Here is a 57,671-nt window from a genome sequence, read left to right as displayed (position 1 = left end):
ACCGGCCAAAGCGGGAGGCCCGGTCCGTTGGGATTGCCCCGCTTCACAAAATTGACGAGGTACCCGCTCGCGATTTTTCCCGCAGTAGCGTCGGTCGCGGTCGCCTGCGCGCCATAGCGGATGCCCGCGGTGTTGAAGAAGAACGGTATATCGGAGGCGTGCGTAGCGCCCTTGGACCCGGGTCGCTCCGACGTCGCGACGTAGGAGAAGCGATAATAATATGTCGGCACATGCTGCTGAGCGAGCAGCCCTGCCATCATGTGGGCACCGCCCAGCATCATGCCATCCGGGCCGCCGATATCGGCGCTGGTGGCACCGACCATCATCGGCACCTTGGCGAACGTGCCGGCGCGATAGGCAGCGAGGTCATCGATCGCGAGTATTCCGTCCTGGATCGGGCTGCTGAAGGTCTTCGGACCCGACGCCGGCGCGAACAGGGCGGCCATGTTGAGGCCGTCGGTCACCTGCTCGGCCGATAGCGCGCGCAATTTAGCCAGGGCCTGCGGATCGTTCTCGGCTATGCCGTTGGCCTTGGCGAAGGCCAGCCCCGTCACCTCGGCCGAGGCGAGCGTCGTTGCGCCGAGCGACGCCGGGCCGCCCGACATCGCCACCGCCCGGCTGAACAGTCCAGACGTCAGCGGCGACGTGACCAGCGCATGGACCGACATTCCGCCGGCGCTTTCACCGACGATCGTGACCTGTGCCGGATCGCCGCCGAACGCCGCAATGTTGCGTTTGATCCAGCGCAGCATCGCCAACTGATCCATATATCCATAATTGCCGAGCAGCGCGCCGTCCGGCCTTTCGGCGGTCAGTTGCGGATGCGCGAACGTGCCGAAACGGCCGACGCGATAGTTGAAGCTGACTACCAGGATGCCCTGCCTGGCCAACGCGGCGCCCGAATAGGTTGGCGGAGACGCGCCGCCGTTGACGAATCCGCCGCCATAGATCCATACCATCACGGGCCACTTCTTCGCCTTCCCGGCCGGCTTCCAGACATTGGCGTACAGGCAGTCTTCGGCTGGCGGCGTACCGAGCGGTGCGGCATCGCTCGGGAACGGAGTCTGCATGCAGTCGTGGCCATATTCGCTCGCGTTGCGAACGCCCGACCAGGCGGGCGCTGGCTGCGGCGAGCGCCAGCGCAACGGTCCGATCGGTGCGGCGGCGAACGGAATGCCCTTGAAAGCTATGACTGCAGCATCAGCTGTCCCACGCAGGCTGCCGCTTTCCACGGTCACCACCGGGGCGGAGACCGGCACCTCTGCCGTACCGCTGCGGGCTATCCCCAATGCGGCGCCGGCAATGAGGGCGGATAATGAAAAAGCGCGCATATCGATCCTCGGATGGGCAAGCCGGTCAGTCGCAGACTTGGGTAATGGCTCCAGCGTACACGAAGCTGGGATTCACTTGGAAAGATGAAGAGGGGGCATGCGTTGGCGCAGGCGGCCTCGTCGCGAAATGGGCGCGGCGATGGCACGCGCGAGCATGCAGATGCACGTCTTGATCGAGCCCTGAAGGCACATAATGAAGCTCACGCATTGGCGCGCCTCTGCCAGAAAAGCCGCTCCTCGCCATAAGGATCGTCTTTAACCTGACAGGCGGCGTCAATGATCATCGTCGGGCGGCGATCGAGGCTGTAGGCTGGCCACTTCGGTTGCCCTACAGCGCCGGGGACGCCGGTGCGCGCGAAGGTCGCCCACATTTCGCTCATTGCATGTCCGGCGACATAGCGCTCGGATCGTTTGCCCGCGAGCACCGAACCGTGGATCTTCGCGTCGACATTGTTGAACTTGAACGGAATTTCGAGAGCGTGCATCGGCCCCAACGGGCGGTTCGCACCCGGCATCACCGTTTCGAGAGGATAATTGAAGATGTAAGCGAACGCTGGCGCGGACTGTTCGGCCGCCTTGCGCTCCGCAATTGCAACTGACCCAATGCCAGCAAAGCGAGCGCTCTGCACTGCGATGAGGATGTCCGCAGGGGACGCCGCCGGGCGGCTGCGACGATAGGTCGCGATTACTTGCTCATAGTCGGTGAACAGGGGCCTGAGCCGTTTGCGCAACCCCGCCTCGTCGACGTTGAACATTCCAACGTCTCCACTCAAGAACGCGAAGAAGGCAGCTTCGTCGCGATTATAGCCGACGATCAGCGGCTTGTTGCGCGAGATCGCGGGTGCTGCGGGACCGAACGGGTGCGCAGGCAACGCCTTGCCATCCACGACCGGGCTGAACCGCATCGCGGGCAACCCGCCGCCCGGATTGCCGCCGCGCGCTGTCGCGTCGTTCGGCATGCCCGATAGCCTGAGTTGCAGTTCGAGCAGTTTGGCGGCCGGGACATTCAGGAGGCGCCGCCAGTCGCGAGTGCCGATGCCGAGCTCCGACAGGACTTTCTCGGTCAGGCGCGTTGCGTCTTCGGCTTCCGTCATGCGTATGCCGGGGCCGCTCTCGATCGAGGCCTTGTTGAAATGCGGTGCGGCGCCCGGCATCGCATACAGGCAGGATGTTTTTGCCCCGCCCCCGGACTCTCCGAAGATCATCACGTTCGACGGATCTCCGCCGAACCGGTCGATATTCCGCGAAACCCACCCGAGGGCGGCAATGATGTCGAGCATCCCGCAATTGCCCGAGCCGGCATAATCCGATCCGGCAATGCCATCGAGATAAAGATAGCCCAGCAGGCCTAGGCGATGGTTCGTAGCGACGACGACCACATCATACAGCCGCGCGAGGTTCGCACCGTCCTGCAGCACGGAGGCGCTCGAACCGCTCGAAAAGCCGCCACCATGGCTGTAGAACATTACGGGGCGCCGGTTGCCGTCGTTGGCGGGGGTCCACACCGTCAGGTTGAGGCAGTCTTCTGCGGGGGCCGGTTCGTCAATCCCGAACGTGCCATCGGGCGGTTGTATGGAAGGGGCGCCCGGCAGCGCTGCATCACGCACGCCCACCCATGGCTTCACTCGCCCGGCCGGCTTGAAGCGGTTCTCCCCGGAGACGCTGCCGGCGTAGGGGATCCCACGATAAATGCGTACGCCGCCGATGACTGCACCCCGGATCTTGCCCCCCTCGGTTTCGGCGATGGCGTCTCCGATGGCTGCCAACGCCCGACCGGACAACAATAGCATAGGCCCTGCAGCGCCGATCAGGCCACGTCGCGTGAGTTCCACCTCGTACCCTCCTCATGATCCGCGATCGAAGAATTGAACTTCCGACGGCTTGCATTCTGTATGTTGTGGCTCACTGTGCTTGTTCGGAACGATGTACGTCTGGGGTGCGGGCAGAACGCAGCTGGAATGTCCCGCGTCGCCCCGTGTCGTCGAGCAAGCGATTTTATGATCGCGGCGAAACGTGTAGATCTCGCCAAAGGCGCGAGGGAGACCTTGTTCAGCGCAGGAAAGCTGCCGAAGATACGAGCATTTCGGAAACACGGGATACGGAATACGCGTCCATAACGGGCAGCGATTGTCTGCACTGATTAGTATGACCTCAACGGAGCTTCTCGCGGCCGCCGATGCGACATGCGCGTCTACACCGTCGAGGACATAATATCGTCACGCGCTCCTCCAAGTCGATCATCACTAAAGGAGAGATATTGCGCCTGCACTCACCAACCATTCCGCACCGTGACAATGCGACATAAGCCCCGAACGTTCAGGGTCACGGAAATGGTGGTGAGGAGCGGTCTTTGCCTGAGCAGTTATTCCAAATATTTCAATAAAGATATTAGAACTTGAAGCGAGCGCCCACGCTAAAATAGCGCCCGATCACATCGTCACCGATGATCGACGGATACTGGAAAGCCGGCGTTCCGGAAAATGCCGATGTGACGTAAACCGGCGGGTTTTTGTTGAAGACATTTTGAACGGACAGGAAGATTGATTTGTCCCTGTCACTGTCTAGGAACGCCGTCAGCGTTATATCTGTGTAGGCCACGGCAGGAACTTTGGGAATGTTGTACACCACCGACCGGTTGGCGTCCTGGCGCAGGCTTGAGCGCCACCGTTCCTGCACGTCGACCGACCAGTGCGGGCTCGCAAACGAGACGAAGCCGGTCAGACGCAGCTTGCTGATGCCGCCACCCTGCTGGATGGACGCGACGCCGCCGTTCCGAATGGGATCTGTGCCTGGGATCAAAACTGTCGTCAGCTGCGGTTGATAGCCGGCAAGCCCGCGCAAGGTCAGCCTGTTATCCGCTCCTATCGGGGCCGAATAGTTGATTTCCGTGTCGATGCCCCAGGTCTTGAGCGTGGCGCCATTCAACTGGGTCGAACGCACTCGCGTAGGAGCATTGTCGAGCGAGCGGTTGCTGAAGGCGAGGGGACGATCATAAAGATCACAATAGGGCCCTGTTCCGTTAGCCGCCTCGCAGAGGCGCTGGACGACCTGGGTGCGTCCGTCGACGGCCGAAATGACGTCCTTCATCTTAATACGGAAATAGTCGACCGAGATACTGAGCCGTGGAATGAAGCTTGGCGCAAAAACCAGGCCAAGCGTCGTCGTGTCGGCTTTTTCCGGAGTAAGGCTCGAATTGCCGACGGTCTGGGTCTGCACGAGGCCGTTAAAGCCGGTATGGACGTCCTGATAGCCGCTGTTCGCCAACGTGGCTGGTTGAAACAGGTCATACAGGCTTGGCGCGCGAATATCGCGTGAACGCGTCCCGCGGAAGCGAAGTCCCTCGAGAGGACTCCAGTCACCTCCCACCTTCCACGTGACCTCGCTACCTGACGTAGAATAGTCCGTGTAACGGACGGCCCCGTTCAAGCTTGCATTACCTATCGCGCTGTTGGCGAGCAAAGGCACTTCAGTCTCGAATGCCGCCTCCTTCACAGTCTGATGAGCAGAGACAGGCGTGATACCGCCACCGCCGTAATAATAGGTCGTGGTGCCCTGTACGCAGTTGAATCGTATACCAGTGCAGTCGGCCAGGGCGCTGCCCGGAATTCCGGTCGTGATGTCCATCCCGAGCCGCCGATATTCTCCGCTGACCGCGAAGCGAACGGGCCCAGCCCAATTGTCGAATGCCGTACCGCTGATGCTTGCGGAAACGTTGTCGAGCGGAAACCGGGGCTGATTGTAAATCGAGCCGTAGATATAATCCAAAGCGGCATCCTGGGTCGCCGGGGATGTGCCAAACGGATTAATCGGTACGCAGCCGGGGTGAGAGCCAGGATTGGTCACGTTCGCTCGGCAAACTATGTTGCCGTTCGCCACGCCAGATCGGACCAGGCCTTCGTCTGCGGCATCCAGCGAGGCGAAGAGGTTTGCGGCGACGCCGAAACCCAGCCCCTGATTCCGCGACGTGCTTTGCGCGTGCTGGTAAAAAACGTCCCATTTGAACTCGCCCACCGAGCCGGTCAGGCCCGCTGCGGCCTGCCAGCTGGTCGTCTCATTCTTGATAGCCAGCCGATGTTCGGCGTCATCGAATACGCGCGAGAAGACAAATGGACCTCCGAGCGCCGGGCGTAGGGCTGCGGGGAGAAATGCATTGTCGTTCCCGATGACCACTACCGGATTGAACAGGAACGGATAAAAATAGTTGAAATTCTTGGAACGAGCCCAGAACCCCTGGGCATATATGTTAATGGTATCCGTGATCGCATAATCGGCGCGACCGAAGGCCTGGTCTGTCGTTACATCAGCCGCGGCCGAACTGTTCTTGCCGTAGAAGCCGTCGCCCCCGCTTTCCAGGCCGGCGCCCTGAGTAGTGCCATGCTGGAACGGTCCGACGACGCCTGGCGCCACGAACTGCTGCCCGGCCAAGGGGCCCGAGAATATGGAGCCGTTGAATCCGATTGCAGAATTGCGGGCATTTGTGATCAATCGATACGGGTCTGCAGTGGTCCCGCTTCCGGCTAGCGCATAGACAGCGCGACCTGATTTACGTGCCTCCTTGAGGAAGCCGTTCTGGTCATAGTGCTCGAAGCTGGCCATGACGTGGCCGCGGTCGCCGGCGAAATTCATGCCATATGCGGCGCCTGCACGCCAAGACGGCGCATCACCATAGGTCGAGAGACCCCGCTGTGCCTGCACCGAAAGTCCTTCGAACTTGGTGTTGAGCACAAAGTTTATGACCCCCGAAACCGCGTCGGATCCATAGACTGCCGAAGCGCCGCCGGTAACGACATCGACGCGTTGAAGCAGCATCTGCGGCAGTATGTTGGTGTCGACTGCGCCCGTGTAGCTGGTTGGCGGAACGCGATGGCCGTCCAGCAGCACGAGGTTGCGCTGAATGCCGATGCCGCGCAAGTTGAGATAAGCGCCGGTCGCATTGTCCGTAGTATCGCCTTGGACCGCAGTGCCGCGCGAAAGCGCGAACGCCGGCAGCTTCTTCAAGGCGTCGGGTACGCTTGTCGGCGTATTTCTGAGGAGCGCTTCGGTCGAGACGATCGTCACTGGGGTCGGCAGATTGTTTCCGTTGGTCGTCAGGCGGCTGCCCGTCACGACGATGTCGGCAGCATTCCGCTCTGAAAGACCGCCTTGCTCGGAGCTTCCGGCGACCGCGGCAGGGACATCCCCTGTGCCTGAGGTTTGACTTGAACTCGTCGCTTGTGCCTGCGCCGCCGAAGCCAATGCCAGCGCGCCAATTGCAGAGCTGCAGAATGCCAAACCGCGTACCATGTATCCGCCCCCTTGGAAGTCGCCTTGTGTTATTCACAAGCGCGAGATTGCCCTATATCAAATGGATTATTCTGAATCAACGTGAATATGCCAGTTTATTGTCGCATGGCTGCTCTCGCCGATCGATCCCGAGCTCCCCTTCTGGCAGGTTTCGAATTTGCCGACGGCTCCGTCAGCGGGGAAAAAGGAGGCTATGCTCGCCGGCCGGATCGACGAGCAGGCGCTCTCTCCGCTCGATCCGAGGGTTGGCTCGGCAAACGAGTGACGACTTTTATCGGCTGGTCGTACGACTTCGTCGCGGAAACGTTTTTCGCAGCATCCCGAAGCCAGGACTGGTGGAATGCCGTGAAAACGAGCCGCCAGTTTCGCGCGTCACTTCGAAGAGGCCTCGTCCGGTCGCTACACAGCGATAGGAAGCCGGTGCGGCCATCGGCTCGATCGTTTGACTAAGCGCAACGCGTTGGTTAGTCTGCAACGGAAACCCGGATACGTCATAGTGTAGTCGCGGAATGGGTTGTGGCAAGCGATGCCGCTCGAAGTGTCGCGTTCCGCTGAGAGATGAGGATGCGGATTATGAATGGCGATGGAAGTGCCGTCGATCAGGTGTTCGCGGCATTCGCGGCGTCGTATTCCGCGTTGCTGGTAAGTTTGCCCCTGGTGCTTGCGGGAATCCTGCTCACCGGGTCGCTCTTTTACTTCGGCTGCGTCCGGCCGCACCTTCCCGAACGCGGCTTCAGGATATGGATGACCTATCTCTTCCCCAAGGAGATGTACACGAGCCGGTCAGGCAGGGTCGATTTTGGCGTATGGCTGGCGAATGGCCTGATCTTCATTCCACTGTTTGAGGTGGCGGTGATTGTCGTTGGCCTCGTAGCGGGCGTGACTTTTAAAGATGCCCTTGTGGACGTATTCGGACCTGCGCCGCAGCTTGTTACGGTCGCGTGGGCGGCCGTTGCGATCCAATTCTTTGGCTTTTGGTTCGGACAGGGCATCGGCCAATATAGCGGGCATTACGCGATGCACCGTGTGCCGCTGCTTTGGGCGCTCCACCGCGCGCACCATTCCGCCGAATCCGCGAACCTTTTCGCGTTTCTCCGCAGCCATCCGCTCGAGCATTTCGTCAACGGTGCAACGCGCGTCCTTGGCACCGCCGTGGGAACCAGCATCGGGCTCTACGTCACCACCGGCGACCTGCTGCCCGCCACCACCGCCACGATCTTCTGGTACAATATCATCTATGTTCTCATCGGCTTCCGCTCGGTCGATCATCTCCACATACCTGTATCCTATGGTCGCGTGCTGGACGTTGTCTTGGGTTCGCCCGTGATGCACCAACTCCACCATAGCGCCGAGCCGCAGCACATGGACAAGAACATGGCAGGTGCCGGCTATATCTTCGACTGGTTGTTCGGAACGCTTTACGTCCCGGCGAAAGGCGAAACCTGGCGCTGGGGGCTGAACGACGCCGAATTAGGGGACCATAATCCGCACAATACCCTGCGCGAGTTCTATCTGGAGCCGCTGCGTACGATGCGCTTGGAGACCGGCAAGCTGTTTCCATGGCGGCGCAACGATCGAAAGCCCCCGTCGTCGCCGGCGGGTGCCGCGTGAGCTGGTGGGTGACGATCGATCTAAACGATCTGCCTGACGATCAAATGCCGGAATTCCTCAAGAACGGGATGTCCTACACGCCCGTTTGCACTGGATCCGGCCGGCGTAGACAATCGAGACCGGCTTCGGCACGCCGGGGCAGGGCGCTACGCCCATTTCTTGAAAGGCGAGTGATCCTTCTGAGGCAGGCGGCGCGTATCCAAAGGATTCTCCGACTGGTCCGACTTCGCTTGCCGGCGATCTCCTTTTGAGACGGAAGAACCTCGCGAAGTGGATCGGCGACGCAGTTCACCCGGTTTGCGGGGTGTGCCGTCGGGCCGTCGGCGCTAGCTGCGCTACGGGAGGTCGGGATTGCAGATTTAAGATCGGCAGCGTGATCGATAAACGATGAGCTGTCGTAGCTGCTGAAAAGCGGTTTGCTCTGCATAGAGTCTGTCATCGCCGACGATGGCCCACCGTCTGACGAATATGGTGACCTGGTGTGACAGCATCATGCGGTGAAGCAAGGAGTGAGCAATTGGGCGGCAAGTTTGACATCGTGATCGTGGGCGCCGGGCATGGCGGCGCGCAGGCGGCGATCGCGCTGCGGCAGAACAAGTTCGACGGCACGATCGCAATGATCGGCGAAGAGCCCGAACTCCCTTACGAGCGCCCGCCTCTCTCAAAGGACTATCTTGCCCGCGAGCGGACGTTCGAGCGGATCCTGATCCGCCAGCCGGCCTTCTGGGACGAGCGCGGCATCGCGATGCTGCTCGGCCAGCGCGTCACGGGCGTGGATCCGGACGCCCACACGGTCACCACCGACGGCGGCGAGACGATCGGCTATGGCCAGCTCATCTGGGCAACCGGAGGCGCGGCGCGGCGACTGTCCTGTCAGGGCAATGATCTGACTGGCGTCCACACGGTTCGCACCCGCGCCGATGCCGATCGCATGATGGGAGAGCTGGATGGCATGACCCGCGCGGTCGTGATTGGCGGCGGCTATATCGGGCTGGAGGCGGCGGCCGTGCTCGCCAAGTTCGGCAAGCAGGTCGTGCTGCTCGAGGCACTCGATCGCGTGCTGGCGCGCGTGGCCGGCGAAGAACTGTCGCGCTTCTACGAGCACGAGCACCGGGCGCACGGCGTCGACGTGCGGCTGGGTGCCCGCGTAGATCATCTGGAAGGCGCGGAGGGCAAGGTCACCGGCGTCCGTATGGTCGATGGCGAATTGCTCGCCTGCCAGATGGTGATTGTGGGCATCGGCATCGTCCCGGCCATCGAGCCCTTAACGGCAGCAGGCGCCGCAGGCGGCAATGGCGTTGCGGTCGACGGGCAGTGCCGGACCAGCCTGCCGGACATATTCGCAATCGGCGATTGTGCGCTGCACAGCAACGGTTTCGCCGAGGGGGCGGCCATTCGCGTCGAATCCGTGCAGAATGCGAACGACCAGGCGAATGTCGTCGCCAAGACGATCACCGGCGCAATCGCAACCTACGATGCCGTGCCGTGGTTCTGGTCGAACCAATATGATTTGCGCCTGCAAACGGTCGGCCTTTCGATCGGTTACGACGCCGTCGTGCAGCGCGGCGATCCGTCAACGCGCAGCTTCAGCCTTGTCTATTTGAAAAACGACCGCGTGATCGCACTCGACTGCGTCAATGCCACGAAGGATTACGTTCAGGGTCGTGCATTGGTCACCGGTGGTGCTGTGGTCCATCCGGCCATGCTAGGAGACGCGACGGTCCCACTCAAAGAGATGCGCGTAGCCTAAACTGCCATAGTCTGCGCTGAAGCGCCTGGATCATCAGCTCGGTAAGGTACGCCGGGGCTTAGAACGGGCGCAGACCAACATCAGCCGCCAGTGCCGATGCCACGCCCATCTTCCGCCCGCTTGGGACGTGTGATCGCATTTGAGCCATCGGCTAAGAGGCGCCGTTGTTGCGCGACGCGATGACATTTGACCGTCGGATTGGAAAAAGGAGCACGAGAAGAGGGGACCCGTCCGGTGGGCACCAGCGCAAATGGCTACAAAAGCGTGTGCGCAGCCCAGAAAAAATCCCAATGGCCCGGAACGATGCGAAATATCCACAATCGCTAAGTGGCAACAACGGCGGTTTTCGCGGTGATCTCTGGTGGTGAGCGGCCCGGCCGCTTTCGGTATGCGCGCCGACGCCACGGTCCCGCGAAAAGAAAGATCGTACGCTGGCTCGTCACAAGCCTCTGGACGAGCTTCCCGCCATCGTGCTGAGGCGGCGGTTTACGCCCGCGGTTGGGCGAGACGGCGGAGACGAAGCGGTGGCGAAGGCGACAACGAAACGGACATCGCGCGCCAGCCGTGGAGGACCATCCGGCATCTTCGTCTGGATGCTTTGGCTGATCATAATCGCGTTGCTGGCCGTGGTCGCTCGCTACGCCTTCATCGCCGCCCAGCCTGATCGGGCCGGTTATACCTTATTCGGTCGGGAAGGGTCGTTGGAGCCGGCTGGCAAGCCGAACGTGAATGCGGACAAGCGGACGAGCGTGGACAGGGCCATGCGTAAGCCGAAGAAGGACTATTCCGAAGCCGATCGGGCCAAGCTCGACGAACTGGTTGACGCGGCATCGCCGTCAAAGCGGTAGCGCCCGCTGCCGTCGCCCTACGGCCAAGAGTGGTGGAAAGCGGCCTGTCTGCTTCGGGCGCCCTAATCCGACGAGCGGGCGCTGCGCAGCAAACTTCCTAAGCGCCTTGCGGAGGTCTGCTCAGCGTTTGACGCGAGATGCCGAGCCGCTCGTGAATACGATCGTCCGGCACGATGTGAGGTTGGCGCGGCCTGCTTCCCGGCGATGTTCCATCGTTGGCGGCACGCCACCGAGCTGATTTTGCCACAGGCGCGCGCTCGTTTACATATCGTTGGCGTGATCGAGGCTGAACCCGGCACCGCGTTCGGCCCTGGTGCCGCGAAATGGCCGCCTTTGCGCACGCCGCGCGTCGGGGCCTGTCATTGCCGAGGTCCGAGAAGAGCCGAGTAAGATCTTCAACGCGGTGAGGCCAAGGGGTGAATTCGAAGCGGACGAGACGGGCGCCAACTTTTCGCCATCCTCGTGAGCCCGCTCGATAGCTTTGCAGAAGGCCGATTGCTGGCAAGCGATTAGACGACCTGTCTCTCTCTCTCTCTCTCTCTCTCTCTCTCTCTCTCTCTCTCTCTCTCTCTCAGGCTCAGCTGCTCGGCAGCTAATCACAGCAGCACGTGCGTAATTACCGAATCTGAGCTGAGTCTCCCGGATTGATGAAGCCACGCACAGCTTGTACAGGTTGAAAGCGCTTTCAAAGGGCTCTTCGTAATTGCAAGGCAGGACAGCATATGCCGACAATATTGGCGACCGGTGATATCGCGCCGGATCGCGATGTGCCGGACGAGTGCTTCGCGGCGACGCGCGACCTGTTGAATGGCGCCGATCTGGTCTTCGGCCAGCTAGAAACGAGCTTCGCCGAGCGGGGAACACGCCTGCCACAGGCGCGCCACGCCGTGCTATGTCCATCCGAGGGAGCCGCGGCGGTGGGACGGGCCGGCTTCGACATCATATCATGCGCCGGAAATCACGTACTCGACTGGGGCAGCGAGGCCTTCTTCGAGACGAAAGCGCGTCTAGAGGCGGCGGGTGTCGCGGTGGTCGGCGCAGGCGAAAATATCGCCGCCGCGCGCAAGCCGGTGATTCGCCAATTGTGCGATGGCACACGCGTCGCGATACTGGCTTATTCGTCAATCCTGCCGATGAGCTATTGGGCGGACGAGCGCCGGCCCGGCTGTGCGCCGATGCGGGCGCATACGATCTACGAGCAGATCGAACATGATCAGCCGGGCACGCCGCCGCGCGTCCATTCCTATCCGCATCGCGACGATCTGGCGGCGATGGAAGAGGATATCCGTGCTGCCAAGCGACAGGCGGATATAGTGCTGGTGTCGCACCACTGGGGCATTCACTTCGTCCGCGCGACGATCGCCGACTATCAACTGGATGTCGCCCGCGCCGCGATCGCGGCGGGTGCCGACGCGATCATCGGCGGGCATGCGCATATCCTGAAGGGCGCGGAGCTAATCGACGGCAAGCCGGTCTTCTATTCGTTGTGCAACTTCGCCTGTGATCTGCGCATGGATCCCGCGCATGCCGCCAGCAGGAGCTTCAAGGAGATCCAGTCGCTGGCGGAAGATTGGGTGCCGGATTTCGACAGTCTGTACAATTTTCCCGCCGCCGCGCGAATGTCGATGATCGCCCGCCTGGAAGTCGCGGAGGGCAGGATCACCGAGGCCGGGTTCCTGCCGCTATGGATCGATCGCGATGCGGTTCCCCGCGTCCTTGCGCCGGAGGATCCGCGCTTCGGCGAGGTGATCGAATATATGACGGCGGTGACGCGCGAGGCGGATCTCAACGGCCGTTTCCGCGCCGAGGGTGATCGGGTCGTGCTGGAGGCACTGGCATGATCCGCCGGATATCCCTCGAAGGCATCGTGCTGCTCTATTTCCTCAGTTATTTGCCCAATATCATCCTCACGAAACTCGTGACGAGCAAGGTCCATCCTGGGCTTGGGCGCCCGCTGACCGGGCTGGAGACCTTGCCCGCGTCGCTGATCGTGAGTCTCGTGCTGACCTACGCTTTCATCTGGCTGTCCGGCTGGCACCGCGATGCCAATGCGGTCACGGTCGCCGGCACGCGCGTGCCGATCCCAACCGGAGCGACCTTCCTGTCGGGGGTTGGTACCGCGCTCGTGCTGTTCACCGTGCCGTTGTCCTTCACCTTCCAGGGGGTGAGTATCCCGTTCATCCAGCTGCTAATGCGCGGCGACATCCTGATCATCGCGCCGCTCGTCGATCTGATGTTCGGGCGGCGCGTCAGTTGGTGGAGCTGGGCGGCGCTCGTGATGATCGCGGTCGCGCTCGCCTTCGTAGTCCAGCAGCGCGGCGGGTTCGGAATGCCGCCGCTCGCGATCCTCACGGTCATTCTCTACACGGTCGGTTACTTCATCCGGCTGGCGGTCATGACCCGCGTGGCGAAGAGCCGCGAGTCCGCCAGCATCCGCAAATATTTTGTCGAAGAAAAGATGATCGCGCTGCCCTTGTCGGTGGTTGCGCTCGGCGCCGTTTCGGCATCCGGGCTCGGGGCGCAGGCGGGCGAACTCGGCTGGGGCTTCCTGGCCGTCTGGAGCGATCCCGTGATCTGGTGGCTCGCCGGGATCGGCTTTACGCTGACGATCATCTCAATCTTCGCCGCGATCATCCTGCTCGACCCTCGCGAGAACAGCTATTGCGTGCCCATGGAACGCGCCTCCAGCCTCGTTGCGGGGATTGCGGCGGCGTATCTGTTGCATTGGATCTGGGCGCTGAAGACGCCGACGCCGGCCGAGACGATTGGTGCCGCGATCCTCGTGGCGGCAATCGTCCTGCTGTCGCTGGCACCGCGCTTCGCGCGCAAGCGCCAGGCTCTGGCGGAGACGCCCTAGGCGCTCTCGCGCGCTATCAGGCGGAAGCCGACGTCGATGTGACGATCGAGGATCTTTTCGCCGGCGGCGCGGCGGCGCAGGACGTTGACCGCCTCGCGCCCGATCCGTGCGCCGTCGATATCGATCGTGGTGATAGTCGGCCGCATCTCCGCGGCGATGGCGAGATTGCCGAAGCCAACCACGGCGACCTCGTCCGGCACCTTCACGCCGGCCGCCATGGCTTCGACGAGAACGCCCTGCGCAAGCCAATCCGAGCTGCAAACCACCACGTCGGGGACGACGTCCAGCTCTCGAAGCTGGCGGAAGGCGGCGCGTCCGTTGCCGAAGCGGGTCTGGCTGGGGAAGCTCTGTTCCGATGGCTGTTCGCCTCCCGAGGCGAGCCAGTCGTCGACGAAGCCCTGCCTTCGTTCCATCGCGCGGGTGCCGGCGGCGGAGAGCAGATGCGGCCTCGCATAGCCGCGGCTGCGCAGGAAGTGGGCGATGTCCTGGCCAACAGCACGATGCGAAAAGCCAACGGCGACATCGATTGGATCGTCGGGAAGTCCCCACGTCTCGATGACGGTGACGCCGCGGCTGCGCATCAGATCGCGCGTCGCCGGGTCGCTAAGAATGCCGGTCAGGATGATGGCGTCGGCCCGTCGTGAAAGGGCCGCGGAGATCAAGGCCGGCATTCGCCCATTGTCGATGCCTGTAAGCCCGAGCATGACGATGTGCCCATCGATTGACAGTTCGTCGACCATCGCCTCGATCGTCGCGTTGAAGATCGATTGTGCCATGTCCGGCACCAGCGCAGCGACGAGGCGACTCTTGCTGGAAGCAAGCCCGCCCGCCATGAGATCGGGCACATAGCCCGTTTCCTCGACGGCGCGACGGATCCGTTCGGCAGTGGCAGCGGCGACCATGCCCGGCGTATTCAAGAACCTGGAGACGGTGGCGGACGATACCCCCGCGCGCGCCGCGACGTCGCCCATCTTGGGAAGGGGAAGGCGCTCCGACATGCCAATTGCGTAGCCTGCTCATTCGACTGCGAATAGAGGTTGCAAGCGTTTTCATCAGTTCGTACGACAAGTGTTATGCAAGACTTCGACCCTCTTCTTCCCGAAACATTCGATAGCGCGACCGCGGACTATGCGCGCCTGCGCGGCGAATGCCCGGTCGCGCACAGCGACGCTTGGGGTGGGTTCTGGGCGCTGATGAAGCATTCAGACGTGGCGGCAGCGGCGGCCGACAGCGGGACTTTCATAACCTCGAAGCAGAATGTCGTGCCCGCAGTCGCTTTCACCGGCCGGCGCCCGCCGCTCCACCTCGATCCGCCCGAGCATACGCCCTATCGCCGCACGCTCAGCCCCTTGCTCACCGAGCGCAAGGTCGCGCGGTTCGAGCCCATCATCCGCGACATATGCCGCGAATTGCTCGACGCGATGGTAGCAAAGGGGGGCGGGGACATATGCGAAGACTTTTCCGCGCGGATGCCGATCCGTGTGTTCGCACACTGGATGAACCTGCCGCCCGCTCAGATAGAATCCCTTTCTGATGTCGGCCGGCGCTACAATATCGCGGTGCAGTCGAACGACATGGAGTCGACTAAGGAAACGAGCCTGCTGCTGTACGAGATGGCCCGCCAGTTGGTGGCTGATCGCAAGGCCGCGCCGCTCGACCCAGAGGAAGATGCGACCAGCGCGCTGCTGGCGACGCGCGTCGACGGAGAACCGTTTCCCGACGAGATGATCGTCGGCACGATCCGGCAGGTGCTGGTGGTCGGGATCATCGCGCCGACCGTCTTGATCGGCTCGGTCGCGGTCCATCTGTCGCGCGATCAGGCCCTGCAGGCGAAGCTGCGCGCCGAGCCCGAGCTTATCCCGGCGGCGATGGACGAATTCCTGCGTCTCTATACGCCCTATCGCGGCTTCGCTCGGACGCCCACGCGCGATGTCGAGATTCGCGGCCGTACGATCCCGGCGGGCGAGGCGGTGGCTTTGGTCTACGCCTCGGCCAATCGCGACGAGGATGTGTTCGAGGATGGCTCGACCTTCAAGCTCGGGCGGCCGAACATGAAGGAGTCGCTGCATTTCGGGCGCGGCACGCACATGTGTGTGGGCGCGGCGCTGGCGCGGCTAGAGCTGGTGGTGGCGCTGGAGGAGATGATGGCGCGCCTGCCGACCTTCGATCTGGCGGGCGACATCGTTCCGACGCGTTTTCCCGAGATCGGCGCGCTGCGCGTGCCGCTCACGTTCGCTCCCGCCTAGACCGTCGCCGCGACGATCAGTTCGTCGCCATCTTCGTTGATCGCTGTTGCGAGCCCCTCGCTGGCAGTCACCTCGATCAGGTAATCACGGATGCGGATAAACGCTTCCGAACCGGCCGGCGCCAGCCGAGGCACGCTATTGTCCCCGATCCACGCCGGGATCAGGCGCGTCTCCACGATCGCACCGTCGCGCACGACGAGCCTGACGATGGCAGTCATCCGCGTTTCCTCGGGCAGCATGTAGCTCGCCTCCAGACTCCACGTCGGGTTGAGGCTGACGAGGTGACGGAAGCTTGCGGTGTGTACGATCGCCGGATCCCAGATGTGGGGCTGCTCGATCGCGAAATTGCCGAGACTGAAGAAGATTGGCTTGCCGCGATGGAAGCCTACGCCCTTCATCAAATGAGGGTGGTGGCCGAGGATCGCGTCCGCGCCGGCTTCGACTGCGGCCTCGGCAACCTCTATCTGATATTCGGCGATGCTCCCGCGCACCATGTGGATGCCCCAATGGAGCGAGACGAGAACGACGTCGGCATGTGCCCTTGCGTCGCGGATCGCGGCGGTCAGCGCGGCGAGATCAGCCCTGTCGGGATGGCTGCGGATGCGCGCCGGAGTGCCCGGCTGATCATGCTCGATCTGCTCGTAGAAAGTATGCGCTCGCATCGGCGCGCAACCCGGGCTGTCAGCGGTCGCGGCGTAGCCCTCGGGGAGGATGGAGCTGGCCGCGACCATCGCCACCGTCGTATTGTCGACGGTCTGGTAGACCGGCGCAAAAGCGGATCCGCGATCTGGGCCGGCGCCGGCCAGTCGGACGCGCGCGGCCGCCATCGTCTTCAGTGTGTCGCCGAATGCGTCGTAACCCCAGTCCAGGCAGTGATTGCCGGCGAAGGACATCATGCTGAAGCCGGCGTCGGCAAGTACCGGGCCGAGCGTCGTCGGCGCCCGCATCGCGAGCTTGGCATTTGGAACGATCGCGCCGCGATCCGAAATGACCGTCTCGAGCTGCCCGAACACGACCGGCGCCGCTCGGAGCGTGTCGCGGACGGGCGCGAACATCGACGCCAGATCGTCCCGCTTTGCGCCGACGTCCCCGACCGCCAGGATGTCGAACGATGTCATGCGGGCAAAGCGGGGGGCGGGGTGTCCTTGATGACGACGCGCAGCACGAGCACGATTACGGAGGCCAAAAGCAGGAAGCCCGCGACCATCAGCGTGGGGGCGCCGAAGCCGCCGCTGCGCTCGCGCACGATGCCGACGAGATAGGGCACGATCAGCCCGCCGGAGCTGCCGGTGATGTTGATCGCGACTGCGCCGACCGCAAAGGTGGCTGGTGTGAACAGGCGAGTCGGCAGGGCCCAGAATGCGCCTTGCGCCGCGCCGAGGCAGGTGCCAGCGACAAGCAAGGCGATCAGGCCGACCACGCTCGCTCCCGCGGTGCCGGCGGTCAGGATCGCGATTGCCATGACGGTTGCAGGCACGGCGATGTGCCAGAAGCGCTCGCCGCTCCGATCCGAATGCGTTGCGCCGATGTAGATGCCGATCGCATTGCCTGCCCAGGGCAAAGCATTGACCAGACCGATCTCCAGCGGGGTGAGGCTGGTCAGCGATTTGACCATCTGCGGCAGCCAGAAGATGATGCCATACGATCCCGCGAGCAGGCAGAACCAGAGAGCCGCGGACGCCCAGACGAGCGGTTGCTTCAGGATGGTCCAGTCGTTCCTGCGCGCCGTCTCGCTGCGGTTGGCGGCGTTCCGAGAGAGCCACAGCTTTTCGTCCGCGCTCAGCCATGTCGCATCGGCGGGGCGGTCGGGGAAATGAACCCATGCGATCGCCGCGAAGATCAGGGTGGGCAGCGCCTCGCCGATGAACATCCAGCGCCACGACGCGAACCCGACTGGTGGGTGCATGCCGAGCAGGAAGCCCGACAGCGGCCCGCCGACGACGATCGAGATCGGGATGGCCAGCATAGGCATGGCGAAGGTCGTCGCGCGCTCGCGCTCGGTCGCGAATTGGCTCAGGTACAGGACGATGCCGGGGGCCAGGCCACCCTCGGCAAAGCCCAGCAGCACGCGCAGGACGTAGAATTGCCAGCGGCTGTCGATGAAGGCCATGCCGCCGGCACAAGCGCCCCACAGCAAGGCACAGCCGGCGAGCCAGCGGTGGAAGCCGATCCGCTGGAGCAGCAGGACGCTGGGATATTGTCCGGCCAGAAAGCCCAAGAACAATATGCCCGCGCCGAAGCCATATTGGCTCGGGCTGAAGCCGAGATCGGCATTCATCTGCAGCGCGGCGAAGCTGACGTTCACGCGATCGATCGAACTCAGCAGCATGAACAGAATGGTCGGGATGATGAGCTGCCAGCGGACCTTTCCGGCCAGCGACTTCGATGCGTTCGTCATGCCACCCCTCATGCTGCGAGCATTATTTGCCTCGACGCATCCATTGCCGATGCGGCAGTAAGCTGCAAGCGAAAGCGCTTTCAAAGACAGGGGAGAGACGATTTGGGAGATGCGATCGGGCTGAGCGAAACCCTGGCGCGGCATGTCGCGACCTATGATGCGGCGGCCTTGCCGGACACGACGATCCACGCCGCAAAGCGCGCCTTGCTCGATGGGATCGGCGTAATGCTCGGCGCGAGCGGGGTGAGCTCCGAGGTCGTGCCGTTCGTCGAATATGCGATAAGCGGCGGGCACGGGGATGCGGCCGTCCTGGGACATGACGTGCGGGTCACGCCGGCAATGGCCGCCTTCGCCAACGGTGCGATGGCGCATGCGCTGGATTTCGAAGACGCGTTCGATGCCGCACCGAGTCATCCCAACGCCTCCCTGCTGCCGGCCGTGCTCGCGACTTTGGGAACGGCGGCGCCGGTCAGCGGGCGGGAGTTGCTGACGGCGATCGCGATCGGGTGTGATCTTGCTTGCCGAATCGGGCTCGCGCTGACACGCGATATGGAGGTCGGCGGCTGGTATCCGCCGCCGATCCGGGGCGCGTTTGGCGCCGTGGCCGCGGCAGCGCGCATCCAGCGGCTGTCGACCCGCCAAACCCTCGATGCCTTCTCGCTGCTGCTGTGCCAGACGACGATGCCGGGCGAGATCAAGTATAGCGCGGATACCGTTATCCGCGCGGTGCGCGAGGCTTTCCCGGCGCAGTCCGCGGTCCAGGCGAGCCAGTTGGCTGCGCGGGGCGTGCGAGGGTTCGACGCGCCGTTCGAGGGCAAGGCCGGCTTCTTTCGGTTGTATGCCGATGGCCATTACGACCCGAGCCGATTGCTCGACCGCTTGGGCGAGCATTTCTGGATCGACCGGCTGACCTTTAAGCGTTGGCCTGCCTGCCGCGGCACGCATGCCTATATCGAGGCCGCGCAATATCTGCGCGCACAGCACAGCATCGATCCGGCTGCGATCTTTGCGGTCACCGCTACTGGTGGGGAGGTGCAGCGCATGCTGGTGGAGCCCGCCGACCGCAAGGCCGCGCCGACGACCGCGATCGACGCGAAGTTCTCGATCCCGTTCACCGTCGCGGCCGCGCTGCTGGACGACGAGGTGACGCTGGACAGTTATGACCTCGCCTCGCTCGCCGATGTGCCGAAGCGTGATCTCGCCGCTCGCGTGCGGTTCGAGCTTCGGCCGGATTGGGGGATGGCGCAGGCAGCGTCGGGAATATTGTCGATCCAGCTCGCCGACGGCGTACGCTACAAGCACACGATCGAGGACGCGCTCGGCGGCCCGGATCGGCCGATCGACGACGACCGGCTGACCGCCAAGTTTCGGGACTGTGCGCGCCGCGCGAAGCACCCAATGTCGGATGCGCAGGCCGAGCAACTGGCCGCGGCGATCTGGTCGATCGATGAAGCGGGCGATGCGGCGATCGCGCTGAAACTGTGAGCGCTTCGAACTAATGGTTATGCGACATAATGAAAACGCTTGCAGCCGGCCGCTGACTTGTTAGGAAGCACGATCGAAGCCCGAGACGACGAGAGACCGTCCGGGTAACAGGCGAGGACCGATACGATGTCTCAGACTTTGGCACGCCGCAGCCGGCTCTGTGCTGGCGCCGCCCTGTTCACCCTCTTGATCGCACAATCCGCCAACGCGCAGAACGCCGCGGCGCAGGACCAGGTTTCCTCCCCCTCTGCCACGCCGGCCGATCTGGCGCCGGCGACGACCGCGCCGAGCGAAGGGCTCGAAGACATTGTCGTGACGGCCGAGCGGCGCTCGCAGAGCCTGCAGGACGTGCCGATCTCGGCGACCGTGCTCAATGCGGCCGATCTGTCGCGCAAGGGCGTCAACAACATCGCCGACTTGCAGCAGGTCGCGCCGTCGCTGACGATCAACACCTTCAATCGATCGACGTTCATCAACATTCGCGGCGTCGGCATCGCGCAGTCCGCACCGACGTCCAATCCGGGCGTCGCCTTCTACATCGACGGCCAGCTGATCCCGCACGAGCAGTTCATCGGCCAGAGCTTCTACGACATCGGGACGATCGAAGTTCTGCGCGGCCCGCAGGGGACGCTGACCGGTCAAAACTCCACCGGTGGCGCGCTCTACGTCCGCACCCCCGAACCCGATTTCGAAAAGTATTCCGGCTACCTCGACGCCACGTACGGCAATTACGACGCGCTGAAGGTCGTCGGCGCGCTCAACGTGCCGATCAGCGACGAGGCTGCGGTCCGTGTCGCGGCGGTGCACGACAAGCGCGACAGCTTCGTCGACAATATCGGCCCGAGCCCGAGCCAGCCCGGCAACGTCGATCTGAACGCGGCCCGCTTCAACCTGGCGGTGCGGTCACCGAACGAGGTGCTGCGCGCGAACATTCGTGGCGATTATTTCAACTCCAAGTCGGATAACAATGCCGTCAAGCGGCGGAACGATACTGTCTCGACCGATCCGTTCGTGATCGAAGAGGATGCGCGGTCGCTGCAGAATCAGCATGGCGGGAAGCTGTCGGGTGAGGTGCGCGTCGCCGTGGTGCCGAGCGTCGATCTGCGGGTGATGACCTCGTATCAGGATCTCCACACGGTCGATCAGACGGACGGCGACCGTACCGCGACGGCGCGACCGCGCCCGCCGGCCAACGCCGTCGGCCGCGTCAGCCGCGTCAATACGGACATCAACACGTTCATCGGCGAAGTGAACCTGCTCTCGACCGGCAAGCGCGACTTAAACTGGGTCGTCGGCGGCTTCTATCTCAACGAGTTCGTCGACACGCTCTCGCGCCGCGACAACAACAATGTCCTCGATTTCGTGTCGTCCACCTCGACCTTCCAGACACGCGCGGAGAACACCACCAAGTCGGTGTTCGGCCAGGTGAACTGGTATTTCACGCCAGCGCTCGAGGCGATCGCCGGCGCCCGCTATTCGGACGACGAGCAGATCTATAATCGCTTGATCCCCGCCGGTGCCGTGCCGCCCGGCGCCAGCGTGATCGGTGTCCAGCATTCGACGAAGGTGACCGGCAAGGTCGGCCTCAATTATCACTTTGATCGCAACCTGCTCTACGTGACCGCGTCGCAGGGCTACAAGGCGGGCGGCGTCAACCTGACGATTGGGACGCCCAATTTCGGACCCGAGACCAACCGCGTCTACGAAACCGGTTTCAAGACGCAGTTCCTCGACAATCGCCTGCGCGTGAACGGCGACGTTTTCTATTCGAAGTATAAGGACATCCAGCTGTCGAGCCTGCTGGGCACGCTGCCGGTCACGCAGAATGCGGCCGCCGGCAAGTCGTATGGTGCGGAGCTTGAAGTCACCGGGCAGTTCGGTGCGCTCGGCTTCAATGCGGGCGGCGGATATCTTCATGCTCGCTTTGATGGTGCCACCTGCATCACCGATACCAACTCGGCGGGCACGGACCCAGGCTGCCCTGCCAACCTGCGGCTCGTGCCGGACGGTCGCGTCCTGCCCTTTTCGCCAAAGTGGACGATCAATGCCGGCATTCAGTATGAGGTCGAGCTGAACCCAGATGGCAAGTCGCTCACGCCGCGCGTCCAATGGTCGCACCTCGCGCAGCAGGTCGCGACACCGTTCCCGAGCTTCAACACGATCGTGCCCTCGCGCAATGTCTTCGATGCGCGCCTGACGTTCCAGATCACGCGCCAGTACAAGATCGAAGGTTATGTCTCGAACTTCACTAACAAGACGTACATCGCCTCGCAGGTGCAAAGTTCGTCGAGCGCGGATGGCGGCATCATCTACGGCGCTCCGCGCACGTACGGCATCCGCGGCGTTGCGAAGTTCTAACGCCACATGGGGATGATCGACGTTGCACGACGCCATCGCGGCACGGCGTCGATCATCCTCGCGGTTGCGGCGGCGGCGCTGGTCGCCGGGGTTTCTGTCGGCGCGCAGGCAGACGACGATTGGTGGTCGCCCGACAGCGGCAGGACTTTCCAGGCGTCCAAGGATTACGGCAATCCCGGCGGCATTCTTCGCGTCCTGCTGAAGGACGGGCCGATGGAGACCCGCGGCCATCCCTTCTTCAGTGCCGTCGGGCCGAGCGGCCGCGCCTGCGTCACCTGCCACCAGCCGGCGGACTCAATGTCGCTGTCGGCTAAGAGTGCGCAGGATCGCTGGGACCGAACCGCGGGCAAGGACCCGCTGTTCGCGGCCTATGATGGCTCGGACTGCCCGACCTTGCCGCAGGCGGAGCGCGCTTCGCACTCGCTGCTGCTCGATCACGGCCTGATCCGGATCCAGCGGCCGTGGCCGGCCCAGGACGTTGCGGGCAAGCCGATCAAGGCCGATTTCGACATCGAGGTCGTGCGGGATCCCACCACCTGCAATTCGGGCGGCTTCGGGCCGGACAAGGGCAAGATTTCGGTCTACCGGCGTCCGCGGCCGGTCGCGAACCTCAAATATCTGCTTGCGGTCGGTTTCGCCTACGATCCGAAGCAGGGCATGCCGTTGCCGCTCGATCCCGAGAGCGGGAAGCCGATGTCGGGCAATCTGATGGCGGACGGCCGCGCCGGGACGCTTAACGCCCAGATGCGCGATGCTTCGTCGACCCACCTTGCCTTGCTCAAGCATATGGACGCAGCCGACATGGCGCGCATCGTCGATTTCGAGAGCCGCGTGTTCGCCGCGCAGCAGATCGATGCCGCGGGAAGCCGTGTCGACACGGGCGGCGCCGAGGGCGGCCCGGCCAAGCTCGCGAATTCGGAAGCCGGCCAGCTTGGCAGCATCGGTCGGCCGGTATGGAGCGAGTTCGAGGCATGGGAGAAGCCCGCGCCCGGGCTCTCGCCCAAGCAGGCGGCGTTCCGCGCCTCGGTCGCGCGCGGCGCCAAGGTGTTCCGCGACAAGACCTTCCTGATCTCGGACAGCGCCGGCATCAATTCGCCGATCGGCTTCGGCAATCCCGTGCGCAACTCGTGCGTCTTCTGTCACAACATGACGCAGATGGGGAATGACGTCGCGCCGGGACAGGTGGATCTCGGCACGACCAACCAGCCCTTCGCCGATCCGATGCCGTGGCTGCCGCTGTTCCGCATCACCTGCAAGGGGCCGCCGCATCCGCATTATGGGCGTGTCATCTACACGAGCGATCCGGGCTATGCGTTGACGACGGGGCGGTGCGCCGACGTCGGCAAGATCACGCTCCAGTCGATGCGCGGGCTTTCGGCGCGCGCGCCATATTTTTCCAACGGCGTGGCAAAGGATCTTCGCGGCGTCGTCGACTTCTACGAGCGGCGCTACAAGATCGGCTATACCGAGCAGGAGAAACAGGACCTCGTCAATCTGATGAGCGTGCTGTGAGGGCCGCCGCCGCTCTTGTGCTGCTGGCTACCGGTGCCGGTGCCGCGACGCCCGATTCCACGGTGCGCTTCATCACCTGCCCAATCTATCGCGACGCGGATTCGGGCAAGAAATCGGGCTGCTGGCTGGCGGACGATCGCGCCACGGGGCTGCGCTACGACGTCAGCGTCTCGCCCTCAAAGCCCGACTGGAACCACGAGGTGCTGGTCGAGGGCAACGTCTCGTCCGGCGCGCGCGACGTGTGCGGTGGCGTCGTCCTAGATGCGGTGCGGACCTCGGTGCTGCCGGGGCCGTGCACGCGCCAGATGCTGCCTGCCGAGGGCTTTACGGGACGCAAGTTCGTGCTGCCGGTCCGCAACGTCCGTCCGGCAGCGGTGCCGCGCGACACGCCGCCCGGGCCCTATGCGGCGCGCAGCTTCCACCTGTTCTTCGATTTCGATGCCGCGTTCCTGATCTACCAATATGATGATTATCTGCTGGACGAGGCGATTACCTGGCTGCGCGCGGCCAAGCCGCGCGCGATTACCGTCACCGGCTATGCCGCGACGATCCCGACGAACGTTTCCGGCCGTATGATCGCAGAGGATCCGGCGATCGCGCGGGTCCGGGCGGAAAAAATCGGCGAGGCGCTCGCTCGGCTGGGCATCGATCGCCGCACGATCAAGGTTCGCTGGCGCGCCGCCGGTGGGCCTGTCGCCGTGGCGGAAGCGGATGATCTGCCCGACGCGTCGCGCCGGCGCGTCGATATATCGGCAGTCTTCTAGCTTGTGACACGCGGCGGAGCATCGCCGGTTGCCCGGATATTCCTCCTCGCCGCGATCATCGCGCTAGGATCGCTGGCGATTCACATGTTCGTACCCGCGATGCCGGCGGCGGCAGCGGCGCTGCATTCGGATCGTTCCGCGGTGCAGCTTGCGCTGACCTTCTACCTCATAAGCGTCGCTGTCGGGCAGCTCGTCATCGGTCCGCTGTCGGATCGGCTGGGGCGCAGACCCGTCCTCATCGGCGGCACGATCCTGTTCGTCGCCGGCTCCGTATTGTGCTGGGTGGCAGGGTCGATCGGGGCTTTGCTCGTTGGCCGGGTGATCCAGGCGCTCGGCGCATCCAGCGGGCTGGTTGCCGGGCGCGCCATGGTCGGAGACGAGGAGGGCGGTCGCGGTGCGCGCGACATGGCGTTGCTCACCGCGATCGTGATGCTGGCGCCTATGCTAGCGCCGGTGATCGGCAGCGTAATTGCCCAGACGCTGGGCTGGCGCGCGATCTTTGCGATACTCGCGGTGCTCGGCGCGGCATGCGGGTTGGCGATCTGGCTTTGGATCGCGGAAACGCACGCTGTCGACCCTGCGGACGGGTCGTCGCTTCTAGCGGCTTGGGGAAGGCTGGCACGCGACCCGGTTTATGTGCGCAATCTCCTCATCGGAACGGCCCTGAGCGGCGGGCTCTACGTGTTCCTCGCGGCGTCGCCTTTCCTACTCGTCGGATTCTATGCGGCCGATCCCGTTCGGCTCGGTGTCTATTACGGAATTGTCGCGCTTGGCGCGGGTGGCGGCGCGCTCACCGCAAGCGCTCTGGCAGCGCGTTGCCCGGCGCGGTCGATAATGACCGGCGGCACGGCGATTGCGGCGCTCGCTGCTGTAGCGTTGTTCGTCGCTGCGGCGGCGGAGCAGCACCGGATCGGCTGTTTTGTTGCACCGATGGTGGCTTATGCCTTTGGTGGCGGCCTCGTCACGCCAAACGCCATAACGTGTGCGCTGTCCGCCGTGCGCGGCCGGGCAGGAACGGCCGTCAGCATCTACGGCGCGCTGCAGATGGCGGGAAGCGCGCTCGCCACGCTCGGCGTGGCGCTGTTGCCCTGGCACAACCCGGTAGCGCCGGCTGCTGTCATCGCGGCGCTCGCGCTTCTCGGCGTCGCATTGCAGAGCGGCAATCGCGCAGCGCAGCCGTGACGCTATTTTAGCGAGATCCAAGAGCCCTGATCGTCGGCGATCAAAGGCGCGAGACCGGCCTCGATCGAAATCCGAATAATATAATCTTTGATCTCGGTGCGCTGATGCGGGCTAGGCCGGACGGGGCGCCCAGGCGGTTCGAACCATATCGGGACGAAGCCCGCTTCTATTCGACCGTTGGCGTGCCATAGCAGCTTTCCGATCATGCCGTTGGCCGCTTCGGGGTGAAAAGGTGCAAGCGCGTAAGCCGGGTCGGGCTCGAACCCGAACATGCTTTTGCGCCTTTCGACCCACTCCGCTCTCGCAGCGTGGCCTTGGCCGGGGCTCAGTGCATGAGTCACCACCACGCCGTTGCCCAGCCCGTGGAAGACCGGCTTGCCGTCGTGAAATTCGATGCCCCGCGCGATGTGCGCATGATGACCGACGACGACATCGGCGCCGGCCTCGATTGCGGCATCGGAAAGCGCGCGCTCGTAGGGCGCGATCGCGGCGGGGCGATGGGTGATGCCCTTATGGAGGGCGACGACGAGGAGATCGGCGCGAGGGCGCTCCGCGACGATGTCTGTGATCATGGAAGCGACCGAGGCGGGATCGGCTTCGACCAGGTCGGCCTGGGGGCGGGAGGGGCCGCCGTCGGCTGCGAGGACGTTTACATAAGCGGATCCTGCGCGGTCGGCGGCTGCCCAGGATAGCTCCGGGCCGACGCAATTGTAGCTGAGCAGGCTGACGGATCGGCCACTCACCTGTATCCGCGCCGGCGCTTTCGCGGAAACGATGTCGGCGCCGGCACCGTTATGCGCGATGCCGAGGCGGGCGAGTTCGGCGATCGTGTCGGCGATGCCCTCCGGTCCGCAGTCGGCGATGTGATTGCCGGCCATCGAAAGCATGCGGATGTTGGCGCGGGCGAGGGCGGCGAGATGATCGGGATCCGCGCCGGGGGCGGGGACGTCGCCTTGCAGTTCCTGGCCGCGGCGCGTGTGGGGCACCTCCAGATGGCCGATGACGAGATCGGCGGCGCGTGTGAGCGGGGCGATGCCGGCGAGCCAGTGATCCGGATCGGGAACGTCGAGAATCAGGTCGCCGAGCAGCAGGATCTCGATTGGGTCGCTCATCCGAGGACGCCGGCTGCTTCCAGCGCATCGATCTCCCGAGGCGAGCGGCCGAGCTCGGTGAGGATCGCGCGACCGTCTGCGCCGAGCGCGGGGACGGTGGGGCGGGTGTGAGAAGGTGCGGGGGCGAAGCCGTTGCCGAGGACGGTGATGGGGTCGTGGCGACCGGGGAGGGTGGCGGGTTGGAGGAGGCCCCGTTCGGTCATGTGAGGGTCCTCGGCGATCTCGCCGATGTCGCGGAGGCGGGCGGCGGGGATGCGGGCGGTGGTGAGGAGGGTCTCCAATTCGGCGGCGGTCTGGTGCGAGAGGCGTTCGGTGAGCCAGGCCTTGAGCTCGTCATAATGGGCGACGCGGGCGGGGTGGTCGTGGAAGCGGGGGTCTTCGATGAGGTCTGGGGCGCCTAGCGCGCGGAAGAGGGCTTCGACTTGGGGCTGGTGGTTGGCGCCGAGGGCGATCCAGCCCTCCCTGGTGGGATAATATTCGGCGGTGGCGACCAGGCGGAAACCACGATTGCCGGTGCCTTTCGGAACATTTCCCGTGTAGAAATAAGTGCTTAAGTTGACAGCATTGAGCTTCAGCGCCGCATCGAGCATCGCCACGTCTAGCACGGCGCCCTCGCCGGTCAGGTCGCGCTGGCGCAGCGCCGAGAGGATGGCGATGACGGCGAGATAGCCGCTGAAGCTGTCGATGATCGGCATGCCGATCTTGAGCGGGCCTTCGCTTGTCTGGTTCATCATCGCGATGCCGGACATGGCCTGGGCGATATGATCGTAGGCGCCCCAATCGCGGAACGGGCCGGACTGGCCGAAGCCGGTGATCGACGCGCAGATCAGCGCCGGCTTGATCTCGCGCAGCCTGTCGAAGCCGATGCCGAGCCGGTCGAGCGTGCCGGGACGGAAATTCTCGACGACGACATCGGAGCGCGCGGCGAGATCGAACAGGATCGCGCGGCCGGCCTCACTCTTGAGGTCGAGCGCGATCGAGCGCTTGCCGGCGTTGACGGCGGCGAAGGGGAGGCTGAGGCCGGGGAGCCCGGCATGCTCGGTATAATGGCGGAAGTCGTCGCCACCCTTGGGGGGCTCGATCTTGATGACTTCGGCGCCGAGCTGGGCGAGCATCTGGGTGCAGGTCGGGCCGGACAGTGCATGGGTCAGGTCGAGGATCGTGATGCCGGCGAGGGGGGTCATGCTGTGGCTCCCTTGGCGTCGTCGAACAGGCCGGCGGCGCGGAGCGCCTCGGCATCGCCGGAGAGGCCCAGTTCGGCGAGTATCGCGTCGGTGTCCGCGCCGGGATCGCCGGCGGCGACGGGCGCGACGGCGGGGGTGTCGAGCAGGTGGAACGGCAAAGCGAGCTGGGTCAGCGGTTCCGCGCCGGGGAGGGTCACGTCGACGACCATGCCGCGCGCGCGGTGGTGGGGGTGGGCGATCGCCTCGGCCATCGACAATACGGGCTGCGCCTGCGTGTCGGCGGTGGCGAGGAGGGCGACCCATTCGTCGCGGGGGCGGGTGGCGATCACGGCGGCGATCTCGCGCTGCATGTCGGGGTGGTGGGGCGTGTCCTGCTGGCGCGGGCCAAGATCGGGGCGGCCGATCGCCTCGCAGAAGCGCGCCCAATAACGCGGCTCCATGTCGGTGGTGCACAGATAGCCGCCATCGGCGCAGACCCAGACACCGCCCTTGGGGTGCCACTTGCCGAGTTCGGGCAGGGCATCGGCATCGTCGGTGCGGCCGAGATTGACGAGCAGGAGGGACATACTCGCATCGCTCATCGCGACATCGACATGCTGGCCGCGCCCGGTGCGGCTCTTGGCCTGCAAAGCGAGCAGCATCGCGATCGTCGTGTGCGCGCCGGTCAGCACGTCGGCGACCTGCAGACTTGGGAGGGTCGGCGTGGGGAGTCCATTGAGCCGCGAGAGCGTGCCGGCGAGCGCGAGCGCGGCGGGATCGTGCCCCGCGCGGTCGGCGAGGGGGCCGGTCTGGCCGGCGAACGAGACAGAGCAGTAGACGAGGCCGGGATTGATTGCCGCCATGGCCGCGTAGCCGAGGCCCATGCCGGCCATGATGCCGGGACGGTAATCCTCGATCAGCACGTCCGCGCGCGCGATCAGCGGGTGGAGGACGCGGTGCGCGTGAGCGTGGCCGGGATTGATCAGCAGGCTGCGCTTGTTGCGGACGTAGGACGGGCGCGCGCGGCGGCGGCGTTCGGCCTCCATGTCGGCACCCTTGCCGAACATCGCCGCCTGCTTGGCGAGTTCGCGCGGATGCTCGATGCGGACGACGTCGGCGCCCATGTCGGCGGCGACCCAACTGGCATAGGCGCCGGGCAGGAAACGCGAGAAATCGACGACGCGCAGGCCTTCCAGCGCGGTCATGCGGGCACCTCCAGCCCCTCGATGAAGGCGGTGACGCGGGCGTGGACCTGCGCCTGCTCGTCCGCGCTCGCGCTGAAATTGTCTGTGCCGAGTTCGAGCACCGGAACGCCGGCGTGGCGGAGCGCGCGAATTACGAACGGATCGGCATCGGCGAGCGCGACCGCGCCGTGGACGCCGTGCGTCTTCGCCTCGTGGACATGCCAAGGCCCGGCCCAGCCGGGCAGGCGCAGTTCGTCGCCCATCGTCAGGAAACGGGCGGCGAGCGCGCGCATCGGATCGCGCCCGCCCGAGGTGCTGCGGATATAGCCGTCGGCGGCGAGCGCGAGATACATCGACCAGACGAACACGGCGCCGTGGCTTTCCTCCCAGCGCTGGTAGAAGCCCATGTCGCTCCAGAGGCCCCGGCCGACGAACATCAGGCGGACACGCTCATTGGGCACCGCCGCGTCGCCGGCCGCGATCCGGTCGGCGACCTCGTCGTGGAAGGCCTTGGCCGCGTCGCGCGCCCATTCGGTGCCGCGGTGCCATTGCGGGACCATCGTCGCGGGCATGCTGTCGACGATGCCGATCGGCGCGGGGCGGGCGCGGGCGATCATGTCGCGGGTGCGGCGGTAATAGTCCTCCTGCTCGTTGACGAGCGTCATCACCGCCTCGAACCGCTCTGCCGAGAAGAGGCGGCCGGTGGCGCGCTCCAGCCTGCCGATCACGTCGCGCAGTTCGGTGACGAGCAGGTCGATCCGGGCGGGCTCCAGCACCTCGTCCCAGCGCTCGGGCAGGTCGTCCCACCAATCGGTGCCGATCGTGAGGCGGGGATCGACGGTGCGCTCGTAGAGATAGCAGCCGGCACCGGCGGCGTCGGCCCACTCCGCGAACAAAGCGGGGGTCGGATCGCTGGAGACAACCGCGTGGACGAAATCGGGCGTGGGGAGGCCGCCCCAGGGGGCGTTGTCGGGATCGATGTCGAACGTCGCGGCGAGCCCCTGTGCGCTATACGCCTCGACATCGGTCGGGAAGCCGCGCTCGCGCAGCAGGTCCAGATAGCGGCGCGACTGCTGCTTGGCGGCGACGATCGACGCCCACCATTGATTGACGACGAACGGGATATCCAGCGCGCGGAGGATTTCCTGCGGCGCGTTGGCATTGACCATCGCGAAGGGCTCGCCGGCGGCGACGCGCGCGCGGACCTCGCCGAACCATTCGCGCTGATAGGTACCGAAAGTGGCGACCGAGGCGAGCGACTTGCGGCTGCGAGCCTGGCGCTTGTCGGCGGGGACAGGGGCAGTTGATTTGGGTGGGCTAGGCTTGGCTGGGCGAGCAGGTTCATCGCCGCGCAGGCGGGCGTCGAGATCGGGCGTATCGAGCGCCTTGAGGCGGAGCGAGCGGACGGGAATGGCGGTGGGGGCGGCCTTGGTAAGCGCGGCGAGCTCCCACGGCGCGCGCTCGTCGCCTTCCAGCGCGAGATGGAGGATCTCGGAAGCGCCGATTGCGGTCGCTTGCTCAACTGCCATGCGTGCGGCTTCGGTGGGCATGCGCAGGACCGGCGGGACGCGGAGCAAGGGCGCGGCGAGCAATATCATAGAATCGGTGCTGGCGTGCGGCGTGTCGCGGGAGGGCCAGGCCTCGCCGACGATCAGGCGGCCGGTGGCTTCAATGCGGCGATAGAGGCCGGCGCTGTCGTGGGGGGTGCCCGTCACATAGACGCGGGTGGTGCTCCCGAGCGCCGGCAGGGCATCCGCGCCTGCGAGAATCGTGTGGAGGTGGGCGATATGCTCTTCCGGCGGGAGGATCGAGGCCGTGCCGACGATGGCGAGCATCTGTGCGCCGGTAAGGCGCGGTGCGGGGGCGGTGCGGAGCGCGTCGATCTTTGCGAGCAGGGCCGCTTGCTCGGCGGAACGCGCGATCTCGCCGGCGATGTCGCCGGGCGCGGCGGCGATGCCGGTCAGCCAGTCGGCGCATTCCGCCAGCCGGAGGCGGTTATAGTCGGCGGAAGAGGGGCGATCGAGGTGGAGCAGGTCGAGGAGGTAGACGTGCGCCGGGGCGGGTTCGCCCAACCGCCGCAGTTCGCGGATCGCGGCGTGGAGCGCCGGCTGTTCGGCGTCGGAATGGGTGATCAGGATCGGGATTTCGGCGAGGTCGGGATCGAGCAGGCGTTCGAGCAGCCGCCGGCCGCGCGCGCCCAGCGCTTGGCCCGCGATCGCATCGGCGCGTGGGGTGGTGCCGCTTTCGGGCGCGACGAGGCGGACGGGCACGGCGCCGGTCGCGCGGATCAGCTCCACCGGGGCGTCGCTGCCGAGGGTGCGGACGACCGTGTGCCCGGTCGCCGACAGCCGCGCGGCCACCTCGTCCGGCCGATCGAAGGCGGCGATCAGCGCGTCGATCGCGACCGACGCGCTCACATCACGCCCTTCGCCTGCAGCGCGGCGATGTCCGCGTCGCTGTAGCCGAGCAAGTCGCGGTAGATGTCCGCATTATGCTCGCCGATGCTGACCGGGAGGACGTCATCGAAGCCCGTCGTCGCGCCCGAGAAGCGGATCGGGATGCCGGCGGTGCGCAGGTCGACGGTGGAGGGATAAGACGGGTGCGCGATCGGCATCGTCTCCTCGCGCGCGACGACGCGGGCATCGAGCAGCGCTTCTTCCGGGTGGCGGACGGGGGCGGTGGGGACGCCCTCGGCCTCCAGCAAGCGGACGACCTCCGCGACGGGCAATGTCCGCGACCAGGCGTTGATCCGGTCTTCCAGCGCATGCGCATTGGCGACGCGCGCGTCGCGGCTGGCGAAGCGGGGTTCTTCGCCCAGCTCTGGCGCCCCCATCGCGCGGAACAGGCCCTGTGCCATCTTCTCGTGCACGGCGACGAGCGCGACATAGCCGTCCGCGCATTCGAACACGCCGAAGGGGGAGAGGCGGCGGACGGTGAGGCCGGTGCGGGCGCCCATGCCCGCCGCCGCCATTGCCGACCAATTCTCGATCGCGACGAACGAGGTGAGCGCGCCGAGCATCGAGACGTCGATATGCTGGCCGACACCGGTGCGGTGGCGTTGTTCGAGCGCCGAGAGGATGCCGATCACCGAGAAGACGGGCGCGAGCATGTCGGCGATCGGCACGCCGATGCGGACAGGCGGATCGTCATGATCGCCGCTGGCGAACATCGCGCCGGACAAGGCCTGGATGATCACGTCCATCGCCTTGCCGCCCTCGGGCGCGTCGGCGCCGAAGCCGGAGAGCGAGCAATAGATGATTGCCGGGTTGGCGGCTTTCGCGGCCTCGTAGCCGACGCCGAGGCGATCGGCGGTGCCGGCACTGAAATTCTCGACGACGATGTCGGCCGAGCGGACGAGATCGGCGAAGATGCCGGCCGCTTCGGGGGCTTTCAGATTGAGGCTTACGCCATGCTTGCCGCGCCCGCGAGTGAGGTGCGAGATCGAGACGTCGTCGTCATGCTTGCGCTCGACGACGATGCCGTCGCGTCCCACATACGGGCTGTTCTCGCGGGCGAGATCGCCGCCGCGCGGATCCTCGACCTTGATCACCTGCGCGCCGAGGCCGGCGAGCAAGAGGGTCGCGTAGGGGCCGGCAAGCGCGCGGGTGAGATCGATGACGCGGAGCCCTTCGAGTGGGCGGCCGAGCGTGGAGAGGTCCATTGTGTTTCCGGTCACAGAGAGGCGGCGGCGCAGCGCGCGGCCGAGGCGGGGTTGGCGACGAGGCGCTGGGCCTCGTCGAAGACGGGGACGGCCTCGATGTCGAGCGACTTGAGGCGGCGCGCCTGATCGAGCGCGAACTTGTTGTAGAGCGCGTCGAAGCGGACCTGCTGGGCGGGCGGCATCGGTGCGACCTGGATGCCCTTCTCCTGCCCGAAGGCAATGCCGGCAGCCTCGGCCTTCAGGAGCTCGGTCTCCAGCGCGGCTTCCCAGACGCGGCGCGAGGCCAGCAGGATGCGCTGGAGATCAGGGGGCAGGCGCCTGAACGTCTTTTCCGAGATGGCGCGCGCGGGATAGGCGCCGCGGCTGAAGCGGATCGACGAGAAGCTCTTGGCGACCTCGTTGAAGTGGAGGCTCTTGATCGTGTCGGCGGGCGCGACGACGCCGTCGATGATGCCCTTGGCGAGCGCCGAATAGACCTCGGCCATCGGCATGTTGACCGGATCGGTGCCGAGCGCCTGGAGGATCTCGTTATTCTCGGTCGGCGCGCGCAGGCGCAGGCCACGGAAATCCTCGAGGCTGCGGATCGGCTTGCCGCGGGTGAGCACGCCTGGGAAATTGCCGCCCTGCACGGCGAGGGTGACGAGCCCGTCCATCTCGCGGCCGATCTCGGGGAAGCGGGCCTGGAGGCAGTCGTAGATCTTCACCTGATCGTCGATCGTGCGCACGCCGCCGTAGAAGCCCGACTGGACGCGCAGCAGGTGGACGCTGCCGCGCGTGTAGATGGGCGTGATCAAGCCGATATCGGCGACGCCGTGACGGATCTCGGCCATGCTCATGTCGGACGAGAGGAGCGAACCCGCCCAATAGGGGCGGATGCGCAGGCGGCCGTGGCTCTTCTCCTCGACCCACTTCATCCAGGTGATGTCGGCGCGGCTGAACGGGTGGCTCGGCGGGTAGGGGGTCGCGTAGGTGAGCATGTGCTCGCCGGGCGGCGTGCGCTGGCAGGCGGCGAGTAGGGCGAACAGAACGAGGATCAGGATGCGCATCGCCTCAGCCCGCCGTCATGCCGGGGAGCCACAGGCTGAGCGCGGGGAAGGCGATCAGCAGGCCCAGATGGAGGAAATCGGCGACGAGGAAGGGCGCGACGCCCCGGAAGATCGTGCCGAGCGAGATGTCCTTGGCGATGCCCTGGATCACGTAGACGTTGAGCCCGAGCGGGGGGTGGACGAAGCCGATCTCCATCGTGCGGACGATGAAGATGCCGAACCACACGGGACTCATGTGCAGGCTGACGGCGATCGGCAGGAAGATCGGCGTCGTCAGCAGCATCAGCGCGAGCCCGTCGAGGAACGAGCCGAGCACGAGCAGGATCACGGCCATCGCGAGGATGGCGAGCGTGGGGCTGGCGTGGAGATCGGTCACGACCCTGGCGGCTTGGTCGGCGAGGCCGGTGACGCTGATGAAGGCGGCGAACAGGATCGCACCGATGACGACGACATAGATCATGCCGCTGGTGCGCAACGTCGAGCCGAGCGCCTCGCCGAAGCCGGCGAGCGTGAAGCCGCCGCGGAAGATCCACAGCAAGGTGGCGCAGATCACGCCGACGGAGGCGGCTTCGGTCGGCGTGAACCAGCCGATCATGAGCCCGCCGATCACGAACAGGATCAGGCACAGCACGTCGACGATGCGGCGGAAGGCGGCGCGGCGCTCGGGCCAGGTGGCGCGCGCGGCGGGCGGGCCGAATTCGGGGCGGAAGGCGCACAGGATCGCGATCGTCGCCATGTAGAAGAGCGCCTGGCTGATTCCGGGGATGATCGAGGCGGCGAAGAGCTTGCCGATCGATTGCTCGGCGATGATGCCGAACACGATCAGCGCGCCCGACGGCGGCACGAGCGAGCCGAGCGTGCCGCCCGCCGCCAGCGCGCCCGCGGCGAAGCCGGGCTTGTAGCCAGCGCGGCGCATTTCGGGGAGCGCGACCGAGCCGATCGTGGCGACGGTGGCGAGGCTGGACCCGCTGATCGCGCCGAAGCCCGCGCACCCGCCGATCGAGGCGAGCGCGAGCCCGCCGCGCTTGTGGCCGATGAAGCGCGCGGCGGCATCGAAGAAGTCGCGGCTCGCGCCCGCGGCGAAGCACAGGTGCGCCATGAGCAGGAAAAGCGGCAGCACGCCGAGCTCGTAGCGCGAGACGGTCTCGAACGAGATTACGCCGAGCTTGATGATCGCGGCCTCGGGCGAGATCATCAACGCGAGGCCGCCCAGGCCGACAAAGCCGAGCGCGGCGCCGATCGGCACGCCGAGCGTCAGCAAACCGAGCAGGCAGAAGATGCCGAGGAGGCCGATCAGACCGCTCATGCGCCGCGCCTCCGCCAGGGCTGGATCAGGAAGAGGACCGCAACGAGCGCGGCCGCGAGCGTCCAGATCAGGCGCAGCCAGCGGAACGGAATGTGAAGCAATTCGGTGCGTTCGTGCCCGCCCCAGCCTTCGACCATCAGCCAGCCGCTACCGATAGCCATGCACAGGAAGACGATCGCCGCGAGCGCGGCGGCGATATGGGCGAGGCGGCCGGCGGCGGCGGGCGACAGGCGATCGGTGAGGATGTGGACGGCGGCGTGGCTGCGCGCGAGCGTGGCGACGATGATCGCGCCCGACGCGGCGAGGACGACGGCGGACTGGACGATCTCGATCGATCCAAGGAAAGCGAAGCCCGTATGGCGACCGAGCACGGCGAGCGAATCGATAAGGGTGGCGATCAGCAGGCCGGCACCACCAACGAGGAACGCGGCCCGCGCCAGCGGCCCTTGGGGCGGCGGCGGTCGATCCGCGACGGGATTTGGCTTTCCCAAGGCTAGGTCCTCTCGGTGATGGCGTTTTTTATTTGTCGATAATAGTAGAGTTCTACAACCAATGGTCAAGCGAAGAGAATCGGAAGAAGCTGTGCCGGTGAATGACGCGGAAACTGCCGGTACCGCGCGCGACTCGCTCCAGTTGGGGCGGCTCGGCGATCTCGTCGGCTTCCGGCTGCGGCGAATCCAGACGCACTTCGGACGCGATTTCGGCACCGCTATGGTGGGGCAAGGGCTGCGTTCGGGCATGATGTCGACGCTGGCGCTAATCAGTGCGAACCCCGGGATCTCGCAGTCCGAAGCGGCGAAGGCGGTGCTGCTCGACAAGTCGGCGGCGGTGCTGATCGTCAACGAGCTCGAGCGTCGCGGCTTCGCGCGCCGCGTGCCGGCCGAAGGCGATCGGCGGCGGCACGCCTTGTTCACGACTCCGGAAGGCGAGGCGTTCCTGACAATGCTGCTCGATCACCTGTCGGTGATCGAAGATCGTGTGCTTAGCCGTCTGACGGGCGAGGAATTGCGCGTACTCAATCGGCTGTTGGATCGGATGTACGAGATCTGCCTCGCTCTCGAGTAGTTATGCCGCATCGCAAAAACGGTTGACAGTCACCACGATCTAGATCCAGATTGACGATGCCGAGGCGCAAAGCCCGGTGCATGGCGAGAGCAAAAGCTCCGCCCGATCGGGAGGATGATAAGGATGGCTCAGCAGCGTTTCCGCATGTCGGTTTCGGTTCTGGCGCTTGCGCTTGGGGCCGCGGGTGCCCCTGTCTTTTCGCAGACCACGCCGCCGCCGGCCGAGACGCCGATCGCCGGGGACGCGCCCGCAGCCGGGCCGACGCAGGTCACGCAGGCCGAAGACATCATCGTGACAGGCAGCCGTCTTCGCGGCGCAGCCCCGGTCGGCTCGTCGGTGATCTCGCTCGGCCGCAACGACGTCGTCGCCTCGGGCGCGGTCACCACCGATCGCCTGATCCGCCAGATCCCGCAGGTCTTCGATCTCGGCGTTTCGGAAAATTCGCGCGGCCAATCGGGCGGCAACGGCAACATCACCTATGGCAACAGCGTCAACCTGCGCGGCATCGGCCCCTATGCGACGCTGATCCTCGTCGACGGCCACCGCGCCGTCAACAACAGCCGCGCCTTCGACCCCTCCGCGATCCCGACGCTCGGGCTGGAGCGGGTCGAGGTGGTCGCCGACGGCGCGTCCGCCATCTACGGCTCGGACGCTGTGGCGGGCGTGGTCAATCTCATCCCGCGCCGTACGCTCGACGGCGGCGAGATGTCGGCGCGCGCGGGCATTTCCGACAGCGGCGACTTCACCGAATATCAGACGGGCCTGGCGCTCGGTAAGGTGTGGAGCACCGGTCAGTTCATGGTCGCGGGCGAATGGGTCCGCCGGTCGAACCTGAGCGGCGACGACCGGACCTTCTTCCGATCGAACCAGACCGGATCGGGTGGCCGCGACTATCGCGTCAACCGCTGCAATCCGGGGACGATCACCGCGAACGGCATCAACTATGCCATTCCTACGGCGGGCGTAACCCAAGCGACTGCGGGCTCGCTCGTCGCGGGCACGACCAATTTGTGCGATGACGTGATCGGCCAGGACCTGTTCCCGAAACAGGAATATATCTCGTCCAACTTCACCTTCACGCAGGAGGTGAACGACTGGCTGACGGTGTTCGCCGACGGCTTCTACACAAGGCGCAAATTCTCGCGTCTTCCCGCGTCCGCCTCGGCGACGCTGACCGTGCCGCAGACCAACGCTTTCTTCGTCCGCCCGGCGGGCTTTACCGGCACGAGTTATACGCTCGGCTACAATTTCCTGCGCGATCTGCCGCTCAACGTGAATCCGGGACGGGCGCGCAATTGGGAGGTGACGCCGGGCGTGCGCATCAAACTGCCGCAGAACTGGCAGCTGGAGGGCATCTTCACCTACGGGCGCGGCAACGACCAGTCGAACAGCTATCGCGGGCTCAACAACGCCGCGCTGAACGCGGCGCTTGCCAGCAACAATCCGGCGACGGCGTTCGATCCCTATGGCCTCGGCCGCACCAGCGCCGCGACGTTGGCGGCGATCAGCAATTTCGTCTCCTTCTCGCCGACGCTCAACCAGTTCAACGGCTATGAGGCGCGGCTCAACGGCACGTTGCTCAGCCTGCCCGGCGGCGATGTTAAACTGGCAGCGGGCTATGAAGGACAGAAGATCCAGACGGACCTCGGCAATGGCCGGGGCGCAGTCGGCACGCCCGTCGTCTTCCGCCGTTTCCATCGCGAAGTGAATTCCGGCTATGCCGAACTGCTCGTGCCGATCTTCGGCTCCGGCAACGCGATACCGGGCTTCCAGCGGCTCGAGATCGACGCCGCCGTCCGCTACGACAAATATAGCGATGTCGGTAAGACGACCAACCCGAAGTTCGGCGTCAACTGGTCGCCGGTGCGCGGCTTCACGCTGCGCGGCAGCTACGGCACATCGTTCCGCGCGCCCCTGATCACGCAGATCTACGGCAATTCGAACAATCTGTTCGTACAGACCTACCAGAACCCGGCGGGCGCGCCGATCATCGGCGTGGCCTTGTCGGGTGCGAACCTCGGCCTTGCGCCTGAAGAGGCGACGACCTGGTCCACGGGCGCGGATTGGGACGTGACGTCGCGGCTTCGCCTCAGCGCGACCTACTTCAACGTCAAATATAGCAACCAGGTCGACACCTATTTGTCCGATCTCGCGATCCTGTCGCGCGAGGCGCAGTTTGCGGGCACGAACATCATCCTACGGGGTACGGCGGCGCGCGATCGCGTGCTGGAGTTGCTGGCGCAGGGCATCACGCTTTCGTCGGGTGCCTTTCCGGGTGGATCGCCGAACAACGTGACGTTGTTCGTGGACGGGCGGAACCAGAATCTCGGCGTGTCCTATACCGAAGGCCTCGATTTCACGGCCAATTGGCGCGTGCCGACGCAGACTGCCGGCACCTTCACGCTCAATGCGAACGCGACCTATTTGACCCGGTTCGAGGCGGCGATCTCGCCCAACGGCACGCTCATCGATCGCAAGAACACGATCTTCTTCCCGTTGAAGTTCAAGGCGCGCGGCAGCGTTACCTGGGATTACAAGGACGTGCGCATGCAGCTGACCGCGACGCATGTCGGCGGTTACACCAACAACGCCGTGACCCCGGTGGAGTCGGTGAAGAGCTATACGCCGATCGACTTCAGCGTCGGCTGGACGATCGACGGCGACGGATCGAAGCGCTTCACGGGCGGCAAGCTCGTGGTCGGCTTCGAGGTGCGCAACCTCTTCGACATCGACCCGCCTTATGTGAACATCGCGCCCTCGGGTAACGGCAGCGGCGGCTATGACGCGACTGCGGCCAACCCGGTTGGGCGGATGCTGGCGGTGAGCGTTCGGAAGACCTGGTGATGCGCCGACTGCTGGTTGCGCTGGCGCTGGCCTTCGCGGGCGTGTCGGCGGCGCGCGCCGAGCCAGTCTCGTCCGCGCCGCCACCGGCCACGACATCCGCGCCATCCTTCGGGCATTATGCGCCGCTGGAAGCCTTTCCCGAGATCGTCTCGCACAGCCTCTATCTGCCGATGCGCGACGGGGTGAAGATCGCGCTGCGCATCGACCGGCCGGCGCGCGGCGGGAAGGCGGCGGACGGTCGCTTTCCGGTGATCTGGCACGGCGCGCTCAATATCGCGCCGGATCCGACGCGCCGAGGCACCGAGCCGGGGCTGCGCGACCTGCCGAACCTCGCCAAATATGGCTATGTCGTCGTGCAGATCGCGCGGCGCGGCAACGGCCAGTCGTTCGGCGAGCGGCGCGGCTATCACGATCGCAACGAGGCGCAGGACGCGTACGAGATCACGCAGTGGCTGGCCGCGCAGCCCTGGTCGGACGGCAAGGTCGGCATCTATGGCTGCTCAAATACGGGCGACGCGGCGATGCACGCGATCACGGTGCGGCCGCCCGCGCTGAAGGCGGTCTTCGCGGGCTGCTTCTCGTGGCACAAATATGATCCGTTCCGGCGCGGCGGCATCTTCGCGCAATGGGGGACGGGGCCGTCGCGGACGATCGCGCAGGACATGGATACGGTCCCGGTCGAGGGCGATGCGGACAAAACGATGCTGCGCCAGGCGGCGGAGGAGCATCAGCGCTCCACCAACCTGCTCGAGATGTGGAAGCAGCTGCCCTATCGCGACAGCTTCTCGTCGCTGGTCGCCAGCCGCTTCTGGCAGGAAGGCAGCGCCGCCGATTATGCCGACCAGATCCGGCGGTCGGGCGTGGCGCTCTACATTCTCGGCGGCTGGTATGACGAGTTGCGCGACCAGGGGCTGATCGCGCGGATGAACGTGCCCGACGCGCGCATCCTGATCGGCCCGTGGCAGCATTGCACGAACGACGACTTTCCGCTGTTCGAGGAGGTCCACCGCTTCTTCGATGCCGAGCTGAAGGGCATCGACACCGGCTTCACAAGCGAGCCGCCGATCCATTATTTCACGATCGGGGCGCCCGCCGCGACGGCGTGGCGGACGACCACGAGCTGGCCGCTGGCCGGCACGCGGACCGAGCGGCGCTTCTTCGGGGCGGGGACGCTCGGGGAACGGGCCGGCAGCGCCAAGCCCGCCAGCTTTGCGGTCAACTATGACGTGCATTGCCCGACCGAGAATGACGGGCCGTTCGCCCAGCCGTGCCACAATGCGGGCGCGGGCGTCAGCTTTGCCGACAAGGTGCTCGGCGCGAACAAGGAAGTCACCGGGCATCCGGTCGCCACCGTCTGGATGGCCGCCGACGCGCGCGATGCGGATGTGTTCGCCTATCTCGAGGATGTCGCGCTGGACGGGACGGTCGTGGTCGTCACCGAGGGGCGGCTCAAGGCGTCGCTGCGCGCGACGACGACCGCGCCGTGGGCGATGCCGACGGGTGTGCCGTGGCATCGCGCCTTCGCCGAGGATGCCGCGCCGCTCACCCCCGGCGAGCCGGTCAAGCTGGACATCGACCTGATGCCAACCTCGTACATCTTCAAGGCGGGGCATCGCGTCCAGCTGACGATCACCGGCGCGGATCCCCGCCAGCGGGCGCGGGATCCGGGGCTGGCCAAGACGATCAGCGTCTATGCGGACGCCGCCCACCCCTCGGCGGTCGACCTGCCCGTCATCCCTCGTTGAAAGGCACTGTGACGATGAAGAGGATGCTGTTCTCCATTCTGGCGGGTGTCGGGCTCGTCGCCGTCGCTCAGGCGCAGGATGTGCCGCCCCCCGCCCCCGCGCTGCCGCCGGGCGTGATCGGATCGCCGGGCGGCAGCGGTGCGTATCCGGCGGTGGCCGAGGTGCCGGCCTCGCTGGACGATCACACCATCTATCGTCCGCAGGCGCTGCCCAGGGCCAAGATGCCGATTGTACTCTGGGGCAATGGCGCGTGCCGGGACAACGGCCTCGCTTATGCGGGCTTCCTGCGCGAGGTCGCGTCGCACGGCTACCTCGTCGTCGCTGCCGGCCATGCGCGGCGCGAGGAACCGTTGCGCCCCGCGCCGGCCTTCTCGACCACGCCTACGCCGCCCGCCGGCGCACCGGGCGTCGTCCCGCCGCGGCAGCTGCCCGACGAGACGCAGGCGTCGCAGATCGTGCAGGGGCTGGATTGGGCGCTGGCGGAGAATGGCCGCAAGCTGAGCGCTTTCTATGGGCGCCTCGATCCGCAGGCGGTCGCGGTGATGGGGCATAGCTGCGGCGGGCTGCAGGCGATCGCCGTCGCCGCCGATCCGCGCGTGAGGACGAGCATGGTGCTCAGCAGCGGCGTCTATAATCGCGGCACCAGTTCGGGCCGGAGCCAGATCTCGGTGACGAAGGCGCAGCTCGCCGACATTCACGGGCCCGTCGCCTATGTGAATGGCGGGCCGGCGGACATCGCCTACGAAAATGCCAAGGACGATTTCGATCGGATCACCGCCGTGCCGGCGCTCTTCGCGTGGCTGCCGGTAGGGCATGGCGGCACGTTCTATACGGCGCCGCACGGCGGCGAATATGGCGTGGTCGTGGTCAACTGGCTCGATTGGCAATTGAAGCGTGACAGCCGAGCCGGAGCGATGTTCGCAGGCGCCGAGTGCGGACTTTGCCGGCGTTCACACTGGACAGTTGAGCGCAAGGGAATTTTCTGAGTCCGCGGCGAGCGATCGATACGCGTGAAAGGCTGCGTTCCGCGATTTATTGCGTCGCCTCAAGGCCCGTTCTCGAGGATGTCTGAGGATCCGGAGGCTGACCTCCGGTCCGTGAGGCCTACGACGATGAGCAGGCCGTCGGCTAGCAAGGGTTGGTACGGTCACGCGAGAAGCGTGACACGCAATGATGCGCCGATCTCAAACAGCGGCGTGGACAGTCCGGCCCTGATGAGTATCTGGCTTGCGCCGATCATGCTGGAGGCGGTGCCGGCGACACCCGGCTCTGCGCACAGTCCGGTGGCGAGCATGATCGGAGTAGCGATGCCGCTGCCGATGAGCATTACCGGCCCCACGAGGCCCAAATCGTACAGCCCGGCCATACGGAAGTCCCGGTCAGGCGCGACGCCGCCGTTAGGAGGCAGGCGTGGATAGTGGAACAACCGCTCCCGGCCGGCGCGGCTACATCCCGCGCAGGAACAGTGTGCCCGCGACGATCACCGGCGCGACCGCAAAGCACAGCCCACTTTTTGGCGGGCTCAGATGATAGATGCTGATCAGGAGGACAGCGAGCTTGCGAGAGGCAAGTAGAAAGCGGCGCGTGAGCGAGGGCTTCGCTACTCGCACCTCATACGCCTGTCAGAGTGGCAACCCGACATAATTTTCCGCAATCGCCGTCTGCATGGCTCTAGACGAAGCGACATAGGACAGTTCAGCAACCTGCATCGCCCGACCGAATTCGTCGGTGTCTGGAAAGCGGTGCATGAGCGACGTGAGCGACCAGCTAAAGCGCTCCGCTTTCCAGACGCGAGCGAGCGCCTTTTCGGAATAACCCTCAATACCGGCAACATCATTCTTGCAGAACCATCGGATCAGCGCGTCGGAAAGATAGGCCACATCAGAGGCGGCGAGGTTCAGGCCCTTAGCGCCCGTCGGCGGAACTATGTGCGCCGCGTCACCGGCGAGGAACAGGCTGCCATAACGCATCGGCTCAAACACGAACGAACGCAGCGGCGCGATCGATTTCTCGATCGAGGGGCCGCGCGTCATGTGCCCCGCTGCCTCCGGCCCGAGGCGGATGGCCAACTCGTCCCAGATCCGCTCGTCGGGCCAATCCTCGATATTCTCGCCGACGGGCACCTGGACATAATAGCGGCTGCGCGTTGCTGAACGCATCGAGGCGAGCGCGAACCCCCGCTCGTGATTGGCGTAAATCAGCTCGTGATTGCACGGCGGCACGTCCGCCAGAATGCCTAGCCAACCGAATGGATAGACGCGCTCATAAGTCTTACCGATGTCCGCCGGCACCGCTTTGCGCGACGGCCCGTGGAAGCCATCACAGCCGGCGATGAAGCGAGCATCGATGCGCTGCTCCACGCCATCTTTAGTGAAGGTTACGTAAGGGGTGTCACTCTCAAGATCGTGGGCCGCGACGTCGCCGGCTTCGTAGATGATCTCCAGCCCGCGTCTGGGCGCGGCTTCCATCAAGTCTCGCGTGAGTTCGGTCTGGCCATAAACGATCACTTGTTGACCGGTCAGCCCGGCAACATCGATCCGGATCAAGCGATCACCGTCGGCAAGGTTGAAGCCGTCATGCGGAAGCCCCTCCGCTCTCAGCCGCGTATCGAGCCCAAGCCGAGTCATGAGGTCGGTGGTGACACGCTCTAGGACGCCGGCGCGAATGCGGGACAGAACATAATCGGGCGACTGACGCTCAAGCGCGATCGTATCGATGCCCGCGGCGCGCAAGAGATGGCCGAGCAGCAGTCCAGCAGGCCCGGCGCCGATGATGCAGACCGACGTCTTCATTACACCGCGTCCACGTTGGTGAGGCTCGGGGCATCGAGCGCGACAATGCCTTGTTCCTTCGGATAGACAATCACCGGATGACGGCGCTGATTACGGGGTTCAGAGGCTGGAATAGCGCACCTGATGCCGAATGCGTCGACACGTTTTCGGCCAGCGTCGTCACGATAGTCCCCTCAATTATTGTTATGAGAAATAACCAAACGGACGCGCCGAAGCAAGGCCCTCAGCAGCGTGATCGGCTTTCTTATTTGCCGGGTGGCTGCTCCCAGGTTTCGATCCGCGGATCAGCCCGATCAACGTCTCCCGTTCCGCGATGGCGAAATCGGTGAGAAGCTGATCTTCATGTTCGAACAGCCGGATGGTCACGCCCTCGGTGCCCGCTTGCGACTGGAACGACGCGCTTCGGCTGAGCCCGCTGTCGCTCGCGCCGGAGCCGAAATAGCGCGCTCGGCCGTCGCGAGCGGCACAAGGCGGGGAGGGAAGGGGGCGGGGATGGGCGCCGCGGTCTGATGGTCAGTCCGCGAGCAATCGGAGCTTTTCCATGACTCAACTTCCTATCCTGGTCCCAGCCTCCAAGCTGGCGCCGTCGCCTTCCAATGTTCGCACATCGTCCGATCCCACAGCCGACGCCCAGCTCGAGGCGAACATCGCCGAGCGCGGCATCATCCAGAATCTGGTTGGCCTGCCCGTCTCGCGCAAAAAGGGGCATTACCGGATCACGGCGGGCGGACGGCGGCTGGGCTGCGTCCATCGCCTGATCGAAGCCGGCACATTAGCGCCCGATTATCCGGTGCCCGTTTTGGTCTTGGCCGATGCCAATGATGCGATCGAGATCAGCCTTTCGGAGAATTTCTTCCGTCTCGCGCTGAATCCTGCAGACGCCTGCCGGGCGTTCCAGGATATCATCCAGACCGAAGGCAAGTCGCCCGCCGATGTCGCCAAGCGCTTCGGCCTGACCGAGCGCTTCGTCTTGGGGCGGCTGCGCCTCGCCTCGCTCGCGAACCCGATCTTCGAGGCGCTCGCCGGGGGAAACATCACGCTGGATGTGGCGAGCGCCTATGTCTCGACCTCCGACGTCGAGCGCCAGGCGGTGATCTACGCGCAACTGCACGAGACCTATTATAGCGACAATGTCGGCGAGATACGCCGCCGGCTCGCTTCGTACAGCTATCGCGCGAACGATCCCCGTGCGCTGCTCGTCGGCCGCGACGTCTATCTGGCGGCCGGCGGCCGGGTCGACTCCGACCTGTTCACGGACGTGGACACGGAGGCGTGGCTCGACACGCAACTCGTCGATCGCCTCGTGGAGGAGCGTCTGGACGATGCTGCCGCGCAGGTCCGCGAGCGCGACGGGTTCGCCGAGGTTCGTGTCGTCAGCGCGACGCACGTGCCCTATGCCGAGACCTACGACCTTCAGCCGCTACGCGGCGAGTTGCCGCCGCTTACGCCCGAGCAAGAACTTCGCCAGAGCGAGATCGAGCAGACGATCGATGCGATCGAAGCAGCCGCCGGCGGCCACAGTCTGTCGGACGAGGAGGAAGCCCGACTCGAGGCGCTCGAGGAAGAACTGGGCGCACTCGTCGACCGGACGCCGATCCTGTCCGAAGACCAGCGGACCGGGGCAGTGGCCTTTGTCGTGATCGGGCAGGATGGCACGCCGCGCGTCCATGAAGAGCTGTTCGTGGTGCCGCCGGCCGAGGTGGTCGACGATGCACCGGCAGTCGAGGACGGGGTCCCAGGCCGAAGAGCCGGTGCAGACGACCGAGACCGAGAAGGCCAAGATCAGCCAGCGCCTGGGCGATGAGCTGCGATGATGAAGACCGAGCTGCTCGCGCTTCATGTCGCCCGCAATCCGGCCTTCGCCGCCGATCTCGGCACCTTCCTCATGGTGGAGGCCGCGACGGCTGTCGTCACAGGCGTCGATCATATCGGCGGCACAGCCTTCGGGCACTATGGCGAGATGTATTTGCGCTTCACGGACGTATTGGTCAGAAGAGATGGTCGCTGGCAGTTGGTGGTGCAGCAGGCGACTTCGACCTCGGGTTTCTGAGCGACTTTATTCCACCTTTCGACGCGGTACGGGCGTATCGATGTCAGACCAGAATGCGGACGTCAGACCGAGGTGAACTGTTGGCGAACGTTGGCGCGGCGCGGAGTGCTCGGAAGGGTCTGGTTCCGGGCCGCGGTCGTCTCAAAGCCGTCGCGCTCGAAGCGTCAAAAGACGCGCTTCGATTGAGCAATCGTACCGATCACCGAATATCACACGGCTCTTCACCGACCTCACTCGTCCGAAAGCAGTTGTGCTCATGATCATTGGTAATGCCGACCGCCTGCATCCACGCGTAGACTATTGTTGGTCCAACGAACTTAAAGCCGCGGGCCTTTAGCGCTTTGGAGATGGCAGCCGACAGGGCAGTCTGCGTCGTAGCGACGTCACCTTTGATCGGGCTGCCGTCGACGAACGACCAGCAATAGTCGCTGAAATCTTCGCCCTGCGCCTGCATCCCCAGGAAGATCTGCGCGCCGCGAATCGTCGCCTCGATCTTCGCGCGGGCGCGCACGATGCCCGGATCGGCCATCAGCCTTTCCACGTCCTTCGCATCGAAAGCCGCCACTTTCTGTGGGTTGAAGCCAGCAAACGCCGCACGGAACCCCTCTCGCTTGCGAAGAATGATCTCCCAGGAGAGCCCTGCCTGGAAGCCCTCGAGCATCAGGGTTTCCCACAGCATGCGCGGATCACGCTCGGGCACGCCCCATTCAGTATCGTGATAACGCTGCATCAAGGCGTTGGACTGGGCCCATCGGCACCGTTGCCTGCTATCGATGGGGAGTGCCTCGCGTTGGGTCAACAGTGGTCCTCCATCATCGCTGCTATCACCGGCGACCGTCGGCGGGATCCCGCGCCGCCCGCCTAGGCAAATTCCGCATCCAAAGCTCGGCCCGCCGTCCGAGAGCAATCGACCAGCTTTTTCTGCGTGTATCCGAGACGCGCATAGGAAGAGAGCCCGCGGAGGTTGAGGAGGACATAGTCGGCTATCCGCTCCACGTCCTTCCTAGCGGCATACTGGGCTACATAGGAGCGGATCACGTCGCTACCGGTCTTTGCGAGACTAGCAGCGAGCGCGCGCGCCTGTTGATCGTCCGCCTGCATGGCCTCGGTGACCATGCAGCCGAGCTGTTCGGGATCGCGTGTGTAGTGCCGTGCGGCTGCCACCATGAGTTCGGTCAGCGCTTCCGCAGGTGGTCGACCCGGCCGGAGATGCTTCTCCAGCGGTAGCGTGTTGTTCGCGCAATAGGATTGGAGCACCCGCTCGAACAGACCGAGCTTGCTTCCGTAGGCCGCGTAGAGGCTGGGCGGCACGATCCCGAGCGCCTGCGTGAGATCCGCGATCCCGACCGCGTCGTAACCGCTTGCATGAAAGAGCCTACGCGCGATCTCGACGCCGTTCTCGCGGTCGAAGGCAGGCCTGCGCTGGCGCACGGACGTCGTCAAAATGCGGGATTCTTCACACGTCAGCATATAGCGATTCCTACAACGGTCCTCAAGGAAAGACCGACGCATGTAGCGATCGATATATATATTTCTTGCGCCACTGTCCGATGTGATTATAGCGATCACTATAACGAATCAGCCGTTTGAGGAAGCTCGCTATGTCGTTCGCAGGGAAGATCGCCGTCGTTACCGGCGGCACGTCGGGGATCGGTCTTGCGATCGCCCAGGAACTCATCTCGCAGGGCGCCAAGGTGGTCATCACCGGTCGCAACCAACAGAAGCTCGACGCCGCCGTCGCCACTTTGGGCGAAGCCGCCGAGGGTGTCCGGGCCGAGACGGAGAGGCTCGCCGACCTGGATCGCCTCTACGAGCATGTGAAGACCGCGCATGGGCGCCTCGATCTGCTGGTTGCCAATGCGGGTGCCGGCGAGATCGTGCCGCTCGCCGACATCACCGAGGGGCATTTCGGCCGGGCTTTCGACGTCAATGTGAAAGGCGTGACCTTCACGGTGCAGAAGGGGCTCAAGCTGATGGGGGAGGGCGGCGCGGTTGTCGTGATCGGCTCTACGGCGTCTTTCCGGCCGGAGCCGGGCATGAGCGTGTATGGCGGCACCAAGGCCGCGCTGCGGGCGATGGTGCGTGGCTGGGTGCTCGACATCAAGGGATCCGGCGTCCGCATCAATCTGGTGAGCCCAGGGCCGACCGATACCGAATCTCTGCGCTCCTTCTTCGGCGAGCAGGCCGAGCAGGCGCTGGCCTATCTCAACGGCCGCAGCACCATTGGCCGCATCGGCCAGCCCAAGGAGATCGCCCGCGCGGTGGCGTTCCTCGGCAGCGACGCCGCCAGCTACGTCAACGGCACCGAACTGTTCGTCGACGGGGGCGCGTCGCAGGTCTGAGCGACCGCCCATCATCCGCTTCGCAATCTTCAGAGCTGCCGTGATCGCGCTCGTCCCCCGCGATCATAGCCAGGCGTGCCGTCGGTCTTCCCCCGGGGCCGGCGGCACCGATGGCGTCACCGACAGCGAATTTCACACTCAGACTCCCGAGAAGGAAGGAATGCCATGTCTACCGATTCAATCGCTCCGAGCGCCATCGATCGGCTCATCATCGAAGGCGAGGTCCGTCGGTTGCTCGCCACCTATGCTCAAAATTTGGACTACGGGAAGGTGGATGCGAATGCCGATATCCTGGCGAACGCCCGGTTCAAGGTCGCCGACACGATCGTCGAGGGACGCGATGGTATTGCCCACTTCCTGAAGACGAACCTCCAATATCACGTCGACGACACCCCGCGGACCTGGCACTCCGTCTCGAACGTCTTGATAGACGTCCACTCCGCGACGGCTGCCAGTTCGATCTGCTACTTCACCGTCCACCAAGAGCTGCCGGGTCTACCGCTGCAGCCGATCGTGACCGGCCGCTACATCGACAGCTTCGAGCAGCATGACGGAGCATGGCGCTTCTCGTCGCGCGAGGTCGAAGGTCGCCTGTTCGGGGACGTGAGCAGGCACGTTGCCGCTCCGGCCGATGCTGTCGCAGCGTGAGGCCGTCATGACAGACAATCGACAGGCGCTGGTGACCGGCGCAAACAAGGGCATCGGGCTCGCCATCGCCAAGGGCCTCGCCCAGGCAGGTCTCTCGGTCTGGATGGGTGCGCGCGATCGATCCCGCGGCGAGGAGGCCGTTCGCGCGCTGCGGGATGAAGGTCTTGATGTTCGGTTCGTCGAGCTTGACGTTTCCGACGACGAGAGCGTCCGGCGCGCGGCCGAGACGCTCGGCCGCGAGGTGAAGGCGCTGCACGTCCTGGTGAACAATGCCGGGATCGTGCTCGACCTTCAGATCCCGCCGAGCGAGCTGAGCATGGGCAAGGTAAAAGCCACCTATGAGGTCAACCTTTTTGGTCCGATCCGGGTGACCCAGGCATTCGTCCCGTTGCTGAAGGCCGCGGGCGGCGCGCGCATCGTGATGATGGGCAGCGGCGTTGGTTCGCTGACGCTCATCACCGATCCGACCTCGTTGTTTTCCACCGTGAACCTGCTCGCCTACACGTCGTCGAAAGTCGCGCTAAATGCGGTGACGGTGTCGTTTGCCAAGGAATTCGCGCCCTTCGGGATCAAGGTCAACGCCGTCGAGCCTGGCCACGTGAGAACGGACCTCAACGGCAATTCGGGCTTTTTGACACCGAAAGAAGGTGCCGTGACGGCGATCAGAATGGCTCTGGTTGGCGAGGAGGGTCCTACCGGCGGGTTCTTTGGGAGCCACGGTCCCCAGCCTTGGTAAGACCGGTCGGGTGCTTCGGCCTGGCGGTTGCGTCGTGCGGTAAGCTACGCGCCTATTCGTCAAACGGGGGCGGCCGGCGGCGATCGTGTATCGAGACAGCTGGAAGGGCAGGGTGATCCGACGCGTTTGATCCGACGTAGAGGTCTCGCATTCCAACCGATGGTTGAGGCAAAACCCCGGCGGCTGGGCTCTACGCGTTGGCACAGTCTAGCGATCCCCGCCTCTAAGGGGTGTGACCAAATTCGGGCCTATGGGTAACGAGCGCCCTTGGCGACTAATGTGTAGCAATGTTCTGAAATGTTGTGCACAGACGCATCTAAGTGTTTGTGATTACAATGTTTAGTCTGAGACTCTTAATCAGCGGGTCCTTGGTTCGAGCCCAAGTGCGTCCACCAAAATAAATCAACAAAAACAGATACTTACAAGGCCTTCGGGCGTTGTCGTCGGCTCGCGATTTGGCAGCAGTTTGCGCTGGTAGGAAGCCGGTAGGAAAATGACGAAACTCAGATTCTTGCTGTAGGAGAGCATAACTTTTTGATCGTCAGCTTGACGTTGATCACGCGAGCGAGGCTGATTTCAGCATAGCGGCCCCTTGCGGGTCGCTCGGACCCTGCGGCGGCGGTGGTCGGACGCCGACCACGTTCGGAAATGGGCTGTTTGTCGGCCGCATAGCTGATGAAGGACGGACGCTCAGAACGCTCTTTTCGCTGCCGCTTTAACGCACTGCCCGTGGTCCACTCGTGCCATCCCCCCGAGATCGTATAATTTTGCATTGTCGCGTTCGAACGTCAGATCGATACGACTCACGGTAAAGCTATTGAACGTGACGCGGTCCACGCTGAATGCGGCCGGTACCGTATAGGTTCGATCGATGCCGCCTAGCGTGAATGAATAAGTGGCCGTGTTGTTCGCCTCGTTGAATTGAACGTTCATTGGGGTATCCCCCCGAAGGGTGCAGGTAAGATACGTCGCGGCGCTCTGTGGCGTAGCGGCTTGCAAAAGAACGGCGAACATCAGCATACACGCCCCCGCGTTCGCCCGGCTGGTGCCGGGACGGTTAGTCACGCGCGAACACGGGGTAGCACGCCCCGCATATTTGCCCTTTCGGGCTATTGTATTCTGCGGGCCGCCCGACAGAGCGGACCCGTGTTCCGTGCGTGAATGCACACCTCGCTCCGGTGACTAAGCCATCGCGAGGTGATGAGAGAGTAGGCGGGCGGACCGCCTCAGCGCAAGGCGTAAAAACGCCGGAACTATTGACTTTTCGAAACCAAAAATGTATGGTCGCGACACTCGATCGCGGTCCGCTGATCGATCCCCAAAATCATCGGAAGAGACATGCGCGAGGGCACCCCTCGGTCGCGTGAGGATTGGTTCATCCCACACGAAACGACGATTACGCTACCATCCGGTAGCGAGCTTACTGTTCACGGTATTCCTTACGAGGGGTGGGGAACCGCGCCCGGCCGATACGGCTACTTTATCGACCCGAACCTCGAAGGAGATTTGTTCTCCTATGCGAACTACCGCGAATGGCGGGTGTTCAGTCCAGAGGAACCCGATCTCTAAGCGCAACTCGCCAGCTTGGGCAATTGTCCACATCCGTCGTTGCGCAGTGTCTTTCTCGATCCGATGGGTCGTAGGTCACCCCACCAAATTCGATCCTCATCACCGTGGCGAAGCCACATGTGGCGCAGTGCACACCGTCCGTCGTAGTCTCGTAGCGCCGAATTCCTGCCATGCTTGGCGGTTTAAAGTAGGCATGGCAAAATCACCATAGGCGATCAAAGAGGGAAACGTTGGCAGCGGAGAATCTATCGCCGAGCGAAGTGACCGAGCTTTGCGCAGCGGCTCAGGTGGCTTGGGACAAACTAGGGCCACGCCAGAGTGCCGCCAAGTTCAAGTGGCGCGGGAAGAGCTACGTCGCAAGCCACAGCAGCTTCCGGCTTTGCGTCGATACTCCGGACGGCCAGCCTGTCGCTTGCCGTTACGACTGATCTCTTGATTGTGCGGATAAGTGCGTTTTCTACCCGATACGACGGTCCGCTGCTGAATAAATCTACCGACACCGGACTTGTCCACAGCTTGGTGAACGAGAATCTCGGCCTCGCCTCGTAACGACCCTTGCGCAGCCGGTTGAGTGCTGTTCTACTCCCTCCGCCGACACGAACGGAACGTTGACAGAAGGGGAACATCGTATGGGACCATAGCCGCATCTCCAGCTAGCCCTCCGAGCTTATGCGAAAACGGGGACCCGCTCATAGACCTAGCCGATGCTGAGCCAAAAATGGACAGTCGGATGGCTTCACTCTCGCGGCGTTCAGGACAAATGACCATCAGGTCCGGAGATTGGCGCAACCAAAAGTTTGAAGGAGGCCCCTATGGCCGGTTTCAGCTTCTGGCTACACATGAACGATGAGTACATGTGGCGATGGTTTTGCTCTGATGAGCGAGGCAACATGATCGCCATATCGGCTCAGTCGTTTTTCGACCTGGTCGATGCAGAACGAGCGGTGAAAACCGCGAAGGCCTGCATGACCCCAATTCTACAACCAGCTTAATTTAAGCTTTTTCGTGTCGGCGTGGGCGATCTTACGATCGCCCACAATCCGCGTTAGCGGGTGGGCAACCTAGATGTACGAGAATGCTGCTGATCCGAGATAGGAGTGTCATGGACATCATTTCCAGCATCTCTACGTCGATCGACATAGTAAAAAAGCTACGGGAGCTAGATCGTAAGGTCGGCGAAGCAGACTTCAAAATGTTACTTGCGGACCTCACAAGCGAGCTTGGTGATGCCAAACTAAACGCCGCAAATCTAAAAGTTGAGTTGGCTGAAACGAAGGAGCGGGCGGCTGCACTGGAGCGTGACGCGGCGCGCCGTGTCTCAGCAGAACCCGAGGTTCACGAAGGAGCGTATGTATTTGGTGGAATTGCTCGTCACTACTGCACGGGCTGCTACGATCAAGGTGGCAAGAAAATTCTATTGAACGAACTCACCGGACATTGGACGGCGTTTGGAAAATGGCAATGTCCGGTATGCGAGAAAACGCTCGGTCCCTCCACGCTTTGACGCTCACGGTTTACGCTTCTGTCCATAATGCATCACGCAGCTAACAACTGAAAAAACTCAAGCTGCCGGTGGTCAACGAGACTCAGCTTTTCTAGGAACGATGACCAAATCTGTAGATAGTCACGTTTCTCGGCGTAGTAATTGTATCGATTATAAGTGGCTCTGATGCCATCCTGCTTGTGGTTGGTAATGCTAAAGATCGCATCTCGGGATAATGTCCGATGATACGCGTCCTTAAGTCCGTGCATTCGCGTGATGAACGTTCTCCGAAGATCATGCGCGGTCCAATGTGGGATCGTCTTTCCGTCTCTGGAAGCCAGCTCTCTCATCGCCCGCTCGAAACCGCTTAGTGCCTTCGAGTATCCCGTCAGCTCGCCTCCGCTGGGGCCTGCAGTCGGCCAAACAAGTGGGTTGTTGCCCCGGAGGGCTCGACGATCTTTGAGCATATCGACTAGTGATTGTGGCAGCGGGAGCAGCAGCTCCTGCGCGTTCTTGGATCGCTCAGCAGGCAATCGCCAATGCCCGTGGCTGTCCAACTCGAAAAGTTCGTCCCAGCGAAGGCCGAACGCTTCACCTCGCCTGCACCCAGTCTGCAGGATAAACCGATATGGTTCCACGTAAATGGACGACGATGCGTCCAGTACACGGAGCAAAAGCGTGAGTTCGTAGTCGCTCAGCGCGCGGCTGCGAGCCACTACCCTTCCCAGCTTCGGCAGGTCGCGAGCAGGATTGTACTCCAGTTTTGTTAGATCGCGTCCCTCGCGAACGCTCCAGTTCAACCACCGTCTAATGAGGTCTCTAATCCGGTTGGACTGTATCGGGGCCGTCCGCGCCTTCTCACGGAGGATAGGCATCAAATCCTCGTATCTGATATCGTGAACCGACTTAGTCCCAATCACTGGAGATATCTCGCGACGATAGATTCGCCATTTTTCGTCGGCGGTTTTCCGTTTTCGGCCTTCGTACTTCATGTACTGACCGAATGCCCAATCACAAGACATGCGCTCGTGAGCCTTCTGCCTTTCACTTGCTTGCCGCCGGATTGCTATTAGGTTGACGCCACGTTCTCTGTTGGCGCTGATCTCCCTCGCCATCTCGCGTGCCTCGGCGACGGAGTAGGTCGGAAATTCGCCTAATGTTTTCCGGACTGATTTCCCATCGAGCTGCCCGCGCCAAATCCAGGATCGGTGCCCAGACGGATAAATAACCAGTACGAGATGGCGAGATGCGAGGTCGGCGACCTCGCGCTTCCTACGCTTCGGCCGAATAGCTCGGGCGAGAGCGTCGTAAAGGTGCTCCCCTTTACGCAATTAAGCGCGCCTGAAGTGTTAGTAAGACTAACCTTTCAAAAAAGCAGGAGCTGGTTCGGGAAAAATAGACTTGCTTGAGGACAAATCGAAGCATGTGCAGTTGCGATCTACGCGCACTGACTGCTTAGCGTCAATTCAAGTTTTTGAATGGCTCGCAAGACCCGCTGACTCATCAGGTACACGCCAGATACACGGATGGTTTAGACCGGACCTCAATGCATATCATATTGATAAACGAGTAAAAATTGGTGAGGGCGATGTGCCCATGAGTCAGCGGGTCTCGGCTAACGTGTTGAAATCGTTGAGGCGATGAGCGGCTCTTAATCAGCGGGTCCTTGGTTCGAGCCCAAGTGCGTCCACCATTTTTTCAACGGCTTAGGACGCAATTGGGCGTCGCCGTGGTAAAAAGTACAACATTTGTGTGGGGAAAATGTGGGGATTTAAAAAGTCCTTACATCTCAATGAGGTTCTTAGACCCGCTGACTTCTCCTATCGTAAGTTATTGCAGAACCACTAGAAATCCGGCGCCATCTCTGCGGCGTGGCGATCAGCGGGTCTAAAAAGCGATCAGCGGCTCTAAAAAGTCGCTTTTTGTCTTTTTGGGTTCCGGGATGCGCTTCCGCCGGCACGCATGAAGTCGTTGGGCATATCGTCGGCCTCCTCATTCGGGAGCGTTGCTGTTTGTCAGTGGTGTCTCCACATTCTCTTTGACGGCGTCCGCTTCCTGACCGCGCGTAGCGAGCTTCCTCGTGAGGCGGTCGAGCCATCGATCACTTTGCTTGCGATGCTGTAGGTAGCCCTGTTCCATCAGCGAAAGATCGGCGGCTTGAATCGCCGACACCCCGTTCCCCGTTATCAGAAACATGTCGGTCTGGACGCCGACGCCCGGCGATACCTCTGCTCGTTTCTTGGCGAAGAACGTCGTCCGCAGTGCGTGGTGATATCCCACTTGATGATTAAACGGCAGCTGCATGAAGTAGGCCGACGAATGGATGCCGCCGGTGCCGATCGAAACAAATCCGATATCAACGTGGCTTGTGACGATGCCGCCGCCATCATCCGAAACATCGAAGCGACACGGCCATCGCATCCTAGGACCAACGCCTCAAGATCGAGGCTCTCGGACTGCATTTGACCAGCGATCTGCTCCAACAGGCCGGCCGGTAGGCCAGACCGGACAGCCCTCCCTGCGTTTGCTGGATCAACTCGTTGGTGATGCCGAGCGGTCGAAGGTACTTCCGTGCAGCGCGATCAGCCATCACCGCGCAAATCACGTTTCCCAAGCCGATAGCGAGTAAGGCAGTAGAGGGAGGTGCTTCGGGAAAGGCCTCCCTCAGGGCTTGCAGTATAAGGCTATTTACCGAGAGATCGCCGGAAACCATAATCATATGGTGAGGTCCAAAATGGGCGATCTTCGAATGGCTGCTCTCGTATTCTATGCCCAGACCGTTATCCGTCAGCATGCGATCTGATGCTGTGACGATAGCCACAGCTGCGTCGTTGTCGCCGTAAAACCAGTAGAAAGTCGATGCCGTACATACTGTCATTCGGACCTCTTTCGGCCTGGAGCGTGTCACGACACTATCATCGCCTGTGTTCGGATTTCCGGCAAAAGATGCAACATTTGTGTGGGGAAATTGTGGGGATTTGCAGTCCTCGTACGTCCTCAGTGTCCTCCCAGGCTCCCTAAGCCGAAAGCCTAAATCGCTGATTTGCGAGCAAATACTTGATTTTCAGAGGTTGTTCGTTTTAAGACCCAGAAGCTCTTAATCAGCGGGTCCTTGGTTCGAGCTCAAGTGCGTCCACCACATCTTCAAGCACTTAGCTGTTGGCGCTTAAAGCGCGACTAGTTGCTAATAAGCACCGGGTAATCCCGCTGTCTGTTGCTTTGCGCCTATGTGCTGCCACCGAAGCCGCCGAGGAAACGATGTTCTTTCGCCCCGCTGGTTGGACACTGGTGGGCAGCGGCACGGTCGGTTTCAGGCGCTCAGGTAGCGCGAGCAGGCATTTGTTCATCTGGAGAGCATGCCTGCTCCGTCGATCGACTGATCAGTGATCTCGTCCTTCACGGAAGTTCAATTCTTTCGGAGCGTTCGGCCTAGAGCGTCCTGCCATCCCGCGATGAGGCGAGAGCGCTTGTCGTCGGGCATGTCGGGTTCGAAGCAGGCGTCGCGCGACCAGATCGCCTCCAGTTCGTCGAGGCCCGACCAGAGGCCGACCGCGAGGCCGGCATGGAAGGCGGCGCCACGCGCCGTCGTCTCGAGATCGTCGGGCCGCTCAACCGGCGCCTGCAGCAGATCGGCGAGGAACTGGCACAGCCAATCGTTCGCAGCCATGCCGCCGTCGACGCGGAGGATTGCGGGCCGCCCGCCGCCGTCCATCACCATCGCCTCGATCAGGTCGAGCGTCTGATAGCCGACCGCCTCCAGCGCGGCGCGGGCGAGATGCGCCTGCGTGGCGCCGAGCGTCAGGCCGAAAATGGCGCCGCGCGCATCGGGATCCCAATGCGGCGCGCCGAGGCCGACGAAGGCGGGGACCATATAGACGCCGTGACTGTCGGGCACCTGCGTGGCCATGTCGTTGGTCTCGCGCGCATGGGTGATCACCCCGATCCCGTCGCGCAGCCATTTGATCGCCGCGCCGGCGACGAAGATCGAGCCTTCCAGCGCGTAGGTCGTCTTGCCGCCGATCCGGTAAGCGGGGGTGGTGAGCATGCGGTGGTCGGAGGTGATCGCCTCCTCGCCCGTATTGAGCAGCAGGAAGCAGCCCGTGCCGTAGGTCGATTTGGCCGAGCCGCGCGCGAAGCAGGCCTGGCCGAAGAGCGCCGCCTGCTGATCGCCGGCAATGCCTGCGATCGGGATTTCGGCATCGAACAAACCAGGGGCGGTGGTGCCGAAGATGTGCGCATTGTCGTGCACGTCGGGCAGCATCGAGTCCGGCACGCCGAGCAGCGCGCACATCTCCGCATCCCAGCGATTGTCGTGGATGTTCCAGAGCATCGTGCGCGAGGCATTGGTGACGTCGGTCGCGTGGACGCGGCCTTCGGTGAGGCGCCAGAGCAGGAAGCTGTCGATCGTGCCGAAGGCGAGTTCGCCGCGCTCCGCGCGCGCGCGTGCGCCGTCGACATGATCGAGGATCCAGCCGATCTTGGTGGCGGAGAAATAGGGATCGACGAGCAGGCCGGTCCGGGCGCGTATGTCCGATTCTGCGCCATCCGCCTTCAGCGCCTGGCAGTGCTCGGCGGTGCGGCGGTCCTGCCAGACGATCGCGTTGTAGAGCGGCTCGCCGGTCGCGCGATCCCACACGATCGTCGTCTCGCGCTGGTTGGTGATGCCGATCGCGGCAATGCCGTCGGCCCCCACGCCGCTCTTGGCGATCGCCTCGCGCGCGGTCGAGAGCACGTCGCGCCAGATCCCCTCCGGATCATGCTCGACCCAGCCGGGCGCGGGATAGATCTGCTCGAATTCGGTCTGCGCGGTGGCGATCCGCCTGGCGCGGGCGTCGAAGACGAGGCTGCGCGTCGAGGTCGTGCCCTGATCGATCGCCAATATGTGCGTCTTCGCCATCGCCTCTCGATCCATTTTGTTTTCGCTTACAGGCTGAGTGATTTTCGTTCGCGCGTCAAATGCTTTCGTTTTTGACGAAGCGATGCTAATCCGAGTCGCGAGAGGACGGTGACGCAAGCCATGCGCAACGACGCGACGGACGATATGATCGACCTGCTGGTCGTCGGCGGCGGCATCAACGGGGCCGGCATCGCACGCGATGCGGCCGGCCGCGGCCTGTCCGTCCTGCTGGTCGAGAAGGACGATCTCGCCGCGCACACCTCGTCGGCCTCGACCAAGCTGATCCACGGGGGCCTGCGCTATCTGGAATATGGCGAGTTCCGCCTCGTGCGCGAGGCGCTGATCGAGCGCGAACGGCTGTGGGGCATGGCGCCGCACATCATCTGGCCGCTGCGCTTCGTGC

At 64.0% G+C, this 57,671-nt stretch carries 48 protein-coding genes (2 of these 48 only partly in view); 24 read left to right on the top strand and 24 right to left on the bottom strand.

Features of this window, described 5'->3' with window-relative positions; translation table 11 throughout:
- The 3 genes from Q4F19_RS12815 to Q4F19_RS12805 form a co-directional block, all read right to left on the bottom strand.
- Window positions 1-1,331 carry the 5' portion of a carboxylesterase/lipase family protein gene (locus tag Q4F19_RS12815; RefSeq protein ID WP_303543143.1) on the bottom strand. Its footprint begins 88 nt before the window's first position, so the window shows 1,331 of its 1,419 coding nt (coding positions 1-1,331); its start codon is at window positions 1,329-1,331; its stop codon lies off the left edge, out of view.
- A gap of 200 nt (window positions 1,332-1,531) precedes the next feature.
- Window positions 1,532-3,163: a carboxylesterase/lipase family protein gene (locus tag Q4F19_RS12810; RefSeq protein ID WP_303543141.1), complete on the bottom strand. Its 1,632-nt coding sequence runs from the start codon at window positions 3,161-3,163 to the stop codon at window positions 1,532-1,534.
- 556 nt (window positions 3,164-3,719) lie between these two features.
- Complete coding sequence (locus tag Q4F19_RS12805) at window positions 3,720-6,614, bottom strand: TonB-dependent receptor domain-containing protein (RefSeq protein ID WP_303543139.1); 2,895 nt, start codon at window positions 6,612-6,614, stop codon at window positions 3,720-3,722.
- A 573-nt stretch (window positions 6,615-7,187) separates the two neighbouring features.
- Between Q4F19_RS12805 and Q4F19_RS12800 the strand changes: the two genes are divergently transcribed.
- The 5 genes from Q4F19_RS12800 (at window position 7,188) to Q4F19_RS12780 (ending at window position 13,680) form a co-directional block, all read left to right on the top strand.
- A complete protein-coding gene (locus tag Q4F19_RS12800) occupies window positions 7,188-8,225 on the top strand; it encodes a sterol desaturase family protein (RefSeq protein WP_303543138.1) in 1,038 nt (345 codons plus the stop codon).
- Window positions 8,226-8,742: 517 nt separating this feature from the next.
- On the top strand, window positions 8,743-9,975 hold the full coding sequence (locus Q4F19_RS12795) for an NAD(P)/FAD-dependent oxidoreductase (RefSeq protein WP_303543137.1): 1,233 nt from the start codon (window positions 8,743-8,745) through the stop codon (window positions 9,973-9,975).
- 524 nt (window positions 9,976-10,499) lie between these two features.
- Window positions 10,500-10,823, top strand: coding sequence for a hypothetical protein (locus Q4F19_RS12790; RefSeq protein WP_303543135.1), 324 nt, complete (start codon window positions 10,500-10,502; stop codon window positions 10,821-10,823).
- A 734-nt stretch (window positions 10,824-11,557) separates the two neighbouring features.
- On the top strand, window positions 11,558-12,664 hold the full coding sequence (locus Q4F19_RS12785) for a CapA family protein (protein ID WP_303543132.1): 1,107 nt from the start codon (window positions 11,558-11,560) through the stop codon (window positions 12,662-12,664).
- Window positions 12,661-13,680, top strand: a complete 1,020-nt coding sequence (locus Q4F19_RS12780) for a hypothetical protein (protein WP_303543131.1) — start codon at window positions 12,661-12,663, stop codon at window positions 13,678-13,680. The genes Q4F19_RS12785 and Q4F19_RS12780 overlap by 4 nt, the downstream gene beginning before the upstream one ends.
- Here Q4F19_RS12780 and Q4F19_RS12775 read toward each other — a convergent pair.
- Entirely contained in the window at window positions 13,677-14,678 is a 1,002-nt protein-coding gene (locus tag Q4F19_RS12775) for a LacI family DNA-binding transcriptional regulator (RefSeq protein ID WP_303543130.1), read from the bottom strand. The genes Q4F19_RS12780 and Q4F19_RS12775 overlap by 4 nt on opposite strands.
- Window positions 14,679-14,753: 75 nt before the next feature.
- Between Q4F19_RS12775 and Q4F19_RS12770 the strand changes: the two genes are divergently transcribed.
- Complete coding sequence (locus Q4F19_RS12770; protein ID WP_303543129.1) at window positions 14,754-15,926, top strand: cytochrome P450; 1,173 nt, start codon at window positions 14,754-14,756, stop codon at window positions 15,924-15,926.
- On the opposite strand, the gene Q4F19_RS12765 is transcribed toward Q4F19_RS12770, so the two are convergent.
- Together Q4F19_RS12765 and Q4F19_RS12760 are read right to left on the bottom strand one after the other, a co-directional pair.
- Window positions 15,923-17,044 carry a CapA family protein gene (locus Q4F19_RS12765; protein WP_303543127.1) on the bottom strand — a complete coding sequence of 374 codons (1,122 nt, stop codon included), beginning with the start codon at window positions 17,042-17,044 and terminating at the stop codon, window positions 15,923-15,925. The genes Q4F19_RS12770 and Q4F19_RS12765 overlap by 4 nt on opposite strands.
- Window positions 17,041-18,324 (bottom strand): MFS transporter, encoded by a 1,284-nt coding sequence (locus tag Q4F19_RS12760; RefSeq protein WP_303543125.1) that lies wholly within the window; start codon window positions 18,322-18,324, stop codon window positions 17,041-17,043. Before Q4F19_RS12760 ends, Q4F19_RS12765 begins: the two co-directional genes overlap by 4 nt.
- A gap of 102 nt (window positions 18,325-18,426) precedes the next feature.
- Here Q4F19_RS12760 and Q4F19_RS12755 point away from each other — a divergent pair, with 102 nt between their 5' ends.
- The 5 genes from Q4F19_RS12755 to Q4F19_RS12735 all read left to right on the top strand — a co-directional run bounded on the left by Q4F19_RS12755 (window position 18,427) and on the right by Q4F19_RS12735 (window position 25,625).
- On the top strand, window positions 18,427-19,809 hold the full coding sequence (locus tag Q4F19_RS12755) for an MmgE/PrpD family protein (protein ID WP_303543124.1): 1,383 nt from the start codon (window positions 18,427-18,429) through the stop codon (window positions 19,807-19,809).
- 126 nt (window positions 19,810-19,935) lie between these two features.
- The gene (locus tag Q4F19_RS12750; protein WP_303543123.1) at window positions 19,936-22,167 is read left to right on the top strand and encodes a TonB-dependent receptor; all 2,232 of its coding nucleotides are present in this window, start codon (window positions 19,936-19,938) and stop codon (window positions 22,165-22,167) included.
- Window positions 22,168-22,179: 12 nt separating this feature from the next.
- Window positions 22,180-23,679 carry a hypothetical protein gene (locus Q4F19_RS12745; RefSeq protein ID WP_303543121.1) on the top strand — a complete coding sequence of 500 codons (1,500 nt, stop codon included), beginning with the start codon at window positions 22,180-22,182 and terminating at the stop codon, window positions 23,677-23,679.
- On the top strand, window positions 23,676-24,443 hold the full coding sequence (locus Q4F19_RS12740; protein WP_303543120.1) for an OmpA family protein: 768 nt from the start codon (window positions 23,676-23,678) through the stop codon (window positions 24,441-24,443). The genes Q4F19_RS12745 and Q4F19_RS12740 overlap by 4 nt, the downstream gene beginning before the upstream one ends.
- Before the next feature lie 3 nt (window positions 24,444-24,446).
- Window positions 24,447-25,625, top strand: coding sequence for a multidrug effflux MFS transporter (locus tag Q4F19_RS12735; RefSeq protein WP_303543118.1), 1,179 nt, complete (start codon window positions 24,447-24,449; stop codon window positions 25,623-25,625).
- Between the two features lie 2 nt (window positions 25,626-25,627).
- On the opposite strand, the gene Q4F19_RS12730 is transcribed toward Q4F19_RS12735, so the two are convergent.
- The 8 genes from Q4F19_RS12730 to Q4F19_RS12695 are packed head-to-tail and all read right to left on the bottom strand — an operon-like array spanning window position 25,628 to window position 35,588.
- Complete coding sequence (locus tag Q4F19_RS12730; RefSeq protein WP_303543117.1) at window positions 25,628-26,737, bottom strand: CapA family protein; 1,110 nt, start codon at window positions 26,735-26,737, stop codon at window positions 25,628-25,630.
- Window positions 26,734-27,921 carry a CaiB/BaiF CoA transferase family protein gene (locus Q4F19_RS12725; RefSeq protein WP_303543116.1) on the bottom strand — a complete coding sequence of 396 codons (1,188 nt, stop codon included), beginning with the start codon at window positions 27,919-27,921 and terminating at the stop codon, window positions 26,734-26,736. Before Q4F19_RS12725 ends, Q4F19_RS12730 begins: the two co-directional genes overlap by 4 nt.
- Window positions 27,918-29,105 carry a CaiB/BaiF CoA transferase family protein gene (locus tag Q4F19_RS12720; RefSeq protein ID WP_303543114.1) on the bottom strand — a complete coding sequence of 396 codons (1,188 nt, stop codon included), beginning with the start codon at window positions 29,103-29,105 and terminating at the stop codon, window positions 27,918-27,920. The genes Q4F19_RS12725 and Q4F19_RS12720 overlap by 4 nt, the downstream gene beginning before the upstream one ends.
- Window positions 29,102-31,501 (bottom strand): 2-hydroxyacyl-CoA dehydratase, encoded by a 2,400-nt coding sequence (locus Q4F19_RS12715; protein ID WP_303543112.1) that lies wholly within the window; start codon window positions 31,499-31,501, stop codon window positions 29,102-29,104. The genes Q4F19_RS12720 and Q4F19_RS12715 overlap by 4 nt, the downstream gene beginning before the upstream one ends.
- Window positions 31,498-32,745 carry a CaiB/BaiF CoA transferase family protein gene (locus Q4F19_RS12710; RefSeq protein ID WP_303543111.1) on the bottom strand — a complete coding sequence of 416 codons (1,248 nt, stop codon included), beginning with the start codon at window positions 32,743-32,745 and terminating at the stop codon, window positions 31,498-31,500. The genes Q4F19_RS12715 and Q4F19_RS12710 overlap by 4 nt, the downstream gene beginning before the upstream one ends.
- 11 nt (window positions 32,746-32,756) lie before the next feature.
- Window positions 32,757-33,791, bottom strand: a complete 1,035-nt coding sequence (dctP, locus tag Q4F19_RS12705) for a TRAP transporter substrate-binding protein DctP (RefSeq protein WP_303543109.1) — start codon at window positions 33,789-33,791, stop codon at window positions 32,757-32,759.
- 4 nt (window positions 33,792-33,795) lie between these two features.
- Complete coding sequence (locus Q4F19_RS12700) at window positions 33,796-35,097, bottom strand: TRAP transporter large permease (RefSeq protein WP_303543107.1); 1,302 nt, start codon at window positions 35,095-35,097, stop codon at window positions 33,796-33,798.
- Window positions 35,094-35,588, bottom strand: coding sequence for a TRAP transporter small permease (locus Q4F19_RS12695; protein ID WP_303543106.1), 495 nt, complete (start codon window positions 35,586-35,588; stop codon window positions 35,094-35,096). Before Q4F19_RS12695 ends, Q4F19_RS12700 begins: the two co-directional genes overlap by 4 nt.
- 97 nt (window positions 35,589-35,685) lie before the next feature.
- Here Q4F19_RS12695 and Q4F19_RS12690 point away from each other — a divergent pair, with 97 nt between their 5' ends.
- The 4 genes from Q4F19_RS12690 (at window position 35,686) to Q4F19_RS12675 (ending at window position 41,737) form a co-directional block, all read left to right on the top strand.
- On the top strand, window positions 35,686-36,162 hold the full coding sequence (locus Q4F19_RS12690; protein WP_303543105.1) for a MarR family winged helix-turn-helix transcriptional regulator: 477 nt from the start codon (window positions 35,686-35,688) through the stop codon (window positions 36,160-36,162).
- A 123-nt stretch (window positions 36,163-36,285) separates the two neighbouring features.
- Complete coding sequence (locus tag Q4F19_RS12685) at window positions 36,286-39,006, top strand: TonB-dependent receptor plug domain-containing protein (RefSeq protein ID WP_303543104.1); 2,721 nt, start codon at window positions 36,286-36,288, stop codon at window positions 39,004-39,006.
- Window positions 39,006-40,751, top strand: coding sequence for a CocE/NonD family hydrolase (locus Q4F19_RS12680; protein ID WP_303543103.1), 1,746 nt, complete (start codon window positions 39,006-39,008; stop codon window positions 40,749-40,751). Before Q4F19_RS12685 ends, Q4F19_RS12680 begins: the two co-directional genes overlap by 1 nt.
- Window positions 40,752-40,765: 14 nt before the next feature.
- On the top strand, window positions 40,766-41,737 hold the full coding sequence (locus tag Q4F19_RS12675; RefSeq protein WP_303543102.1) for an alpha/beta hydrolase: 972 nt from the start codon (window positions 40,766-40,768) through the stop codon (window positions 41,735-41,737).
- Between the two features lie 161 nt (window positions 41,738-41,898).
- On the opposite strand, the gene Q4F19_RS12670 is transcribed toward Q4F19_RS12675, so the two are convergent.
- The 3 genes from Q4F19_RS12670 to Q4F19_RS12660 all read right to left on the bottom strand — a co-directional run bounded on the left by Q4F19_RS12670 (window position 41,899) and on the right by Q4F19_RS12660 (window position 43,909).
- Complete coding sequence (locus Q4F19_RS12670; protein WP_303543100.1) at window positions 41,899-42,117, bottom strand: hypothetical protein; 219 nt, start codon at window positions 42,115-42,117, stop codon at window positions 41,899-41,901.
- Window positions 42,118-42,373: 256 nt separating this feature from the next.
- Window positions 42,374-43,543 (bottom strand): 4-hydroxybenzoate 3-monooxygenase, encoded by a 1,170-nt coding sequence (pobA, locus tag Q4F19_RS12665; protein ID WP_303543098.1) that lies wholly within the window; start codon window positions 43,541-43,543, stop codon window positions 42,374-42,376.
- Between the two features lie 183 nt (window positions 43,544-43,726).
- Window positions 43,727-43,909, bottom strand: coding sequence for a hypothetical protein (locus tag Q4F19_RS12660; protein WP_303543096.1), 183 nt, complete (start codon window positions 43,907-43,909; stop codon window positions 43,727-43,729).
- Window positions 43,910-44,084: 175 nt separating this feature from the next.
- On the opposite strand from Q4F19_RS12660, the gene Q4F19_RS12655 reads away from it, so the two are divergent.
- Both Q4F19_RS12655 and Q4F19_RS12650 read left to right on the top strand, forming a co-directional pair.
- The gene (locus Q4F19_RS12655; RefSeq protein ID WP_303543093.1) at window positions 44,085-45,347 is read left to right on the top strand and encodes a ParB/RepB/Spo0J family partition protein; all 1,263 of its coding nucleotides are present in this window, start codon (window positions 44,085-44,087) and stop codon (window positions 45,345-45,347) included.
- A 9-nt stretch (window positions 45,348-45,356) separates the two neighbouring features.
- On the top strand, window positions 45,357-45,593 hold the full coding sequence (locus Q4F19_RS12650; protein WP_303543091.1) for a nuclear transport factor 2 family protein: 237 nt from the start codon (window positions 45,357-45,359) through the stop codon (window positions 45,591-45,593).
- Window positions 45,594-45,792: 199 nt separating this feature from the next.
- Here the strand turns inward: Q4F19_RS12650 and Q4F19_RS12645 are convergent, their stop codons facing one another.
- Entirely contained in the window at window positions 45,793-46,368 is a 576-nt protein-coding gene (locus tag Q4F19_RS12645; protein ID WP_303543396.1) for a DNA-3-methyladenine glycosylase I, read from the bottom strand.
- Window positions 46,369-46,454: 86 nt separating this feature from the next.
- On the bottom strand, window positions 46,455-47,105 hold the full coding sequence (locus Q4F19_RS12640; protein ID WP_303543089.1) for a TetR/AcrR family transcriptional regulator: 651 nt from the start codon (window positions 47,103-47,105) through the stop codon (window positions 46,455-46,457).
- An 89-nt stretch (window positions 47,106-47,194) separates the two neighbouring features.
- Between Q4F19_RS12640 and Q4F19_RS12635 the strand changes: the two genes are divergently transcribed.
- From Q4F19_RS12635 to Q4F19_RS12625, 3 genes are all read left to right on the top strand, one after another.
- The gene (locus tag Q4F19_RS12635; protein ID WP_303543087.1) at window positions 47,195-47,935 is read left to right on the top strand and encodes an SDR family NAD(P)-dependent oxidoreductase; all 741 of its coding nucleotides are present in this window, start codon (window positions 47,195-47,197) and stop codon (window positions 47,933-47,935) included.
- A 165-nt stretch (window positions 47,936-48,100) separates the two neighbouring features.
- Window positions 48,101-48,583, top strand: a complete 483-nt coding sequence (locus Q4F19_RS12630; protein ID WP_303543085.1) for a nuclear transport factor 2 family protein — start codon at window positions 48,101-48,103, stop codon at window positions 48,581-48,583.
- Window positions 48,567-49,319, top strand: coding sequence for an SDR family oxidoreductase (locus tag Q4F19_RS12625; RefSeq protein WP_303543084.1), 753 nt, complete (start codon window positions 48,567-48,569; stop codon window positions 49,317-49,319). The genes Q4F19_RS12630 and Q4F19_RS12625 overlap by 17 nt, the downstream gene beginning before the upstream one ends.
- A 690-nt stretch (window positions 49,320-50,009) precedes the next feature.
- On the opposite strand, the gene Q4F19_RS12620 is transcribed toward Q4F19_RS12625, so the two are convergent.
- Window positions 50,010-50,339, bottom strand: coding sequence for a hypothetical protein (locus tag Q4F19_RS12620; protein WP_303543082.1), 330 nt, complete (start codon window positions 50,337-50,339; stop codon window positions 50,010-50,012).
- 318 nt (window positions 50,340-50,657) lie between these two features.
- Between Q4F19_RS12620 and Q4F19_RS12615 the strand changes: the two genes are divergently transcribed.
- From Q4F19_RS12615 to Q4F19_RS12605, 3 genes are all read left to right on the top strand, one after another.
- Window positions 50,658-50,888 carry a hypothetical protein gene (locus Q4F19_RS12615; RefSeq protein ID WP_303543080.1) on the top strand — a complete coding sequence of 77 codons (231 nt, stop codon included), beginning with the start codon at window positions 50,658-50,660 and terminating at the stop codon, window positions 50,886-50,888.
- Window positions 50,889-51,700: 812 nt separating this feature from the next.
- Complete coding sequence (locus Q4F19_RS12610) at window positions 51,701-51,880, top strand: hypothetical protein (protein ID WP_303543078.1); 180 nt, start codon at window positions 51,701-51,703, stop codon at window positions 51,878-51,880.
- 110 nt (window positions 51,881-51,990) lie between these two features.
- On the top strand, window positions 51,991-52,392 hold the full coding sequence (locus Q4F19_RS12605; RefSeq protein WP_303543077.1) for a hypothetical protein: 402 nt from the start codon (window positions 51,991-51,993) through the stop codon (window positions 52,390-52,392).
- Between the two features lie 32 nt (window positions 52,393-52,424).
- On the opposite strand, the gene Q4F19_RS12600 is transcribed toward Q4F19_RS12605, so the two are convergent.
- From Q4F19_RS12600 to glpK, 4 genes are all read right to left on the bottom strand, one after another.
- A complete protein-coding gene (locus Q4F19_RS12600) occupies window positions 52,425-53,702 on the bottom strand; it encodes a tyrosine-type recombinase/integrase (RefSeq protein WP_303543075.1) in 1,278 nt (425 codons plus the stop codon).
- A 661-nt stretch (window positions 53,703-54,363) separates the two neighbouring features.
- Window positions 54,364-54,792, bottom strand: a complete 429-nt coding sequence (locus tag Q4F19_RS12595; RefSeq protein ID WP_303543073.1) for a hypothetical protein — start codon at window positions 54,790-54,792, stop codon at window positions 54,364-54,366.
- 1 nt (window position 54,793) lies between these two features.
- A complete protein-coding gene (locus Q4F19_RS12590) occupies window positions 54,794-55,249 on the bottom strand; it encodes a hypothetical protein (protein WP_303543071.1) in 456 nt (151 codons plus the stop codon).
- A gap of 528 nt (window positions 55,250-55,777) precedes the next feature.
- Window positions 55,778-57,268, bottom strand: coding sequence for a glycerol kinase GlpK (glpK, locus tag Q4F19_RS12585; protein ID WP_303543069.1), 1,491 nt, complete (start codon window positions 57,266-57,268; stop codon window positions 55,778-55,780).
- A 120-nt stretch (window positions 57,269-57,388) separates the two neighbouring features.
- Between glpK and Q4F19_RS12580 the strand changes: the two genes are divergently transcribed.
- On the top strand, window positions 57,389-57,671 hold the start of the coding sequence (locus Q4F19_RS12580; protein ID WP_303543067.1) for a glycerol-3-phosphate dehydrogenase. Its footprint extends 1,241 nt past the window's final position; the window shows 283 of its 1,524 coding nt (coding positions 1-283); it begins with the start codon at window positions 57,389-57,391; the stop codon falls past the right edge of the window.

The sequence above is a fragment of the Sphingomonas natans genome (genome assembly GCF_030546695.1).
Taxonomy (GTDB): domain Bacteria; phylum Pseudomonadota; class Alphaproteobacteria; order Sphingomonadales; family Sphingomonadaceae; genus Sphingomonas_I; species Sphingomonas_I natans.
The sequence above is the reverse complement of the archived record's forward strand: the minus strand, read 5'-3'. Positions and strand labels throughout refer to the sequence as shown.

What these genes read in the sequence shown, in the direction of transcription:
- Q4F19_RS12805 (WP_303543139.1), bottom strand. Translation starts at nt 6,614, where the DNA reads ATGGTACGCGGTTTGGCATTCTGCAGCTCTGCAATTGGCGCGCTGGCA.
- Q4F19_RS12800 (WP_303543138.1), top strand. Translation starts at nt 7,188, where the DNA reads ATGAATGGCGATGGAAGTGCCGTCGATCAGGTGTTCGCGGCATTCGCG.
- Q4F19_RS12780 (WP_303543131.1), top strand. Translation starts at nt 12,661, where the DNA reads ATGATCCGCCGGATATCCCTCGAAGGCATCGTGCTGCTCTATTTCCTC.
- Q4F19_RS12775 (WP_303543130.1), bottom strand. Translation starts at nt 14,678, where the DNA reads ATGTCGGAGCGCCTTCCCCTTCCCAAGATGGGCGACGTCGCGGCGCGC.
- Q4F19_RS12770 (WP_303543129.1), top strand. Translation starts at nt 14,754, where the DNA reads ATGCAAGACTTCGACCCTCTTCTTCCCGAAACATTCGATAGCGCGACC.
- Q4F19_RS12765 (WP_303543127.1), bottom strand. Translation starts at nt 17,044, where the DNA reads ATGACATCGTTCGACATCCTGGCGGTCGGGGACGTCGGCGCAAAGCGG.
- Q4F19_RS12760 (WP_303543125.1), bottom strand. Translation starts at nt 18,324, where the DNA reads ATGACGAACGCATCGAAGTCGCTGGCCGGAAAGGTCCGCTGGCAGCTC.
- Q4F19_RS12750 (WP_303543123.1), top strand. Translation starts at nt 19,936, where the DNA reads ATGTCTCAGACTTTGGCACGCCGCAGCCGGCTCTGTGCTGGCGCCGCC.
- Q4F19_RS12745 (WP_303543121.1), top strand. Translation starts at nt 22,180, where the DNA reads ATGATCGACGTTGCACGACGCCATCGCGGCACGGCGTCGATCATCCTC.
- Q4F19_RS12730 (WP_303543117.1), bottom strand. Translation starts at nt 26,737, where the DNA reads ATGAGCGACCCAATCGAGATCCTGCTGCTCGGCGACCTGATTCTCGAC.
- Q4F19_RS12725 (WP_303543116.1), bottom strand. Translation starts at nt 27,921, where the DNA reads ATGACCCCCCTCGCCGGCATCACGATCCTCGACCTGACCCATGCACTG.
- Q4F19_RS12720 (WP_303543114.1), bottom strand. Translation starts at nt 29,105, where the DNA reads ATGACCGCGCTGGAAGGCCTGCGCGTCGTCGATTTCTCGCGTTTCCTG.
- Q4F19_RS12710 (WP_303543111.1), bottom strand. Translation starts at nt 32,745, where the DNA reads ATGGACCTCTCCACGCTCGGCCGCCCACTCGAAGGGCTCCGCGTCATC.
- dctP (WP_303543109.1), bottom strand. Translation starts at nt 33,791, where the DNA reads ATGCGCATCCTGATCCTCGTTCTGTTCGCCCTACTCGCCGCCTGCCAG.
- Q4F19_RS12700 (WP_303543107.1), bottom strand. Translation starts at nt 35,097, where the DNA reads ATGAGCGGTCTGATCGGCCTCCTCGGCATCTTCTGCCTGCTCGGTTTG.
- Q4F19_RS12685 (WP_303543104.1), top strand. Translation starts at nt 36,286, where the DNA reads ATGGCTCAGCAGCGTTTCCGCATGTCGGTTTCGGTTCTGGCGCTTGCG.
- Q4F19_RS12680 (WP_303543103.1), top strand. Translation starts at nt 39,006, where the DNA reads ATGCGCCGACTGCTGGTTGCGCTGGCGCTGGCCTTCGCGGGCGTGTCG.
- Q4F19_RS12675 (WP_303543102.1), top strand. Translation starts at nt 40,766, where the DNA reads ATGAAGAGGATGCTGTTCTCCATTCTGGCGGGTGTCGGGCTCGTCGCC.
- Q4F19_RS12670 (WP_303543100.1), bottom strand. Translation starts at nt 42,117, where the DNA reads ATGGCCGGGCTGTACGATTTGGGCCTCGTGGGGCCGGTAATGCTCATC.
- pobA (WP_303543098.1), bottom strand. Translation starts at nt 43,543, where the DNA reads ATGAAGACGTCGGTCTGCATCATCGGCGCCGGGCCTGCTGGACTGCTG.
- Q4F19_RS12655 (WP_303543093.1), top strand. Translation starts at nt 44,085, where the DNA reads ATGACTCAACTTCCTATCCTGGTCCCAGCCTCCAAGCTGGCGCCGTCG.
- Q4F19_RS12650 (WP_303543091.1), top strand. Translation starts at nt 45,357, where the DNA reads ATGAAGACCGAGCTGCTCGCGCTTCATGTCGCCCGCAATCCGGCCTTC.
- Q4F19_RS12640 (WP_303543089.1), bottom strand. Translation starts at nt 47,105, where the DNA reads ATGCGTCGGTCTTTCCTTGAGGACCGTTGTAGGAATCGCTATATGCTG.
- Q4F19_RS12635 (WP_303543087.1), top strand. Translation starts at nt 47,195, where the DNA reads ATGTCGTTCGCAGGGAAGATCGCCGTCGTTACCGGCGGCACGTCGGGG.
- Q4F19_RS12630 (WP_303543085.1), top strand. Translation starts at nt 48,101, where the DNA reads ATGTCTACCGATTCAATCGCTCCGAGCGCCATCGATCGGCTCATCATC.
- Q4F19_RS12625 (WP_303543084.1), top strand. Translation starts at nt 48,567, where the DNA reads ATGCTGTCGCAGCGTGAGGCCGTCATGACAGACAATCGACAGGCGCTG.
- Q4F19_RS12620 (WP_303543082.1), bottom strand. Translation starts at nt 50,339, where the DNA reads ATGCTGATGTTCGCCGTTCTTTTGCAAGCCGCTACGCCACAGAGCGCC.
- Q4F19_RS12615 (WP_303543080.1), top strand. Translation starts at nt 50,658, where the DNA reads ATGCGCGAGGGCACCCCTCGGTCGCGTGAGGATTGGTTCATCCCACAC.
- Q4F19_RS12610 (WP_303543078.1), top strand. Translation starts at nt 51,701, where the DNA reads ATGGCCGGTTTCAGCTTCTGGCTACACATGAACGATGAGTACATGTGG.
- Q4F19_RS12605 (WP_303543077.1), top strand. Translation starts at nt 51,991, where the DNA reads ATGGACATCATTTCCAGCATCTCTACGTCGATCGACATAGTAAAAAAG.
- Q4F19_RS12595 (WP_303543073.1), bottom strand. Translation starts at nt 54,792, where the DNA reads ATGCGATGGCCGTGTCGCTTCGATGTTTCGGATGATGGCGGCGGCATC.
- Q4F19_RS12590 (WP_303543071.1), bottom strand. Translation starts at nt 55,249, where the DNA reads ATGACAGTATGTACGGCATCGACTTTCTACTGGTTTTACGGCGACAAC.
- glpK (WP_303543069.1), bottom strand. Translation starts at nt 57,268, where the DNA reads ATGGCGAAGACGCACATATTGGCGATCGATCAGGGCACGACCTCGACG.